Origin of the sequence: Actinoplanes sp. CA-030573 (assembly GCF_050951115.1) — a bacterium.
GTDB lineage: Bacteria > Actinomycetota > Actinomycetes > Mycobacteriales > Micromonosporaceae > Actinoplanes.
The window spans coordinates 1,843,415-1,899,167 of the sequence record NZ_CP192038.1 but is presented as its reverse complement, the minus strand read 5'-3'; the positions used below and the strand labels follow the sequence as shown (position 1 = coordinate 1,899,167).

Sequence of the window (55,753 nt, the reverse complement as noted above, 5' to 3'; positions counted from 1 at the left end):
CGGCACGGAGAGCTCACCCTCGGCCTCGAGGTGGCCCTCGGCGTTGGGCGGCAGCCCCGACTTGCTGGTGGCCAGCACCCGCCAGTCGTCGGGGTTGGCCACCAAGTGGTCGCCGAGCGCCGAGGACGCCCCGAGCACCGCGACCAGTCGCCGGCGCAGCCCGTGGTCGCGGAACAACGCTTCGAACAGCGCGTCGGTCGCCTCGTTCGGGTTGATCTCGCCGCCCGGCCCGGCGACGCCCCGCCCGTTGCTGCGGTCGGCGGCCCGCCCGGCCGCCTCGACCAGGCGGTGCAGCTGGCGCAGGGCGAGCGTCGGGTCGGCGGCCCGGGACAGCGAGTGGATCAGCTCGGCGGCGTCGGTCCCGGTCGGGCCCTGCGCCTCGGCGTCCCACAGCCGCAGCCCGGTCGGCCCGAGCAGGTCGGCGGCCTTGACGCCGTCGTCGGCGAAGCCGTACCGGGCGAGGCGGCTGGGCCTGGTCATCTACTGGCCCAGCAGCGGCAGGGTCCGGGCGTTCCCGGGGTTCGGGATGTCGGCGCCGGGCAGCGTGCCGAGCGCCAGCGACGCGAACCGGGCCGCGAACGGCTGCCACACCTCCTCGACGTCGGGCAGCACCTCGGCGATCGCGTAGGCCACCGCCTCGGCGTCGTAGCCGAGCTCGTCGAGGGTGGCCCGGTCGTCGGCGGCCCACTGCTCGATCATCTCCAGGTCGCACTCGATGTGGAACTGGACGGCCCAGGCCCGGTCGCCGAGCCGGAACGCCTGGTGCGGGTAGCGGCTGGAGGCGGCGAGCAGCACGGCCGTCAGCGGCAGCTCGGTGATCTCGTCGCGGTGCCACTGGATCACGTCGGGCAGCAGCGGCACCCACTTGAACAGCGGGTCGGTGTCGGCGGCGTCGCGCTTGCCGACCAGGCCGGGACCGATCTCCGGGCCGGCGGTGCTGCGCTCGACCAGGCCGCCGTGGGCCTGGGCGAGCAGCTGAGCGCCGAGGCAGATGGCCAGCGTGGGCACCCGGTTGCGGACGGCCTTGCGCAGCAGCCCCTCGAGCTGGGGGAACCAGGGCGCCCCGGGCGTGCCGTCGGCCGCCGCGTACGCGCTCTGGTCGCCGCCGAGCACGATCAGCCCCAGGTAGTCGTCGAGCGTCTCGGGCAGCGGGTCGCCGGCGTGCGGCCGGAGCACGGTCAGCTCCAGGCCGGCCTCGGTCAGCCACGCGCCCAGCCGGCGCAGGTCGTCGGTCGGATCGTTCTCGATCACCAGTGCGGTTCCCACGCTCCGAACCTAATCCGTGCCGGGTTCCTAATCACCGACAGGAGGTTGTCGCCACCACCCGGGAAGGTGGTCACAGCCAACGACAAAAGGAGTTTGTGAGATGCCCGCGATCAACGGAATCGGCTGGTTCGAGATCGGCACCGACAACCCGGCCGAGGCCGAGCGCTTCTACGGCGACGTCTTCGGCTGGACGTTCGGCAACGACGAGGGGGCGGCGACCGGCGCCGACGGGTCGCCCTATCGCTCGATCACCCCGCCCGGCGAGGGCCGCCCGGCCGGCGGCCTCTTCCCGACCGGCGGCAAGGTGCCGAACTACGCCGTCTTCTACGTGCTGGTGGCCGACGTCGACGAGACGGCGGCGGCGGCCGAGGCGGCGGGCGGCCGGGTGCTGGTGCCCGCGCAGCGCACGCCGGACGGGCTGACCTTCGCCCACATGCTCGACCCGTCGGGCAACCAGTTCGGCATCTTCGCCCCGCCCGCCGGCGGCGAATGAGCCCGGCCGGCGTCGATCGAGGGCCGCCTCGCGGGCGTCGGTGCCGCTCAGCCCAGCGTCAGGGCATGCACGATCTTGTCGGGGATGTCGATGTCGTAGGGCTCGAGCTCGCGCGGCGGCGGCTCCTCGGCGGTGACGGTCACCGAGCTGATCCGGTCGGTGCGGAACACGCGCACCGATCGGCGCAGCCGGCAGAACGCCACCAGGTACCAGTGGAGGGGCGTGCCGACGAAGGCCATCGGCTCGATGTCGCGCCGGGAGGTGCCGCCGCCGCGGTCCTCGTAGTGGATGCGCAGCACCCGCCGCAGCGACAGCGCGTCGCCGACGACGCGGGGCACGGCGGTCGGCGGCACGTTGCCGACGAAGTGGACGCGGCCGGCCAGCGCGCGGGCCGCGGCGGCGTCGGCCGGCGACATCGCGTTGACCAGCTTGTGCAGCGCGGTCGAGGCCGGCCCGTGGAACGGGGTGCCGTCGAGCCGGTGCAGGGCGAGCGCCATGGCCACCGCCTCGGCCGCGGTGAAGTTGACCGGGGGCAGCGTGTGCACCTTGTCGAGGCAGTAACCGCCGGTGCGGCCGGGCTCGGCATAGACCGGGGTGCCGGACTGCTGCAGGGCCGAGATGTCGCGCTCGACCGTGCGCACGCTCACCTCGAAACGGTCGGCCAGCCACCGGGCGCTGCGCGGGCGCGGCGACACCGCGCGCAGCTCCTCGATGAGGGCGTAGAGGCGGTCGGTCCGGTTCACGGAAACAGGCTAGGCCGGGGGTACGACATTCTTTTAGGCTGCGCGGATGGCCGAGCCCACGCCCGCGGTCCGGGTGTCGACGCTGGAACTGTTCTTCGACCTGGTCTTCGTCTTCACCATCACCCAGCTGGCCACCACCCTGGCCGAGCATCTCGACCTCGCCACCTTCGGGAACGTGCTGCTGATCCTGGCCGTGGTCTGGTGGATGTACTCGGGCTACGCCTGGCTGACCAACGCGGTGGCGCCGAACTCGACGACCCGGCGCACGCTGCTGCTGACCGGCATGGCCGGCTTCCTGGTGATGGCGCTGGCGATCCCGGAGGCGTTCGGCGAGTACGGCTGGCTGTTCGGCGTCAGCTACCTGGTCGTCAACGTGGTGCACACGCTGCTGTTCCGCACCGCCGGTCCGGGCGCCCGGACCGCGCTGCGGCTGCTCGGCCCGCTGAACATCCTGGCCGCGCTGCTGGTGCTGACCGGCGGCCTGGTGCCCGAGCCGTGGCGGCACCTGCTCTGGATCGCGGCGCCGCTGGTGCAGATCTCCAGCAGCTACCTGCACCGGATCGACATGCACACGATCGCGGCCGGCCACTTCGCCGAGCGCCACGGCCTGGTCGTGATCATCGCGATCGGTGAGTCGATCATCGCGATCGGCGCCGGGTTCGCGGGCGTGCACCTGGGCCCGAACGAGATCCTGGTCGCGGTGCTGGGCCTGTGCGTCGCGTACTACCTGTGGTGGTTCTACTTCGCCGGCGACGACTCCCGCGCCGAGCGCGTGCTGGCCGGCGCCGAGGATCCGCGCCGGCGGGCGCGCCTGGCCCTGCAGGCGTGGGGGTACGCCCACTACCCGATCCTGCTCGGCATCGTGGTCGCCTCGGTCGGGATCAAGAAGACCGTCGGCCACACCACCGAGCCCCTGCACTGGCCGCAGGCGCTGGCGCTGAGCGGCGGGGTGGCGCTCTACCTGCTCGGCCACGCGGCGTTCCTGGCCAAGCTGCGGCTGCGCGGCGCCTACCACCGCATCCTCTGCGCGCTGGCCGTGCTGGCGGTGATTCCGCTCGGCCATCTCATGGCCATCTATCAGCTGGTGGCGGTCGTGGTCATCATGGTCGCGGCCGCGATCATCGAGGACATTCCCGAGGTACGGCGTTCCGGCAGCTCCGCGATCAGCGACTTCGGCCGGACGGCGCCGCACGAGTGACGGTCAGCGCCGGCAGCGGAACCGCACCCGGGTGACGCCGTCGCGGTGCTCGACGGCGAGCCACTCGCTGAGCTGGTTGGCCACCCACAGGCCGACGCCGGAGCTGCGCGGGTTGACCGGCGGGCGGTAGCCGGCGAGCGGGTCGACCGGGCCGGCGCCTTCATCGATCACCTCGCAGGTGATCGCCGCCTGCTCGACCCAGACCTGGATGCGCCGGTCGCCGCCGCCGTGACGCAGGCTGTTGACCGCGACCTCGGTGACCACCAGCAGCAGGCCGGCGATCGCCGTCTGGTCCCAGCCCAGGTTGCGGGCGATCGCCTCGAGCGTCCGGCGCGCGTGCCGCAGCCGCTCCGGCCCGGTCAGCGCCAGCACGACCAGCGGCTCCGGGCCGACCGGTGGCAGCGGCTCGGCCAGGGCCCGCAGCAGGTCGTCCGGCGGTTCGTAGAGCGCATTCGGCCCGCCCCGCTCGCCGACCAGGACGGGGTGGGTGCGCCGGGCGCCGGCGATCACCCGGTCCGGCAGCCGGCGGGTGTCGTACGGGCAGATGACCCAGACCGGCACGGCGGCGAACACGTCGTTGGCCGCCGACTCGTACCGGATCCAGCTGTCGTGCCGCGGGCCGGGGCCGAACGTCACCTCGCCGACGGCACGCACCGCCGGGCGGCCGCTGCCCAGGGCCCGGTCGACCAGGCCCTTCCACCCGGCGATGGTGGCGGCCGGGCGCTCGTACCAGGTGTCGCTGTCGATGAAGGTGACCTCACCGGCGTCGGGGCCGAGGGCGTCGCGCAGCAGCCCCATGTTGCGCCGGGACACGACCGCGACCGCGGCCTCCCGCCGGCGGACCGCGCCGGCCAGGAACGGCGCCAGCGTCGAGGCGAACGTCGCGTCGTCGTCGTAGACCAGAGCCTCGTGCCGGAAAGCTGTGGCGCTACCCGAGCCTGGACTATCAGTCGGCGGAGTCGTCTCCATGATCAGTCCTCGATGCACACGCTCGGGAAGCAGGCCGACCAGGTCGCCGACTCCCAGATCCGGCGCAGCAGCGGCGGGAGCGCCCGCAGCCGGGTCGGGCCGTGCCGGCTGGAGATCACCTCGCAGGCGGCGCCGATGCTGCGGGCGCCGCTGACGTCGACGAAGCTCACCCCGCGCACGTCGAGGACCGGGGTCGGGCGGCTCGGCGCGGTCACGATCAGCATGCGGTAGACCTGGTCGGCGGTCAGGGAGTCGATCTCGCCGGAGAGCCGCAGGGCGCCGTCGCGGCCGGCGTTCATCCCGAACGCGCCATGGTCACGGGACCGGCGGGTGTGCACCGTCTCGGCCCGGAACAGGTCCTCGGGCGTCCAGTGCCGGGCGTCGTACGCGCAGACCGCGGTGATCGGCAGCTGCTTGGCCAGCAGGTCGGCGCGCAGCTCGTACCCCGGCCATGCGGCCAGCGCGCCGGGGTGATCGAGCACGAAGCGGGTGTCCACGTACGCCCGCAGGCCGGTGAGGCCGTCGTCGACGGCGGCCCGGGCGTCGGCGGCAAGAGCGGCCAGCCGCCGGTCGGCGTCGAACGTGTCGCCGGCGAAGAAGGCGGCCTCGGCCGGGGCGATCGCCAGCAGACCGCGCTCGACCAGCTCGCACACCGGCAGCCCGGCCGCCCGGAGGTCGTCCCCGATCGCGGCACCGGCCGCCCCGGCCGTCACGTGGACCTGCACGCGCTCGCGCCGGGCGAGGCCGGCCACCACGTATTCGAGCAGGTCCCGGCTTACCTCGGCCTCGCGGTCGTAGACATGGCAGAGGTGGTCGTGGACGGTCAGGTCGGCAACGGCGCGGACGGCCGGCACGACGATCACTTCCTCGCTCGTAGCGCTTTGAGCCCGGACAGCCGGATCGCGGCTCCCGCGAGACTATTAGCGCGCTTCGGCGGGTCGCCACCGGTGGGGACGGGAAACGCCCGATCGGGTGTCCCGACCGGGCGCGCCCTGAGCGTACGTGCTAGAAGGTGTGCTCCGCGGCGGGGAACTCGCCGCCTCGCACCTCCGCGGCGAACTGCTGGGTCGCGGCCGACAGGATCCCGGACAGATCCGCGTACTGCTTGACGAAGCGCGGCATGTGACCCGTGCGCAGGCCGGCCATGTCCTGCCAGACCAGCACCTGCGCGTCGGTGTCGGGGCCGGCGCCGATGCCCACGGTCGGGATCGGCAGCTCCTTGGTGATCGTCTTGGCGACCTCGCCCGGCACCATCTCGAGCACGACCGCGAACGCGCCCGCGTCGGCCACCGCCCGGGCGTCGGCCAGCACATGGGCGCCGTCCGCCTCGCGGCCCTGCACCCGGTAGCCGCCGATGGTGTGCTCGCTCTGCGGCGTGAAGCCGACGTGGCCCATCACCGGGATGCCGGCGCCGGTCAGGGCCTCGATCTGGGCCGCGACCCGGCGGCCGCCCTCGAGCTTGACCGCGTGCGCGCCGCCCTCCTTCATGAAGCGGACCGCCGTGCGCAGGGCCTGCGCCGGGCCCTCCTCGTAGCTGCCGAAGGGAAGGTCGGCGACGATGAGCGCGGTCTTGGTGGCCCGCACGACCGCGCGGACCAGCGGCAGCAGCTCGTCGACCGTCACCGGCAGCGTCGTCTCGTAGCCGAAGACGTTGTTCGCCGCCGAATCGCCGACCAGCAGCACCGGTACGCCGTTCCGGTCGAAGATCGACGCGGTGTACTGGTCGTAGGAGGTGAGCATCGGCCAGCGGTCGCCGCGGGACTTGGCGGCGATCAGGTCGCGGGTGCGTACCCGCCGGGTGGGCGGTCCGCCATACAAGGTGGGAATGTCCGACATGTCGCACTCTCCTTCCCTCGAGGCCGCGCTGGTGCGGTCCCCGGGTCCGGCCATGGTCGCACCCGGAGACGGCGCCCGGTCAGGGGTCAGTGGAGGTTCTCACACACCTTCCCGAAACCTGTTCGTAATGGGCAGGCGCCGATCGCGGCCGAACGCCTTGCCCGAGATCTTGGTGCCGGGCGCGGACTGGCGGCGCTTGTACTCGGCCAGGTCGACCATCCGCAGCACCCGGTCGACCAGAGCCGGGTCGTTCCCGGCCGCGATCAGCTCGTCGCGGCCCATGTCGTCGTCGACATACCCCTTGATGATCGGATCAAGCACGGCGTAGTCGGGCAGCGAGTCCGAGTCCTTCTGATCGGGCCGCAGCTCGGCGCTCGGCGGCTTGGTGATCGAGTTCTCCGGGATCGGCGGCTCGCCCTGCGTGTTGCGCCAGCGGGCCAGCCGGTAGACCGTCGTCTTCGGCACGTCCTTGAGCGGGTTGAAGCCCCCCACCGAGTCGCCGTAGAGGGTCGAGTAGCCGACCGCGAGCTCGCTCTTGTTGCCGGTGGTGAGCACGAGGTGCCCCTCCTGGTTCGACAGCGCCATGAGGATGACGCCGCGCACCCGGGCCTGCAGGTTCTCGACCGTGACGCCGGAGAGCGACATGTTGGCCAGGAACGCGTCGACCATGGGCTGGATGGCCTCCACCCGGTAGTCGATGCCCGTCCGCTTGGCCAGTTCGGCGGCGTCGTCCCGCGAGTGCTGGGACGAGTAACCGCTCGGCATGGAGACGGCGAAGACACGATCGGCGCCGAGGGCATCCACCGCGATCGCCGCCACGACGGCCGAGTCGATGCCACCGCTCAGCCCGAAAATCACCGATCTGAAGCCATTTTTATTGACATAGTCCCGCAGTCCCACGACCAGCGCTGACCAGATCTCCGCCTCGTCGACGATCCGCTCCGCGATGCCGCCGTCCCGTTTGTCCCGCTGAGCCGGGCGCGGCGCGGTCTCGAGCACGACCCTCGACACCGTCATCTCGTCGTCGATCCACTGCTCGACGATCGGCAGCGGCTCGGCGTCGGTCTTCTCGGCCCGGTTCGGCGTGGCGTCGGCGGCCGGCAGCGACAGGTCGTGGATCAGCAGCTCCTCGGTGAACTGCCCGGCCCGGGTGAGCAGCTCGCCCCCGGCGGTCACGATCATCGAGTCACCGTCGAAGACCAGCTCGTCCTGGCCGCCGACCGCGTTGACGTAGGCCACCGTGGCGCCCGCCTCGGCCGCCCGGCGCATCACGAGCGGCAGCCGCACATCGTCCTTGTTCAACTCGTACGGGGAAGCGTTGATGTTGAGGACCAGCCCCGCACCCGCCCGCCGCGCCGCCGTGAACGGCCCACCCGCCTGCCAGATGTCCTCGCAGACGGTGAGCGCGACGTCGACCCCGCCGAAGCGGACGACGGTCAGCGCCTCCCCCGGCTCGAAGTAGCGGTCCTCGTCGAAGACCCCGTAGTTCGGCAGGTGGTGCTTGTAGTACCTGGCGGCGACCCGCCCGCCGAGCAGCAGAGCCGATGCGTCCCGCCGCCCCCGGCCCGGCTCGTGCGAGGCGCTCGTGGCCGGCGGTCCGTCCGCGTCGACATATCCCACCACGACCGCCAGATCGCCCAGGCCGTCGGCGGCGAGATCGCGAGCGAGCGCCTCCAGGGCCGACACCGAGGACGAGACGAACGAGTTCCGGAAGACCAGGTCCTCGATCGGGTAGCCGGTCAGCATCATCTCCGGGAAGGCGACCAGCTGCGCACCCGCGTCGGCCGCCGACCGCGACCACCGGCGGACCGCCGCCGCGTTGCCGGCGATGTCGCCGACCGTCGAGTTCACCTGAGCCAGGGCGATCCGCAGCGTGGGCATGCCCTTATTCTTCCCCAAGCGCCGACCACCCAGGACGGCGCGCCCGGGCCAGGTCAGCGTAATCTCGGCGTAACGCAGCCGAGCCAGACTGGCTCGTCAGGGCAGCCACCACCAGGAGTGACCGTGGACCGACAGCAGGAGTTCGTGCTTCGCACTCTCGAGGAGCGCGACATCCGTTTTGTCCGGCTCTGGTTCACCGACGTGCTGGGCACGCTCAAGAGCGTCTCCGTCGCCCCGGCCGAGCTCGAGTCCGCCTTCGAGGAGGGCATGGGCATCGACGGCTCGGCGATCGAGGGCTTCGCCCGGGTCTACGAGTCCGACATGGTGGCCATGCCCGACCCCACCACGTTCCAGGTCTTCCCGTTCGAGGGCGGCGCCAGCGGCGAGAGCGCCCGCATGTTCTGCGACATCCTGCTCCCCGACGGCAGCGCGGCCTGGGCCGACCCGCGCCACGTGCTGCGCCGGGCGCTGGCCAAGGCGGCGGAGAAGGGCTTCACCTTCTACACCCACCCCGAGGTCGAGTTCTTCCTGGTGCAGGACGGCCCGCTGGACGGCTCGGTGCCGGTCCCGGTCGACACCGGCGGCTACTTCGACCACACCACCCACTCGGTCGCCCGCGACTTCCGCCGCCAGGCCGTGCTCGCGCTCGAGCGGATCGGCATCTCGGTCGAGTTCAGCCACCACGAGGTCGCCCCCGGCCAGCAGGAGATCGACCTGCGCTACGCCGACGCGCTGACCACGGCCGACAACATCATGACCTTCCGGCACGTGGTCAAGGAGGTGGCGCTGTCGCAGAGCGTGCGCGCGACCTTCATGCCCAAGCCCTACACCGACCAGCCCGGCAGCGGCATGCACACCCACCTGTCGCTGTTCGAGGGCGAGCGCAACGCGTTCTACGACGGCGACGACCCGATGAAGCTGTCCAAGACGGCTCGCGCCTTCATCGCCGGCCTGCTGGTGCACGCCCGGGAGTACACGGCGGTCACCAACCAGTGGGTCAACTCGTACAAGCGCCTGTTCCCGCTCCAGCTGCCCAACGCGATCACCGAGTCGCCGGCCTTCGTCAGCTGGGGGCACCTCAACCGCAGCGCCCTGGTCCGGGTCCCCGCGTTCGGCAAGCCCAACTCGGCCCGGGTCGAGGTCCGCTCGATCGACTCGGCGACCAACCCGTACCTGGCCTTCGCGGTCATGCTCGGCGCCGGCCTCAAGGGCATCGAGGAGGGGTACGAGCTGCCGCCGGGCGCCGAGGACGACGTCTGGTCGCTGTCGCCGGCCGAGCGCAAGGCGATGGGCTACGACGCCCTGCCCGAGAACCTCTCCGAGGCGATCGACGTGATGAGCAAGTCCGAGCTGGTGGCCGAGGTGCTCGGCGAGCACGTCTTCGACTTCTTCCTGCGCAACAAGCGAGCCGAGTGGGAACAATATCGCCGCGAGGTCACGCCGTATGAGCGCCAGCGCTACCTGGGGGCGCTGTAGTCTCTCCTGACCTTGGAAGGGAGAGATCGTGCTGCAAGATTTGCTCGAAGGCGCCGGCCGCAGCATTGTTTTCGGACTTGTCGGGATCGGCCTGATGGCCCTGGGATACGTTCTGATCGACATCCTGACGCCCGGAAAGCTGCGCGACCTGATCTGGGCCGAGCGCAACTGGAACGCCTCGATCCTGCTCGCGGCCAACCAGCTGGGCATCGCCCTGATCGTCTTCACCGCGATCTTCACGAGCTACGACTCGTTCGGCCAGGGCCTGGCGTCCACGGTCATCTTCGGCGTCATCGGCATCGCCATCATGGGCCTGGCCTTCCTGGTGCTCGACTGGATGACCCCCGGCAAGCTCGGCGACGTCATCTGCACTCCCGAACGCCACGGCGGCGCGATCGTCTCGGCCGCAACCCACTTCGGCGCCGCGCTCATCATCTGCGCCTGCATTTCTTAGCTTCGCCGCAGATTCGGAATTTCCGCCCGGTCCGTGGAGTAACGGGCCGGGCGCCCGCTCAGGCGCCGTGCCGGAACTCGACCTTGCGGGTCGCGGGGTCGGCCACCGTGAGCGTCGCCCGGATGCGCTCCCCCAGCGGCAGGTCACCCACGCAGCGCGCCCGCACCGCGGGATCGTCGATCGCCACCGTGCCGCCGGCCGGGCGGTTGCCACGCGGCTCGTCGCGGTCGACGACGCCCGCCTCGAACTGCTCGCCCACCCGGCCCTCCAGCAGCACGGCCTCGGCCAGGTCGACCGCACCACGGGAGGCGGCGCCGGCCAGGCGGTCGGTGTCGCCCATCGTCTTCGGGAGCCTCGGCAACGCCTCGCGGGCCCAGGCGGGCACCTCCGCACCGGCGGTCAGCGCCAGGCAAACCTCGGTGGCGTAGCGGTCGGCCAGGCGCCGCAGCGGGGCCGTCACGTGGGCGTACGGCGCGCCCACGCCGCCGTGGCCGGTCTCGGCCGGCGGGTCGCCGTCGAACGGGGTGTAGGCGGCGCCGCGCAGCAGCTCGGCGGCCTGGTCGAGGAAGGCGGCGCCACGCGGGGTGGCGGGGTCGACGCCGGCGACGACCGCGCCGACCGAGGCGCCGGCGGGCCACGGCACCCCGAGCGAGACGGCGGCGGCCCGGAGCTTTTCGACGGCCTCCGGGCGGGCGGCGGGCATGGTACGCAACAGGCCGATCCGCCCCTCGAGCATCAGCGACGCCGCGGCCATGCCGGTGAGCAGCGAGATGTGGGCGTTGTGCTCCTCGACCGGCAGCGGCGCGCGCAGCACCAGGCGCCAGCCGTCGCCGTCGCGCTCGACCTCCTGCTCGGGCAGCGGCAGGTTGACCGCGCCCCGGGCGGCGGCCCGCGCGGCCAGCAGTCGGCCGATCTCGGGCAGCAGGGCGACCGGCTCCGGCACCGTGCCCGCGTCGGCCTGACCCTGCACGGTCGGATAGTCGAGCTTGGCCCGGCTGCGGACCATCGCCCGCTCCACGGTGACGCCGACGGTCGCGCCGTCGGCGTCGAGGTCGATCGTCCACACCACGGCCGGGCGGTCGCCGTCGGGCAGCAGGCTCGCCGCGCCCTCGCCGAGCACCTCCGGGTGCAGCGGGATCCGCCCGTCGGGCAGGTAGATCGTCTGACCGCGTCGCCAGGCCTCGGCCTCGAGCGCCCCGCCGGGCCGCACGAACGACGCCACGTCGGCGATCGCGTAGCTCACCCGGTAGCCGCCGCCGGCCCGGCGGGCCAGGTGCATGGCCTGGTCGAGGTCGCGCGACGTGGCCGGGTCGATCGTCACGAACGCGATGTCGGTGCGGTCGGCGGCGGCCCGCGGCGGATCGGCGGCCGCCCGCCTCGCCTCGGCCAGCGCGTCCTCGGGAAACTCCGCCGGCAGTCCCAGCTCCCGCCGCAGGACCGAGAAGTCGATCTGCGGCGCCCACACCCTTTTGATCGGCACGGATCATTCCTACCAGCCCGCGCCCCCACGCAAACGCCGGTGGCCACGCCCGAAAGCGTGGCCACCGGCGGGAAACCCCACTATCGGGCGCGCTTGGCGGCCACCTTGCGTCCAGCGGCCGTACGGGCGGAAGCCCCCGCCGCCGCGTTCCCGGCGGCCGCCTTCCGGGCCGCCGCGGCCGTGGGCGCCTTCGCGACCTTGGCCGCGTTGGTGGCCGACGTCTTGGTGGTCGTAGCCGCCCGGCCCGCGTTGGTCGCCTTCGCCACGTTCGTGGTCTTGGCCGGCCGGCTGCCCGTGGTCGCCTTGTTGGCCGCCTTGGCGCTGGTCGCCGTGGCCCGGCCCGCCGCGGCGCGGGTGGCCGGCATCCCCGTGGTCGCCGTCGAGGCCGGCGCCTTCTTGGCCGGGCTCGCCGTGGCCGCCGTCTTCTTCGCCGCCGTAGCCTTGGCCCCCGCCGACTTGGCCGCAGTCGCCTTAGCCGCAGTTGCCTTAGCCGCAGTTGCCTTAGCCGCAGTCGCCTTCGCCCCGGTCGCCTTCGCCGCAGTGGCCTTCGCCCCGGTGGCCTTCGCCGCCGTGGCCTTGGCCCCGGTCGCCCTGCTTGCGGTCGCCTTGGCCGCGGTCGCCTTCGTGCCAGTCGCCTTGGTGCCCGCCGTCCTGGTGCCGGCCGCCCCGGTGCCGGTGGCCGTCGCCGCGGTCGCCTTGGCCGCGGTCGCCCTCGTGCCAGTCGCCTTTGTGCCAGTCGCCTTCGCCGCGGTCGCCTTGGTGCCAGTCGCCTTGGCGCCAGTGGCCTTGGCGCCGGTGGCCTTCGCCGCGGTCGCCTTGGTGCCGGTCGCCGTCCGCGTGGGCGGGGTGATCTTCGCGGCCCGGCTTGCCGCGTCCCGTCCGGAGGCCGCCTTGGCCGCCCGCACGTTCGCCATCGCCGTCGACGACTTGCCCGCCGCCGCGCGTGCCGCGTCCCGGTTGGCGGTGGCCGTCGCCGTCGACTTCCCGGAAGCGGCCCGTGCCGCATCCCGGTTGGCCCTGGCGGTGGCCGACTTCCCGGAAGCCGCCCGCGCCGCGGTCTTGTTCGCCGCCGCCGTCTTGGCCGCCGCCCGCGCCATGGCCGCCGTCGTGGCCGCCGCCGTGCTGGCCGCCGCCGCCCGGCTGGCCGAGGCCGTCTTCGCCGCGCTCTTGCTCGCCGTCGCCTTAGGCATGGCCGCCTTGCCCGCCGCGGCCTTCTTCGTAGCCGGCGCCTTCTTGGCCGCGGCCTTCGAGACCGGACGCGCGGTACCCGCCACCTTCTTGGCCGGAGCCTTAGTCGCCGGAGCCTTCTTCGCCGTCGCCTTAACGCCCGTCGCCTTGGCTTCCGTCGCCTTGGTGCCCATCGCCTTGCTGCCCGTCGCCTTGGTCGCCGTCGCCTTGGTGCCCGTCGCCTTGGTGCCCGTCGCCTTCGTCGCCGTCGCCTTGGTGCCCGTCGCCCTCGTCGCCGTCGCCTTGGTCGCCGTGGCTACCGATCGAGCCGCCGCCGCCGTCTTGGCAACCGCCTTCTTGGTCGCCGTCGTCGCCTTGGCCGCCACCTTCTTGGCCCCCGTCGCCTTTGCCGCGGCTGTCGTCTTCGCCGCCGTGGATTTGGTCGCCGCCGTGGACTTCGCCGCCGTGGACTTCGCCGCCGTGGACTTCGCCGCCGTGGACTTCGCCGCCGTGGACTTCGCTGCCGTGGACTTGGCGGCCGTGGACTTCGCCGCGGCGGGCCTGGCCGTTCCGGTGGCCCGGGCCGTCGCTGCCTTCGCCCGGGACGCCGGCCCCGTTGCCGCCTTCGTCGTCCGGGCCGCCGACTTCTTGGCTCCCGGCTCCGGCGTGACGACCGGCATCCCGGTGATCGAACCGATCACCGACGGCATGTCGGCGGCCCGGCCCCGCCGCCCGGCCGGCCGGTTCGCCGACCCGGCGGCGGTCTGGGCCGTCGCCGGCGACGTCATCGGCATCGAGTCGTCCATGTCGGCGGCCGGGGTCGGCTCCGGCGGAATCGTCGCTGTCGTCATTCCCGGGATCGGGCTCACGGCCGCCGCCGTTCGACGGGGCGTGACCGGCCGCTTGGTGGCGCCGACCCGGCCCGCGGCCCGGTTGGCCGTCGTCTTGGTGGTCGCGGTCTGCAGGCCGCGCGCCGGCGTCACAACGCCCTTCGCTGCCTTGCCCGCGGCCGGCTTGGCCACCCGCCCGGCGGCCGGCTTGGCCACCCGCACCGCGGCCGATCGACCCACGGAGGTTCCGATCGAGCGGCCGGTGCCCGCGACCTTGGCTGTGCCGGCGGAGGCCGCCGGCATACGGACGACCGGCGCCGCCGTCCGAGACGTGCCGGACTTCCCGGCGGCACCGGCCTTGCCGGCGGCGGCCTTCCCGGCGGCACCGGCCTTCCCGGCGGCACCGGCCTTGCCGGCGGCGGCCTTCCCGGCGGCGCCGGTGGTGGCGATGGTGGTGGTGCGGTTCGGGGTGCTGGGCTTGGGCACCGCGGGCCGGGTCGTGGTCGTCGTCCGGGCGGTCGCGATCGTGGTCGCGGGCTTGCGCGGGGCGGACGCGGCCGCCACCTTCTTCGCGGCCGGCGCCTTGGCGGCGGTCGCGCGCCCGGCTTTTCCGGCGCCCGTGGTAGCTCTGGTCGGAGCCTTTTTGGCAGCGGCCATCAGGGTGTTCCTCCTTGCGAATGACTGCGGGCTCGTCTCCGCCTGGAGACTGCGAATTCCGGCTTGGACACAGGGGGTCGCGGAGCCGGTGCTAGCTGACCTCCCCGGTCCAGCGGGCATCCTCGGCGTCCCACTCCGCATTGCGCTTCTCGACGGTCTCGAGTGCCCGCGTCGCTTCGTCGGCCGTGGCGTAGGGACCGAGCCGGTACTGGGCGGGACACAAGTCGTCGCCGGTCTCGACACGGCTGTCGCGAAGGCACCAGAAGTAGCCGCCTCCGCCGGGCCCACTGTCGTTCATGCAATCACTGTGCACCTCAAACCGACCATCCGCCACCGATTCGGGCAAAAAGTCCCAGATTTCCACTGTGGAAATGCGGGGATATCCACAAAAAACCGCCCCGACCGAAACCCGGCCGGGGCGGTGTGAAGCGGAACGGATCAGCCGAGCTCGGCCGCGACCAGCTCGGCGACCTGCACGGCGTTCAGCGCGGCACCCTTGCGCAGGTTGTCGTTGGAGACGAAGAGCGCGAGCCCGTTCTCCACCGTCTCGTCGGCGCGGATGCGGCCCACGTACGACGGGTCGCGGCCGGCCGCCTCGAGCGGGGTCGGCACGTCGGAGAGCTCCACGCCCGGCGCCACCGCCAGCAGCTCGCGAGCGCGCGCCGGCGACAGCGGCCGGGCGAAGCGAGCGTTGATCTGCAGCGAGTGGCCGGTGAAGACCGGCACGCGTACGCAGGTGCCGGAGACCAGCAGCGACGGGATGTCGAGGATCTTCCGGCTCTCGTTGCGGAGCTTCTGCTCCTCGTCGGTCTCGTCGCGGCCGTCGTCGACGATCGAGCCGGCCAGCGGCAGCACGTTGAAGGCGATGTTCTTGCTGAACGAGCGGGGCGCCGGGAACTCCACGGCACTGCCGTCGTGGGTCAGCTCGGTCGCGCGGTCGGCGACCTTCTTCACCTGCTCGTCGAGCTCGCTCACGCCGGCCAGCCCGGCGCCGGAGACGGCCTGGTAGGTGGTGGCGACCAGGGCCACGAGACCGGCCTCGTCGTGCAACGGCCGGAGCACCGGCATGGCGGCCATCGTCGTGCAGTTCGGGTTGGCGATGATGCCCTTCGGCCGCACCCGGGCCGCGAGCGGGTTGACCTCGCTCACGACCAGCGGCACGTCGGGGTCCATCCGCCAGGCCGACGAGTTGTCGATCACGACCGCTCCGGTCGAGGCGACGCGCGGCGCCAGTTCCTTGGAACTGCCCTTGCCCGCCGAGAACAGCACGATGTCGAGGCCGCCGAAGTCCGCCGTGGCGGCGTCCTCCACGGTGACCTCGCCGTCCTTCCACGGAAGGGTGCGACCCGCGCTGCGGGCGGAAGCGAACAGCCGAAGCTCACTGACAGGGAACTCGCGCTCGGCCAGGATGCGCCGCATGACGCCGCCCACCTGTCCCGTCGCGCCGACGATGCCGATCCTCATGCCGACAAAAGTACGGCCTCACCTGCCCGCGAAGAAATCGCTTAACTCACCGCGTACCAAATAGTAAGATTTTGCTCTCAAATATAGAGACAGCGGGGCTAGCTTCGAAGGCATGGCGACCTACACGCACGGGCATCACGAGTCGGTCTTGCGCTCACACCGCTGGCGCACCGCAGAGAATTCGGCGGCATACCTCCTGCCCCGGCTGACTTCCGGAGTCTCGGTCCTCGACGTCGGCTGCGGCCCCGGCACCATCACCGCCGACCTGGCGACCCTCGTCACACCGGCCCGCGTCACCGCGCTCGAGGTCACCGCCGAGGCGCTCGACCTGGCCCGGGCCGAGATCGCGCGGCGGGGTCTGGCCAACGTCGACTTCGCGGTCGGCGACGTGCACGCGCTCGACTTCCCCGACGACACCTTCGACGTGGTGCACGCGCATCAGGTGCTGCAGCACGTGACCGATCCGGTGGCGGCGCTGCGCGAGATGCGCCGGGTGACGAAGCCGGGCGGCCTGGTGGCGGTACGCGACAGCGACTACGCGGCGTTCACCTGGTTCCCGGCGGTGCCCGAGCTGAGCGAGTGGCTGCAGTTGTACGAGCGGGTGGCCCGTGGCAACGGCGGCGAGCCCGACGCCGGCCGCCGGCTGCTGGCCTGGGGTCGCGAGGCCGGGTTCAGCGAGCTCACCGCCACCTCGAGCACGTGGTGCTTCGCGACGCCCGAGGACCGCGCGTGGTGGGGCGGCATGTGGGCCGACCGGGTGCTGAAGTCCGAGTTCGCGGCGACCGCGGTGCGCACCGGCGCCGCGACCGAGCAGGATCTCCGGCGCATCGCGGACGGGTGGCGCCGCTGGGCCGCCGACGAGAACGGCTGGTTGTCATTGCTCCACGGAGAGTTGGTGGCAACCGCCTAACCGACGGTGGTCGAGACGCCCATCGCCTTGGCCCCCTCGGAGTTGGGCTTGTAACCCCAGTGCCAGCTCTCCCGGGACGCGGTGTTGAAGAAGCCGTACTTGTCGGCGTTCTGCCGCACCCACGCCAGCGCGTTGGCGTTCAGGTCGAGGTCGGCGGCGATGCCCCAGCCGTGCTCGCTGGTGCCGGGCTTGGCCGCCAGCCCGCCCTGCGAGTAGAGGCCCTTGCGGCGGGCGAGGTCGACCTGCTCGGCGTACGGGCGGTAGGAGTCGGTGATGCCGATGTGCACCCCGTCCTTCTCGGCGTCCGCCACCATCTTGGTCAGCGCCTCGGCGGCCGGCGCCCAGAGCTTGTGCCGGGTGCTGCCGACCTGCTCGAGCGCGCCGGCCGGGATCTTCCCGTTGCCGTACGCGGCGAGGTCGGCCGGAATGCCCTTGCTGTTCAGCGCGTACGTCCGGCCCGATGACGGGGTCTGCGCGACGGCGTCGGAGAGGTAGCTGGCGAAGTCCTCGCCCGAGGCGCCACCGGTGCCGGTCGTGGTCGTCTGGCTCTGGGTGCGCCCGGCCTGCTGGGTCTGCAGCGCGATGATCCGGCTCTGGATGTCCGCGATCCGCGAGTTCACTCCCTCGATTCCCACACCGTTCCGTTCGGCGCGGCCGGCGAAATCTGAGTGTCAGCCCGCGATCGGCAGCGACAGGGTGTGCCCGGTCTGGGCGGCCTTGGCCGCCAGATACCGGACATTCGCCGCCGACGCGTAGACCCCGGTCGGAACCACGTCACGAACCTCGATCCCGTGCGAGCGCAGTTGCCGGGATTTGTCCGGATTGTTGGTCAACAGATCGAGCGACGTGACGCCGAGCACCCGCAGCATCTGGGCGGCGGCGGCATAGTCCCGTTCGTCGTCGCCACGCCCCAATGCCCGATTAGCCGCGTACGTGTCGAGGCCGGCCTCCTGCAGCGCGTAGGCGTCCAGCTTGGCGTACAGGCCGATGCCTCGCCCCTCCTGGCGCAGGTAGAGCAGGTAGCCCCCGGCCACCGAGATGCGCTCGACCGCCTCGCGCAACTGCGGGCCGCAGTCGCACCGCTCGGACCCGAAGACGTCGCCGGTCAGGCACTCCGAGTGCATCCGCACGAGCGGTGTCGTGGTCTCCGGGCCGAACGCCAGCGCCAGGTGCTCCCGGCCGTCGACCAGGCCGGAGAACGTGGTCACCCGGGCGGTGGCGGCAAAGCCGTCGGGAAAGCGCATCGGGACGGTGACGGTCGTACGCACGGACATGGCCCCTGAGATCGGAAGCCGGCCGGCCGAGTTGAGGGATCAGATGCTGACCGGCTCGCGCCGCTCCGCCCCCTCGAGGCGCTCGACCAGGTCGAGCTCGACCTCGGAGGTGGTGTTCTTCGCGTGCGGCAGCATGTTGGTGATCAGGACGATCAGCACCCCGATGCCGGCGTAGAGGCCGAGCACGGTCAGGTGCCCGGAGATGTGCGCGGCCGGGAAGTACAGGTCGTCGCGGACCGCCTGCACCCCGGCGCCGGTCGGCAGGTACTCACCCACCCGCCGGCCGAACGCGGGCAGGAACTCGGGCAGGATGCTGGCGCCGGAGATGACCGTGCCGAGCGTGAAGTAGACGGCGCCGACCAGCGCGCCGGCCGGGCCGAGCAGTGCCACCGCGCCCGCCGTCGAGGCCGTGATGGCCAGCGAGATCAGCGAGAAGATGCCGAGCATCTCGCCCCGGTCCGCGGTCTCGCCGACGCCGAACCAGGTCATCGACCACAGGATCACGGCGGCGGAGCCGATCGCGTACACGATCAGGATGGTGACGTGGGCCAGGCCGCGCCGCCACGACCGCCGGGCACGCGGGATCAGCCGGCCGAGCCCCATCGAGGCGATCGTGCCGCCGAGCGCCAGCGCCTGGGTCAGGAAGCCGAGCGACACCCCGTTGACGTCGTCGCTGGGCAGCGGCACGACATCGGTGACCGCGGGCGGCGTGTTGAGGTCCTGGGCGGCGCTGACCGTCATGGTCATGCCCTGGGAAGCCAGCTGGTCGAGGGTCTGAGCGGTCTGCTGCTGGACGACGCCGGTGTAGGTGGCGCGCAGCAGGCTCGCGGCGGCCGGCCCGGCGGCGCTCGCCACGTACAGGTGCGGCTTGCTCGCCGTGATGTCCACGCCGCCGTAGACGTCCCGGCGCTTGATCGCGATGACCAGGTCGTCCGCGGTCGCGTAGTCGGTGACCTTGAAGTTGTCGTTCCGGGACAGCAGGTTCATCACCGCGTCGCGCTTGCTCGCGGGCGTGACCAGGCCGACCGGCAGGTGGTGCGGCTGGGCCTTGTGGCCCATGCTCAGGTAGTAGGCGGTCAGGCCGAGCTGGACGAGCACGCCGATCACGCAGACCGCGAGCGCGAAGCGCCGGAACTGCATGACCGACTCGGCCGGCGAGTTCTCCTGGGCTACCACACCTGGAAGCATTACGGACGAAAGCCCATCATGAGGCGGATTCGCCGATAAGGGCACGGCCCAGCTCGTCGACCGCGCCGCGGCCACCCGGGCGAGCGCCGGGCGGGGCCCCTATAGCACTCCGGGCCGTTGCCCTTTCGAACAGACATCCAGCTCAGTGATTGTCACCACGCGGCCGCCCGGATCCGGAATACCGATCCGTCGTGTCCGCGCTGAAATTCTCGCCGAAGAATGGCACGCCTGGCCGGAAAGCGCGCAGGTAGTCCGGATGACGCGGGCCGTCGGCAGGTTACTCATTCACCTTTCCGAGCGATGTCGCATCAAGCGCCAGCAATGCCCGAAAGTCACCGTTCACGAACGTGTGACGCCGCCGACCTGGTCTAATGTGGATCTAGGTAGGCTCGCGGAGCGCCCCGCGTTGACGTGCAAGTTGCACGACTCTTAGTGTCGGAGGCGTGACACCGCGTGGGCGTCCGGGTTACCGGAGCCGTCGCGGGCACGCGACAAAGCACGGATCACAAGCGGTCTAGGAGCGCCTCGATGACTGTCACGATCGGCATCAACGGGTTAGGACGGATCGGCCGCAGTATCACGCGGATAGTGGCCGCCTCCGGAGATTCCGGAATATCCATTGGAGCCGTGAACGACCTTGCGTCGACCGAGAAAATGGCCTATGGACTGCGTCGCGACAGCATTCGAGGCTCGTTTCCCGGCACCGTCACGGCACGCGCCGACCACCTCGTCGTGAATGACCATGCGATCCGCGTATTCCATCATGCGCAGCCCGAGCGCATCCCCTGGGCCGATGCCGGTGTCGACGTGGTCATCGAGGCCACCGGCCGTTTCCGGGCCGGCACCACGGCCCGCACGCACATCACCCACGGCGGCGCCCGCAAGGTCGTGATCAGCGCCTCGGCCGACGACCCGGACGCGTTCCTGGTCTACGGCGCCAACCATCACACCTATGACCCGGACATTCACGACGTGGTCTCCCCCGGCTCGTGCGGCGTCAACGCGCTGACCGTGATGGCCAAGGTGCTGCTGGATCGATTCGGCCTGCGGTCGGTCAACACCTCGGTGGTGCTGGCCGTCCAGGGCTGGCAGAAGGCGCAGGACTCGGTGGTGGGCACCTCGCGCGAGGATCCGCGTCTCGGCCGGGCCACCGGGGAGAGCATCATCCCGCACAACTACGTGGTCGGCGATCTCGTACGGGTGGCGCTGCCCGAGATCGGCGAGATGCGCTACAGCTACTACTGCGTGCCCACCCCGATCGGGTCGCTGGCCGAGCTCTCCGGCCTGACCGATCGGGCGGTCAGCGTCGAGGACGTCAACCGGGCCATGGCCGAGGCGGCGGCCGGACCACTGCGCGGCATTCTGGCGTACGACCCGGATCCCACCGTGTCGATCGACGTGAAGAACAACCCGGCGTCCTGCCTGTTCGATCCCTCGGGCACGCAGACCACCGCCGACGGGGGCGTGAAGGTGCGCGGCTGGTTCGACAACGAGTGGGGCTTCTCCAACCGGCTGCTCGACCTCGCGCGGCTGGTAGGTGATAGCTCACCCGTCCCGTCCCGGCGGATGACCTGGAGCATCGCCTAGAGTCGGCCTTGATGACTGACATCGGCGACGTACGGGCGGCGGAGAAGCGGATCAGCGACCGGATCCGGCGGACGCCGGTCATGCGGGCCGATCGCCACGTCTGGTTCAAGCTCGAACTGACGCAGCACGCGGGCAGCTTCAAGACCCGCGGCATGTTCAACCAGATCATCGCGGCCGCCACCCGGGGTGTCCTGCCGTCGGCCGGTATCGTGGCCGCCTCCGGTGGTAACGCGGGGCTGGCCGCCGCCTACGCGGCCCGGGAGCTCGGCGTGCCGGCCGAGGTCTACGTGCCGTCGACGGCGCCCGCGATCAAGGTGGAGAAGCTGCGCAAGCTCGGCGCGTCGGTCGTGCAGACCGGCAACGAGTACGCCGAGGCGTACCTGGCGGCGGTGGAGTGGGCGCAGGCGTCCGGCGCCTACTTCTGCCACGCCTACGACGATCCCGACATGGTCGCCGGGAACGGCACGCTTGGCTTGGAGCTGCTGTCCCAGCTGCCGGACGGGTTCGACACCGTGCTGGTCGCGGTGGGCGGCGGCGGCCTGATCGCCGGCCTGATCGCCGCCCTGCGCGACTCGGCCGACGTCGTCGCGGTCGAACCGGCGACCTCGGCCGCGCTGCACGCGGCGCTGCGCACGGGGGCGCCGGTCGACGTGCCGGTCTCGGGGGTGGCGGCCGACTCGCTCGGGGCGCGGCGGGCCGGGGAGATCGCCTTTGACCTGGCCCGGGACGCCGGGATCAGCGCGCTGCTGGTCGACGACAAGGCGATCGTCGACGCCCGGCGGCGGCTGTGGGACGACTACCGGCTGGTGGTCGAGCACGGGACGGCGGCGGCGTACGCGGCCCTGACGTCCGGCGCGTACGTCCCGGCGCCGTCCGAGCGCGTGGTGGTGCTGCTGTGCGGAGCCAACACCGACCCGTCGGATCTGGTGTGATCAGCCGTTTATCGCCCGGAAGAGCAGCACCAGGCCGATCACGGTGCCGAAGGTGACGATGAGGATCCTCAGCACGCGCGCCGGAAGCCGGCGCGCGAGCTTCGCCCCGGCGTACCCCCCGATGATTGTCGCCGGCGCCAGGACGAGCACCGCGTCCCAGTGGACGTGCGCGAAGATCGCGAAGACCACCAGCGTGACCAGGCCGACCGCCGCCGACAGCACGTTTTTGAGGGCGTTGATCCGCTTCAGCGGCTCGTCGAGGATCAGGGCGAGCGCCGCCACGTACATGACGCCCAGCGCCGCCCCGAAGTAACCGCCGTAGACGGCACCCACGAAGACCACGGCCTGCAGGGTGAGCGCGGCCCGCCTCGGCGACATCTGCCGCGGATGCCCGACCAGCCCGCGCAGCCGCTCCTGGAAGGCCAGCGTGGCCGCCGCCCCCAGCACCAGGAACGGCACGATCACCTCGAACGCGCGGGCCGGCGTGAGCAGCAGCAGCGCGCAGCCGCCGACCGACCCGACCAGGCTGGTGGGCAGGATCACCCGCACCCGGCGCCCCTGGCCCGCGAGGTCGGCCCGGCTGCCGACGACGCTCGACACGTACCCCGGGAAGACCGACACCGAGTTGGTCACGTTGGCGTCGACGGTCGGCAGCCCCGTGGCGATCAGGCTCGGGAAGGTGATGAGCGACCCGCCGCCGGCGATCGCGTTGACCCCGCCGGCGGCGACCCCGGCGACGAGCAGCAGAAGTACATGCGAGAGATCCATGGCAAGGCCGAATCTACGTGGTCGCTAGAATCCTCCCGACGGACGAGTCGGCCGGGCGGTCGCGTCGGCGCCCCGCGGGGCGTCGCCGAGGAACGTCCGGACTCCGCAGAGCAGGGTGGTTGTTAACGGCAACCCGGGGTGACCCGCGGGACAGTGCCACAGAGAACAGACCGCCGGCCGCGAGGCCGGTAAGGGTGAAACGGTGAGGTAAGAGCTCACCAGCACCCCGGGCGACCGGGGTGGCTAGGTAAACCCCACCCGGAGCAAGGCCAAGAAAGGCCGGGACCGCGAGGCCCCGGCCGGCGCAGGCGTTCGAGGGCTGCTCGCCCGAGCCTGCGGGTAGGCCGCAAGAGCCGGCCGGCAACGGCCGGCCGAGATGGATGACCGCCCCCGGCGAAAGCCGGGACAGAATCCGGCGTACAGGCCGACTCGTCCGTCCTCCCGCCTGATCAGTGTTGGCGTTGCCGGAGCGCGCGCTCGGATCGAGCGCGCTCGACGGCGGCCCACGTGCGCTCGGCCGTCTCCACGGCGAGCGAGATCTCGCGTTCGGTCCATTGATGCGGGGCCGCGCGGTGCACGGTCAGGACGGCGACGAGCGTTCCGTCCTTGACCAGCGGCACCGCGATGCCGGCGTGGATCGAGAGCGCCGCGTGCGCGTCGCGTTGCGCGCTGTCGAATCGTTCGTCCGAGCTCAAGTCGTCGAAGACGTGCAGCTCGCCGGCCCGGTGGCGGTCAATGATCCACTGACCGAACTGCGCGATGTCGTACCGGCCGGGTGGGAGTGGGGGCACGTCCCGCCCGAAGGCATCTTCGATCAGCCATTCGTCGCCGTCGACCTCGGCGTAGAGACAGCGGTTCGCGCCGAGTTGCTCTCCGAGCAGGCGGGCAGCAGTCGTCCGGACCGCCGCCGGGTCGCCGAGCGGCCGGAGCGCGTCACTCAGTTTCAGCAGGAACGCCTGCCGCTCCTCGCTCTCGCGCAGCGCCGCTTCGGCCTTCCGCCGCTCCAGGTAATCGGCTGCCTGTCGAACGACCAGATCCATCATCCGCAATTCGCGCTCGGCCGGCTTGCGCGGCGCCGCGAAATGCGTCGAAATCATCCCGAATACGCGGCCGTCCGGGGAGATGAGCGGCGCGGATTGAACCGCGCGCACGCCCGCAGCCAGCAAGACGTCGAGCGAAGGCTGTCCGGCGAACAGCTTGCTCTGCCGCACGTCTTCGACGACGACCCGGCTGCGCGTGGCGAACGCCTGGGCGCATACCGCGGAGTCCTTGGCTTCCACCGCGGCGAAGAACTCGAGAAACGGCGCCTCGAAGCCGTGCTGAACCGCGATCTTCAAGGTGCCGGACACCGGGTCCACCACCTGGATATTGCCTTTGTCGGCGCCGACCATCGCCACGGCGGTGTCGAGGACGGCCTGCAAGCCGGTGGAAAAATCGAGGGCCGGATCGGCGCATTGCTTGCCGAGCTCGTAAAGCGTGGTGATCGCTTTCAGGTCCGCAGCCGTCTGCCGGTCGCGTTCGCGCAGGGCCACCTCGGCGCGGGTGCGTTCCGCCTCTGCCCACGCACGACCCGCCAGCGCTTCGACGAGCGCGAGCTCGTCGGACGTCCAGAGCCGTGGCTGCGGGTCGCTCACGGAGAGAACCGCGTGGAACTCGCCCTCGAGGTAGATCGGGACCGCGATGCCCGATCGAAGCCCATGCTTCGCCATCTCGCCCACGGCCCGAGGGGAGATCCGCGGGTCATTCGTGCTGTCGGTATAGACGACAGATCGCCCGGCGACATGTTCGGAGACGAACCGGTCGTCCGGGTCGAGTGGCCATCGCGAAGGCTCGGCGCGTGTGCCGTCGGCGAGAACGATACAGTCGGCGACGTACTCCTGTGTCTCGTGGTCGATCTCCGCCCAGGCGGCGCGGCGCGCCTGGAGTCGTTCGATCATCATCCGGCATGCGGTCTCCGCGACAGCTCCCGGTTCGGACAGGCCGCGGGCGGTGTCCGAGAACCTGACGAGGAACTCGTTCAGCTCGAACGCGCCTCTACGCGCACGCGCCAACTCGAGCTGACCGGCGACACGTGCCACGAGCTCGCGGGCCGAGAACGGCTTGACGATGTAGTCGTCCGCGCCGGCCAGCAGGCCCTCGATCGCCGACTCCTCACCGGCCCGTGCCGTGACCAGCACGACCGGGATCCCGCTCAGGTCCGCGTCGTTGCGCAGCTCGCGCAGCAGCGCGAAGCCGTCCAGGCCCGGCATCATCACGTCGGCGAGGACGAGCTCCGGCGGGTCGCGGCGCGCGAGCGCAAGGGCCTGTGCGCCGTCGGCCGCAGTCGCCAGCTCCCAGTGCGGCGCCAGCAGACGCGCCAGATAGTCGCGCATGTCCTGGTTGTCGTCGACGACCAGGATGCGCGCCGCCGGGGCGTACCCGCTGAGCTCGTGCCGGGCCGTCCAGTCGTCGGCGAACAACTCCGCCGCGGGTGCATCACCCCAGCTCGAGGCTTCCTCGGCCATCGCGGCCGCGACCTGCAACGGCGGGTCCGTCGGCGGCGCCGTGTCCAGCGCCACGGGCCGCCGCCTGGAGGGGATCCAGACCGTGAACGTCGTCCCCTCTCCCACGGTGCTGGCGACCCGGACTCGCCCGTGATGGCGGCGCACGAGCTCATCGACGAGAGCGAGCCCGATCCCCGCCCCCTCGTGCGTGCGCGCACGTGTGCCCCGCACCCGGTGGAAGCGCTTGAAGACGTGTGGCAGCTCCTCCTGGGGAATGCCCACCCCGGTGTCATGGACGACGAGCTCGGCGTGCTGGGGCAACGCGCGCAACGTGACCCGGACCTTGCCCTCGAACGTGAACTTCAACGCGTTCGAGACCAGGTTGGAAACGATCTTCTCCCACATCTCGACGTCCACCCAGACGGGCTCGGGCAGCCGCGCGAGGTCGACCTCGAGTCTCACTCCGGCGCGGCGGGCGGCACTCTCGAACTGGGCGACGATCTCGCGGGTGCGCTCGGCGAGATCGACCGGCGCGAACGTCGCCCGGAGCCGCCCCGCCTCGATCTGCGAGAAGTCGAGCATGGTCCCGACGAGCCGCTGCAGGCGACGCGCGTTGCGGCGGACCAGCTCGACGTCGGCCCGCTGCTGCGGCGAGAGCCCGTCGCCGTCCCGGCCGAGCTCCTCCAACGGACCGAGCATCAGCGTCAACGGCGTCCGGAACTCGTGGCTCACGTTGGAGAAGAAGTCGGTCTTGGCCCTATCCAGCTCCGCGAGGCGACGCAGGCGATCGCGTTCGCGCTGCCGCGCGTGCGCCTCGTGCACCTTGGCACCCACGGTCTCGCCGACCAGGGTGAGGAAGCCGCGGTAGCCGTCGTCCAGCCGCACGGTCGGCAGGACGCCCAGGATGACGATGCCGACGACGCCGCCGTCGGCCCCCTGATCGCGCAGCGGGTGCAGGACGGCCTGCTCCAGCGACAACCGCTCCTCCGTCACGCGCTGCCCCCGGAACCGCTCGGCGACGTCGTCGAGGAGGACCTCCGACATCTCCTTCACGACACGGTCCAGCGGCCACGCCGCCCCGGGCGCGAGCCGCAGCCGGTGCGGCGCCATCGCGCTTCCCGCCTCGGCGCCGCTCACCGCCACGAGCGACGCCCCCGAGCGCGCCGGATCCAGCAGGTAGGCCGCCACGAACGGCACGTCCTCCGCGCTCGACAGGACGCCGACCGCCGCCTCGAGAGCCGCGTGACGGGTGGGTGCGGTGGGCAACACGGCGAGCCGGTTGAGCGTCTGCAGCCGGCGCCGGCCGAGCACCTCGTCCGTCCGGTTCAAATACGTCTGCTGCACGCCGAGGACCGTGCCGTCGGCCGCACAGACGGCGGTGTACAACCCATCGAACCAGGCGTCGAGCATGCGCCCGCCCTGGACGTACGGCACCTTCACCGTCTCGTGCCGAACCGGGTTGCCGGCACGGGCCTGCGCGAGCACAGGGAGGAGGTAGTCGGCCACCTCCGGATAGGACTCGATGCTGGACACCGCGAACACGCGCTTGTACTCGCCGGCCATCGAAGGGAGGGCCGCCTCGTTGAAGAGCAGGATGTGCTCCGCGCCGAGGTGCAACGACACGGGGTACTGAGCCGCCATCGCCAACTGGGTGACCGCTCGCTGCGCCTCCGGCCATGTGCTGACGGCGCCAAGTGGGGTTGCCGCCCAGTCGATCTCGCGTGCGAGCCGGGCGATCTCGCCGTGCTCGCCGAAGGTGCGCCGGACCGCCTCCGCCTCGTAGCCGGGCACCGGCAGACGCCGGCCGGCCACGACATCGACCAGCGTCGCGCCGATCTCGTGCAACGGCAGCACCAGGTCGACCGCGCCCGCGGCCACCGCGGCGGCGGGCATCGACGGCTGCTCGGCCGTGTCCTCGCTCTGCGCGATCACCCGCCCGCCCGCGGCGCGCACGGCGCTAGCCCCCGCGGCACCGTCGCCTCCCATCCCGGTCAGCACCACCGCGAGCGACGCAGGGCCGAAGCTGTCACCGACCGACGTCAGCAGCGCGTCGAGTGGCCGCTCCGCGAGAACCTTCTCCGCCGGCCGCACCGCATACGTGCGGTCGGGCAATACCTCGAGCACCGACCGCGGCGGGCACACCGTCACCGTCCCCGGCTCGACCCGGCCGCCCTCGCGCGCCCACCTGACCGGAAGCGCGATCCGTCGATCGAGGATCTCGGCCAGCGCGCTCCCCTGTCCCCCGAGATGCTGCGTGAGGACGACCGCCGCAGGGAAGTCACGCGGCAGCACGCGAAGAACGGCTGACAGCGCCTCCAGGCCGCCCGCCGATGTCACCAATGCCACGACGTCGACGCCGCGCCCTTCCCCGTCCCGCGCGGCGCTCCCCGAGCCCGTCGGCGTCTGCGCCATAATTTCTCACGCTACCGCGACCCGTGGTCGATGACACCGCCTCGATTCGCGCCTGGGTTCGCGCGTAGCGTGTTCGCCAGCGGCGTCGCGGGTGGAACGGGCGCCGGGAGTGCCGGGCTGTCGCCGCAGGCAGGCTGCCCGACGGGGTGGAGGCGACCGTGGCCACGCGATGGGGAGCGACCAACTTCTCAGGCGCGCCGCGCACCACGACGATCGAACTCACCGATGCCGAAGCCATCGCGGCCTTCCTCAGTGGCACTTACGACAGTGCGGCCATGCGCGTCCGCAGCAAGCCGAAGCACCCGCTGCTGCGCTTCAGCGTCGCCGACGCCACCACCTTCACCATTCACACCATGCGGCAGTCCGCCGTCCTGGACTTGCAGATCGAGCCGTTGAACATGGTGACCGTCTGCCGGCTCGTCAGTGCCCACCTGCATCACAGCCGGGGCGGTAGCGACCAACGCTACGGGCCCGGCGACCTCTGCCTCGGTGTGTATCAGGACCGGCAGTACACCGCCCGCATGCAGCCCGGCGAGTACACCAGCTGCCTGCTCGACCTGACCGAACTGGCCAAGGTCGCGGCCACCGCACCCAACCGGCGGCCCCAGTCGATCCGATTCACCAGCCTCAACCCGGTCTCGGCGGCCGCGGCCGAGCAATGGTGGAACGCCCGGACGTACGCCGCCGACCTCCTGGACAGCCCCGCAGCCTCTACGCCACTGGTCCTCGCGACCGTGACGCAGCTGCTCGCCGCGGCAACCCTCACGGCGTTCCCGAACACCGCACTGACCGACCCCACCATCGAGGACCGCCACGATGCCCACCCAGCAAGCCTGCGCCGGGCCATCAGCTTCGTCGACGACAACGCCCACCGCACCATCAGCCCCGCCGACATCGCCGCCGCCGCGCACGTCAGCATCCGCGCCCTGCAACTGGCCTTCCGCCGCCACCTAGACACCACCCCCGCCGGCTACCTCCGCCGCGTCCGGCTCGAGCACGCCCACCGCGACCTGCGCACCGCCGACCCGAGCACCGGCGCCACGGTCGGCGCCATCGCCGCCCGATGGGGCTTCGTCGACCAGAGCCGATTCAGCGCCGACTACCGCGCTGCCTACGGCATCCCGCCCTCCATGACTCTGCGTAGTAGATGATCAAAGCCGTCGCCTGCCCGGCACCTGCGACCGCGACTGCGGACAGGAGGCGACCGGTCGATCGTTGAGATCACGTGCGGCTCGGATCACGTTTGGCAGCAAGAATCGGGCGTACCGGCCAACCTCCTCGCGCGGTTTCCGCTGTGGCACCCTGTGGCGATGTCCGGCCCCGGTGAGTGCGCGCCCGCCTTTCCCACCCTCGTGATCATCCGGGGGAACTCGGGCTCCGGGAAGAGCACCGCGGCGCGGGAGGTGCGCCGCCGGTACGGGCGGGGCTGCGCCCTGGTCGAGCAGGACCAGCTGCGCCGGGTCGTCCTGCGCGAACACGACATCGCCGCCGCCGAGCCGGTCGCGCCGGGGTTCATCGCCGCGGTCGCCCGGGCCGCGCTCGACAGCGGCTACCACGTGGTGCTGGAGGGCATCCTGCACGCCGCACGCTACGGGACCGTGCTGCGCCGGCTGGCCGCCGATCACCGCGGCACGGTCGCCGTGTACTACCTCGACGTGCCGTTCGCCGAGACCGTGCGCCGCCATCGGGAGCGGCCGGAGGCGGGGTTCACCGCCGACGACATGCGCGGCTGGTACACCGAACACGACGTGCTGGGCATCCCCGGCGAGCACATCATCGGCGAGGAGAGCAGCCTCGACCGTACGGTCACCACGATTTTGCACAGCAGCGGGCTCGCGTACGCGTCAGCGCTCACCCCCTGCCCGACCCGCTGCCCGGCCTGCTCGCGCCGGGGAGGTGAGATGACTACTCGGTGAAGCCCAGCTTGCGCAGCAGGTCGAGCACCAGATGGTTCCGCGGGTCGACGATCCCGAGCGGCGTCTTGTTCTCGTTGTTCTGCGCGTTGGGATTCGCCCCGGCGTCGACGAGGATGCGGATGCATTCGGGGCCCTCGTCCAACGCCAGCGCCTGGTCGACGGAGCGCACCAGGTGGAACATGGCGGTCTCGCCGTTGATGTCGGTGGCGCCGACGTCGGCGCCGTTCCGCACCAGCGCGGTGATGACCGGCGGCCGGACGTCGAACGGCAAGCCGATGGTGATCACGGCCCACATGAGCGCCGTGCGGTCCGTGTCGTCGCGGTCGTCGATGCGCGCACCGCTCCGGACCAGGAGCTCGACGCTCGCCGAGGTGTCCAGCCCGCGGTGGAACTGGGTGTCGACCATCCACATCAGCGGCCGCTTGCCGGCGCGGTCGCCGAGGTTGGGATCGGCGCCGAAGTCGAGCAGCAGCCGGATCGGCTCTCCGCCCCGGCGCATCGCGGCGAGGACCAGGGCGGTCTCCCCGATCTGGCTCTTCAGGTCGACGGAGGCGCCCGCGTTCAGGAGCACTTCCATGATCTCGACGGAGTAGCGAATCGACGCCGTCATCAGGGCGGTCCGGCCGTCGAGGGCGCGGGCGTCGACGTCCGCGCCGGCCTCCAGCGCGGCGGTGACGGCCTTGACGTCGAGGGCCTCCGCGGCGGCCAGCAGTTCATCGTCGTGGACGGAGTGGACGGACATGGGCGCCTCCTTCGCCGAGTCACTGCGACCAGCGTGGCAGGTTCGCGAGGCAAGGCCGACCGGCCGACCGGGCAGGAGTGGGCGCCGCACGGACGGCGAGGGCGCCGCCTCCCCCACGGGGAAGCGGCGCCCTCCGACCCGGGAGCGGGTCCGGTCCTACGTCGATGAGACGGTCTCGACGGTCGTCTTCTCGCGGTCCACACGCGGGTCGCCTTCGTCGGCGAAATAGTCGTCCGGCGTCGTACCGTCCACGCCCTCGTTCGTCTTCAGGGCGCGGAGCAGGAACGTCACCAGAACGGCGACCACGAGGTTGACCGCCACGGCCACGAATCCCACGTAAATCGTCTTCGGCGAGTCGAAGCCCCAGAACTTCTCGAGCGGGAACGCGGACCCGCCGAAATGGGCCTTCTTGGTGGCGGCGTTCGGAATCTGCCAGAGCATCCACAGGGCCAGCGCCATTCCGGCCGCCCAGCCCGCGATCAGCGCGCCCCGGTGCAGCCAGCGGGTGTAAAGGCCCAGCGCGACCGCGGGCGCGGTCTGCAGGATGATGATGCCGCCGATCAGTTGCAGATCGATGGAGAACTGCGGGTCGAGGAAGACGATGAAGGCGACCGCGCCGATCTTCACGACCAGCGAGGCGATCTTCGAGACCTTCGCCTCCTCGGCCGGCGTGGCGTCGCGCTTCAGGTATTCCTTGTAGATGTTGCGGGTGAAGAGATTGGCGGCGGCGATCGACATGATGGCGGCCGGAACGAGCGCGCCGATGCCGATGGCGGCGAAGGCCACGCCGGCGAACCACGACGGGAACTTCTGGTCGAACAGCAACGGCACCACCGTGTTGCTGTCCACCGTGCCCGCTTTCGCGCCGGGCAGCGGCTTCACGCCCGCCGAAATGGCCATGTAGCCGAGCAGGGCGATCAGACCCAGCAGGAAGCTGTACGCCGGGAGCGCCGACATGTTGCGCTTGATGACATTCCGGTTCTTGCTCGCCAGCACGCCGGTGATGCTGTGCGGGTAGAGGAACAATGCCAGGGCCGAACCGAGCGCCAGGGTCACGTACTGGATCTGGTTGTTGGCATTGAGCAGAATGCCGTCGCCCGGGTTCGGCGAGGCCTGGAACTTCTTGTCGGCCGCGTCGAAGATGCCGCCCCAGCCGCCCAGTTTGTAGGGCAGATAGATGACCGCCACCAGGATCACGATGTAGATCAGCGTGTCCTTGACGAAGGCGATCAGCGCGGGGGCGCGCAAACCCGATTGATAGGTGTACGCGGCGAGGATCGCGAACGCGATGATGATCGGTGCATGCCGGGCCAGCAAACTGTCGCCGGTCACGCCCATCGTCTTGAGAACCGCCTCGATGCCGACCAGCTGGAGCGCGATGTACGGCATGGTCGCGACGATTCCGGTGATCGCGACGAGAAGCGCGAGCGTCGGCGAGTCGAACCGGGTGCGGACGAAGTCGGCCGGCGTCACGAAGCCGTGCCGGTGCGACACCGACCAGAGCCGGATCAGGATCAGGAAGAACAGCGGATAGATGATGACGGTGTAGGGCACGGCGAAGAAGCCCGCGGCGCCGGCGCCGAAGATCAGGGCGGGAACGGCGACGAAGGTGTACGCGGTGTAGAGGTCCCCACCGACGAGGAACCAGGTGATCCAGCCGCCGAAACTGCGGCCGCCCAGTCCCCACTCGTCCAGATGGGCCATGTCGTTCGGCGCCCGCCACCGGGCCGCCACGAAGCCCATGCCGCTGACCAGCAGAAACAGCACCGTGAAGATGATGATTTCGGTGATGTGGTCGCTCATCGGGTCACCGCCTCGTCATCCGGTAGACCAGGCTGGTGGTCGCCACGCCGAGGAGAATGAACAGGAACTGCAACCAGTAGAACATCGGGAAGCCCCACAACCGCGGGGAGTCGTGGTTGTAGAGGAACGTCAGCAAGGGCACCACAATGGGGATGATCAGCAGCCAGTTCCACGGGCTGTGATCGGACTTTCGCTGCACGGCGGCGCTTTCCTGCACGACCGCCGGCTCAGGAGATTCAGGCTCGGCCATCCAGCCGCACCTCCTCGCTCTTTGTCGGGCCGGGGATGAGGGCCCACCAAGGACGCTAACGATGCGGGACGGAATCAGTCGATCACTGTGCGCCGAACGGGCGAGGCGGTGCGCTCAACGGCACCACCTCGCCCGCGCGGAAGGGTCTAGCGGTGGGACAGGCCGAAGCTCACGGCCTTGGTCAGCGACGCGTTCTCGTCATCGCCGTCCAGGGACCACATCATCGCCCCGCCCAGGCCCTTGGCCCGGATGTAGAACGTCTTCTGCAAAAGCTGGGCGGGATCGTCGTACGTCCAATAGGTCGTCCCGTCGAAAAGCCACGAGTTGCCGGCCTTCCAGTCGCGGTAGACCTTGAAGCCCGGGAGGTTCTTGACCGTCTTGTAGTCCTCGGTGCCGCCCCCGAAAACGCTCGGCGCCGGACCGGTCGCGGTCGCGAACCGCCCGTCGCCGCCGGAGGTGATCCCGGTCCAGCCCTGGCTGTAGTAGGGCATGCCGAGCACGAGCTCGCGCTTCGGCGCACCCGCCTGCACCCAGGCGTTGATCGCGTTGTCGGCCGAGAAGTCCGGGTTGTCCGGCGCGCCCTTGGGCACGAAGATCGACGACTGCTGGTTGGTCCGCGTCTCCCACGTGCCGTGGTAGTCGTAGCCCTGCACGGTCCCGAAGTCGAGGTACTTGAAGATCTTGTCGCCCTCGAACCCGGCCGCGATCTTCGCGGGCGAGGCCGGCAGGAACGCCGTCAGATCGTAGTGCTTGCGGGTGGTACGCCCGAGCTTGTCGAGCTGCTTGCGGAACTCCGCGGCCAGCAGCGTGAAGTTCTGCTTGTCCTCGGGCCGGATCACGTTCCCGGCGTTGCCGTCCGAGCCCGGCCACTCCCAGTCGAGGTCGACGCCGTCGAAGATGCCGGCCGCGACGCCGGGCGCGTGCTCCGGCAGGTTCCCCTTGATCCACAGATCGACGCAGGAGCTGACGAGCTTCTTACGCGAGGCGTCGGTCAGAGCGGCGTCCGAGAAGTACGCGGACCCGCTCCACCCGCCCAGCGAGATCAGCACCCGGAGCCTGGGGTTCTTGGCCTTGAGCTCCGCGAGCTGGTTGAGGTTGCCGGCCAGCGGCTGCCCCGCGACGTCCCCGACGCCGTCGACGCTGAGCTCGTCCGGGAACGACGTGCCCCAGTCGGCCCAGGGGTCGGCCGAGATGCAGGTGCCGTCCTTGGTGACCGGCCCGAACGCATAGTTGACGTGGGTCAGCCGGGCGGCCGCCCCCGAGTTCTGCACCTTGCTGAGCTGGAAGTTGCGGCCGTAGATACCCCACTGCGTGAAGTACCCGACCTTGACGTACGACTTGCCCTTGCCACCACCACCATGCGCCTGTGCCGCGACAGGCGAGACCGCCACGATCGAGGTGGCCACAGCAGCCACCGCGACGAGGCGGCGGGTCAGACCGCGCATGAGCCCTCCAGGGCCGAAACGTTGAAGAAAGTTTCCTAATCGAGGAAGCTAAACGTCCACAGCCGCCGAAGCAATCGTCCGATCCTCCGGGCCTGCGCCGGGGCATGGCTATCCGGCTTCGCGGGGATGCCCGCTGCCGGCGCGACTTCGCTAGGGTGCGCTACGCCGAGTTCCGGTCCGATCCGGCCGAGGCGCCCGGCCTGCCGTGGGAGCTGCTGCGCGAGCCGGGCAGCGGACGGGCCCTGATGCTGGCCGCCCGGCAGTTCGTGCGCACCCACCGGGAGACCGCCGGGTCGGTGCGGCCGGCCACGTTCGCCCGGCTCGGTGAGGTGCTGCGGGCCGCCGCCGGCGCGGAGCGGCCGTACCACGTCGTCCACTTCGACGGGCACGGGACGTACCCGGACATCAGCGGCGTGGACCTTAGGGACAGTGGAGCGCGACCGGATGTCAGGCGGGCTCCGCCGCCGCGGCCGGCTCCTCCGCCACCACGGCCGTACCGCCCTGCGGCGACCGGCCGCCGGGGTGCGCGAGCGACACCAGGAAGGAGAGGCCCAGGGCGATCGCCATGCCGCCCAGGACCCAGCCGGTGGCCACGGCGAAGTCGTGCCGGACGGCGTCGGCCACCGCGGCCGGGATGGCGCCGCCGCTTCCGCCGCCCTGCGCGCCGGCCGAGTCGGCGAGGCTCTGCGCCTGCGACCGCGGCATGCCGAGCCCGACCAGCGACGACACCAGGCGGTGGGCGAAGACGGTGGACAGCACCGTGCCGAGCACCGCGACGCCGAACGCCGAGGCGTAGTTGCGCACGGTCTGAGTGATGCCGGTGACCTCGCCGTACGAGGCGCCGATCGCCCGGTTGACCGCGTCGGTGCTGGCCGGCCCGAGCAGCAGGCCGATACCGGCCCCCGCGATGACGATGTACGGCCACTGCGCGCCCAGGCTGAGATCGGTGATCTTCCAGGCCCACAGTGCGAAGCCGATCGCCGCCACCGCCGACCCGGCGATCACCGGCAGCCGGGCACCGCGCTTGTCCAGCAGCCGGCCGCCGACCTGGGCCGCCGGGGCGAAGCCGGCGAAGAAGACGAGCAGGTAGAGGCCGGCCTCGTTGGCGTCGAAACCGAGCGAGAACTGGGCGTACACGCTGGCGAAGAAGAACACCGGCACGAACGCGATCATCGCGAGGAACAGCACCGCGTTGTCGACGACGAAGGCACGGTCGCGGAAGATCCGGACCTTGATCAGCGGGCTGCTGGTACGCGCCTCGACGACCACGAAGATCACGATGACGGCCAGGCCGCCGACGATGCACAGCCAGGTGCCGGGGTTGTCCCAGCCCCATACCGGCGCCTGCTCGAAGCCGAGCACGGACAAGCCCATGCCGGCCGCGGCGAGCAGGGCGCCGATGTAGTCGATCCGCTCCCGGCGGCGGGTCGGCGCGATGTGTGCGACGGCCAGCAGGATCAGCGCCAGCACGGCGATCGGCACGTTGATCCAGAAGATCGCCCGCCAGGTCCACTGGGTGAGGAAACCGCCCGCGATCGGGCCGATCGCGGTGAGGCCACCGCTGACCCCGAAGAAGATCGCCATGGCCCGGCCGCGCTCGCGGACCGGGAACGCCGAGATGACCACCGCGAGCGCCGCCGGGATCATGATGGCGCCGGAGACACCTTGCAGCGCCCGGAAGATGATGATCCACGCCTCGGCCGCGCCGTTCTTCGGAGTGAGCCCGCACAGCAGCGAGGACGCGGCGAACCCGATGATGCCGATCGTCGCCATCCGGCGATGGCCCAGCACGTCGGCGAGCCGCCCACCGAAGGCGAAGGTGGCCGCCAGGGCCAGGAGGTAGGCGTTGATCACCCAGCGCGAGCCCTCCGCGCTCAGCGACAGCTCGGACTGGATGTTCGGCGAGGCGATCGCCACGATGGTCTGGTCGATGAAGGTCATCGCCACCGCGAGCAGCATCGCGATGAGGGCGATGTTCTTCGAGCGGGCGGCAGGCGCGTCAGGCTGAGACATGCGTCGATCGTTTCATCGCCCGCGGACCGCGGATATCCGTCGAGGGCTGGAACCGCTTGTCCATCGGTCGACGGACAGGCGGGCAGTCAGGACGGGTCGCCGGGGGCGTCGCGGGTGATGGTGTACCCCAGCGCGAGGATGGTGCGCACCGTGGTGAGCACCAGTGCCCGGTCGTATTCGCGCTCTCGTTCCGGCAGGTCGGAATAGGGCACCAAGCATGGGTGCTCGCGCTTTTCGTCGTCGCGGGACGGGCCGTATCGCCAGCCGTCGGTCATGCGCTCCACGGCCCAGACCTCGTGCGCGTTCTCGGCCAGGCGCTCGACCAGGGCGAGAATGTCGCCGGGCAGGGGAACGTGGTCGGTGGGCAGCGGGCTCGGCCGGTAATCAGTCGCCATAATAATGAGTCCGCACCTTGGCCACCCAGTTCTGGAAAACCGAGTCCAGGTCGTCGCGGGATTGTTTGGGCATCGTCTCGGTCGGCATGGGGTGGATGAAGACCTCGGTGCTGCCGACGTCGAAGACGCCGCCGCGGACGTCGGGCTCCCGGAAGATCATCAGGGGCAGGCCGGCGCTGTAGAGGATGCCGGCCTCGAGGTGGTTCCACGGGGTGGGGAAGGACATGTCGGCGGTCCCGGCGCGGGGACTGCCGGGCCGGACCTGGCCGCCGGTCATGCGGAACTGCTCGAAGCCGAGGATGATGCCGCCCGAGCAGTGCCGGATCATCCGGAGCACCTCCTTGAGCGGGAGGTCGTTCGGATAGTCGCTGCGCCCGAGCGCGCGCCATTCGAGCTTGTAGCGGCGGACCAGCGTGTGAATCATTTCGGCGCTCGCGGTCTGGACCGGGTTCAGGTTTTCCGGGCTGGGCGCGGAGACGAAGACCGGAATTCGCATGCGGCGGATCTGCATGTGCGGGGAAACCTCCTCGGCCGGGTCTGGCCCATGGTAGGGCCACTGTGGAACCGGCCGAGTCCGTCGAATGGGTGCCTAGCCCGGATTTGCGGCCCACCACTCGCGATCGAGAATTGCCATCCGGAGCTGGTCGTGCCAGCGGCCGCCACGATAGACGGCCTCGCGGTCGCGCCCCTCTTCCACGAAACCGGCTTTCGCGTACGTGTGAATCGCTCGCTCGTTGGAGCCGAGAACCTGAAGCTGAATGCGATGCAGGCCGAGCTCGCGGAAGCCGTAGGCGAGGATCAGCCGGGCCGCCTCGCCGCCGTAGCCCTGGCCCTGGAACGGCGGGCCGATGATGATCGCGAAGGTAGCGGTGCGGTTGTGCGCCTCGGCGCCGAAGAGGGCCACGTGCCCGATGATCGTGTCCTGGTCGCGGGTGGTCACCGTGAAGCCGGCGTCGATGCCCTGGTTGCGGCCCCACGAGCGGAACTGCTCGGTGAGCGCGTCGCCCGGGCGGGGCAGCAGCGGGCCGCTCGTCTGCAAAGTCAGCACCGCCGGGTCCTGCCACCAGGTCACCAGATCGCCCAGATCTTCGTCGCGCATCTCCCGCAGCCGGATCCGGGCGCCGATCAACGGGTTGTCGGAAAGCTCCATGGCCGGAACGGTATCTAGCCTTCGGTGATCGTGATGCCCCCGGCGCCGGCGCTCGCCTGCACGTCGACCCCGGCCACGCCGTCCCGCCAGCCGCCGGCGGTGAAGACCTGGCCGCCGCCGACGCCCTGGTGGGTCCGGCCGTCGATGGTGACCTGGCCGGCGCCGGACGCGGCCGCGACCCGGACCGGGGTGCCCGCCGCCAGCCGGACCCCGAACTGGTCGACACCGCCGGTCATGGTCACGGCGGTGGGCCGCGCGGGACGGGCCAGCACCAGGTCGATCCGGCTCGCGCCGCCGGCCAGCTGGATCGCGTCGGTGGTGCCGCCGGCCATGTCGATCCGCATGTCCTGGGCGCCACCGGTCATCCGCAACGTCCAGCCCACGTCGGCGTTCAGCACCACGTCCACCACACCCGAATTTCCGGACAATCCCAGCCGTACGTCTGAATTGTCGCGATCAATCCGACCGATGAGCCCGCCCGACGTCGTGACCCGATAAAGATTGTCCCCCAGCGAACCGGCGCGCACGTGCACCGACGTGGCACCGCCCACCACCTCGAAGGTGGCGTTCCGAACGCCGTCCCGGGCGCCGGACATTTCGGATTTGTCTGGATTGTCGCGACCGAGCCCGACCAGGATCGCCACCAACCCGACGACAAAGACGATAAGCAGAGCGAGGCCGAGAAGGACCGCGGGCCAGCGAAGGGAGAGGTTCACGCCGATGAATGTTCCCGCCGGCCGGAAAAGCTACACCGTCCGCCCTCGGCTGCGCATGTGCTCGGCCAGCGCCGCGTTGAAGCGCTCGAGCGCCTCGGCCAGCTCCCGCTTCTCGGCGTCGGAGTACTTCTGGAGCACGGTGCCGTAGAGGACCCGCCGCGCCCGCCGTACCGCCTCGACCTGCTCGAGCCCGAGCGGGGTGGCGGCCACCACCGTGCCGCGACCGTCCCTGGGGTCGGCGCGGCGCTCGATCAGCGCGTCCTTCTGCAGGGCCGTGACCTGGCGCGTCACCGTCGAGCCGTCGAGATTCAGCGCGGCCGCGAGCACCGAGACGTTGAGCGGGCCGTCCTGCTGGAGCTGGCGGAGGATGACGTACGCCGCCCGGTCGAGCGCGCGGTGCGGCTGGACACCCGTGGAACGGCGCGTCGCCTCGCCGAGCCGCATCAGCATCGCCACCTGCGTCTCGATCGTGCCCAGGACCGCGTCATCACTCATAGTTGTATGTTACAGCGACCTCGCAAGCGGCCTCACGCGCGGGCGAAGGACGGTCGCGCACAGGCCCATCACCGCCATCAGCCCCACGATCAGCGTAAACGACACGGTCAGGCTCGACACATGGGCGATGCCACCGATGATGCCGGGGGCGATCAAACCGCTCCCGTACGCGATGCCCGCCACCCCGGCGATGTTGCGCCCCGGATGCCCGTCGAGCTTGCCGGCGGCCGCGAACACCAGCGGCACGACGACCGCGATCCCGATGCCGAGCAGCCCGAACCCGGCGATCACCAGGGCTACCGGCGTGGCCAGCACCACGGTCAGCGCGCCGATCGTGGCCAGCGCCCCGGAGAGCCGCACGGCCGTGACCGGCCCGAGCCGGCGCACCACCCAGTCGCCGCCGAAGCGGGCGGCCGCCATGCAGATCGAGAAGATCGCCACGGTCGCGGCCGCCGTCGACGCCGGGTGGTGGAGCAGGTCGCGGACGTAGACGGCGGACCAGTCGAGGCTCGCCCCCTCGGCGAAGACCGCGCACAGGCCGATGAGCCCGATCGGCAGCACCTCGCGGGACGGCAGTGCGAACGCCGGCGGCTCGTCCACGGTCGGCTCGGGACGGTGCGAGATCAGCCAGGTCGAGGCGAGCAGCGCGATCACGATCAGCCCGGCGGCGGTCAGCGCGAAGTGCCACGGCGCGCCGAGACCGGCCCGGGCGGCCAGCGCCGCAACCGCGGAGCCGGCCAGCCCGCCGACGCTCCACCAGCCGTGGAAGCCGGACATCACCGATCGCTCGTAGCGCTCCTCGACCAGGACGGCGTGCGCGTTCATGGCCACGTCGGCGAGCCCGGCGGTGGCGCCGTAGATCGCCAGCACCGCGCAGAGCAGGGGGAGGTTCGCCGGCAGGGCCGGGAGGAGCAGGGCGAGACACCACAGGACGATCAGCACGCGTACGAGCGGACGCAGATCGAAGCGATGCGCGAGCCGGCCGGAGATCGGCATCGCCAGGACCGCGCCGACGCCGGGCATGAGCAACGCGAGCCCGAGACCGCCCGCACTCACCCCGACGTGGTCGGCCACCCAGGGGACACGGGCCGCGAAGGTGCCCGTCACCGACCCGTGCACGGCGAAGATCACGGAGGTGGCGACGCGCGCCCGGCGCAGGGCCGGGGCCGGGTGAAGGTGGGTGACGGCCATGCGACCGACGCTAGACGAATCCCGACCGCTTGGTAAGTATTTACCCGTGGGGTACGCGAAGGGCCGCGCCAAGCGGCGGGACATCCTCGACCAGGCCACCGCCCTGTTCGGCGAGGCCGGCTACCGCGGCACGTCCCTGCGCGAGATCGCGGCCCGCTGCGGCATCTCGCATCCCGGGCTGCTGCACCACTTCCCGACCAAGGAGTCGCTGCTGCTGGCGGTGCTGGCGCATCGCGACGAGGTCGACCAGGAGCGGGTCGCGGCGGGCTCGCCGGCCGGGGCCGCGGCGCTGCGCCGGCTGGTCGACCTGGTGGCGCTGAACCAGACCCGGCGGGGCATCGTCGAGCTGTTCACGGTGCTGTCGGCCGAGGCCACCGCGGCCGATCACCCCGCACACGACTACTTCGTCGAACGCTACCGGCGCATCACGGACGAGATCGAGGGCGCGTACGCCGCGGCGCAGTCGGCCGGCGACCTGGTGCCCGGCGTCGACCCCGCGGGGGCGGCGCGCGAGCTCATCGCCCTGATGGACGGCCTGCAGATCCAGTGGCTGCTCGGCGACCCGTCGCTGGACATGGCCGCCGCCGTCGCGGCCCACCTCGGCACGCAGCTCATCTAGGGTCTGTCCACGGGACAGACCCCTGGTGTCAGGCGATGACGGCGACGATCGTGGTGCCCGGGCGGAATCGGCCTTCGTCGATCAGGGCGAGGAGGCCGTACATCATCTTCGCCTCGTAGACCCGGTCGAGGAGGACGCCGTACCGGCCCCGAAATTTCGCGATAAAGGCGTCTAAAGTGACCGTCGTCTTGGCGAAGCCGCCGAAGTGGAAGTCCTTCTCGACGTGCCAGTTCGTGGTCGGCCGGCCGAACTCTTCCTGAAGGCGGCGCACGTCGCCGGCGAGGAACCCGCCCTTGAGCGCGGCGAAGCCGATCGCGCGCTGCCCCGCGGCCAGGGCGGTGGCCGCGCCGGCCAGGGTGGCCCCGGTCCCGGCCGAGCAGCAGAGCACGTCGAACGGCACGTCGATCTCGCCGACCAGCTCGGCACAGCCACGCAGCGCAAACCCGTTGGCGCCACCCTCGGGGATGACGAAGCAGTCGCCGTCCCCGTCGGCACCGCCCGCGCCGCACCCGCCCGCGCCGCACCCGCCCGCGCCGCGCCCGCCCTTGCCCGACTTTTCGCGATATGTCGTGCGATCGACGTAAGAAAGTGTCATGCCGAAGCCGGCCGCGCGGCGCAGAACCGGATTCAGCGGCAAATGCTCTTCGCCGCGGATGATGCCGATTGTCCGGAAGCCGAAATAATGTCCGGCCGCCGCCGTCGCCAGGATGTGGTTGGAATACGCCCCGCCGAAGGTCAGCAGCGTCTCGTGCCCGGCCGCCGCCTCGAGGTTGTACTTCAGCTTCCGCCACTTGTTGCCCGGGAAGTCGGGATGGATCAGATCGTCGCGCTTGAGCAGCACCCGCACGCCACCCGGAACGCCGTCGAGCACCTCGAGGGGCGAGGGCAGGCGCAGCTCGATCGGCACCCGACCACCCTAGGGCCATGCGACGTACGCTCGTGACCGTGGACGCCCTGAAGCGGGTCGACCTCGGCGAGGTGCCCTACGCGCAAGCGACCGAGGAGATGGCCGGCTGGGTCGAGGAGCGCCGGGCCGGGCTCGCCCCCGACCGGTTGTTCCTGCTCACCCACCCGGCGGTGATCACGTACGGCAAGCAGACGCCGGCGGCCGACCTACCCGCTGCGGATGACCCGATCCCGACCGTGGCCGTGGACCGGGGCGGTCACGCGACCTACCACGGTCCCGGCCAGCTGATCGGCTACCTCGTCGTGGATCTGCACGAGCGCGGCCCCGGCGACGTCGTCCGCTGGGTCGAGAACTCGCTGATCACGGCCCTGGGCGGGCTCGGCTTCGCGACGATCCGCCGGGACACGCCCAAGGGCGGCGCGAGCCTGGTCGGCGTCTGGACCCCGCGGCACGCCAAGCTGGTGTCGATCGGGATGCGCATCCGGGGCGGGGTCACCAGCCATGGATTCGCGCTCAACATCGACCGGATCTGAGCGTCTACCAGCGGTTCGTCGCGTGCAGCCTGGACGGCGTCCCGATGACCTCGCTCCGCGAGATGGCGGCGGAGCAGGGCATCCCGCTGCCGTCGGAGGCGGCGATCCGGGACGCGATCGCCGCCGCGTTCACCGGCGGCGCGTATCGGTGAGCAGAGCGACGATCGCTCTGCTCATCGAGGGACGCTAGGCCGCGTGGGCGGTCTGGCCGAGCGCACCGGCCTTGAGGCGCTCGAACTCGGCCGAAGTGATCGCGCCGGAGTCGAGCAGCGACTTGGCCGAGGCGATCTCGTCGGTCGCGCTGCGCTTGCCGTCCGAGGCGGCCACCGAGCGGATGTAGGCGTCCTGCTGCTTCTGCGACTCGGCCGCCGCCGCCATGGCCCGCTCCTGCATGCCGCCACCGCGGGCGATCAGGTAAACCAGCATGCCCAGCAGCGGCAGGATGATCAGGAACAAGGTCCAGAGCGTCTTGCCCCAGCCGCCGAGGTCCTTGCTCCGGAACAGATCTCCGAAGATCCAGAACAGGCACATGAACCAGGCGAAGAAGATGAAGAACTCGAGCGTTGCGAGCAGGAACGACCCGTTGTTGTCGAACACGACGCCCTCCCGGAGCCGCGGAATGTTGTGTCCAGTTCACCGCGGACGGAAGATCCCGGCCTCATCCCCAGGGGGCGACTCCTAGCGCAGGTGCGCGGTCTCGTTCACCGAGCGGACCGCGATGTTGCCGTCCGGCCACGCGTCCATCGTCGACACCCCGGCCGCGTCCAGATAGAGCCGGTGCAGGAACGCGTCGGAGGCCGCGAGCGCGTCCCGCAGGATCAGCTTGATCGGCGAGACGTGCGAGACAACCACGACCACCCCGCCCGCGTACGCCTTGAGCACCGTCGCCATCGCACCCCGGATCCGCTTGGCGACCGCCTGGAACGACTCGCCACCGGGCGGCGCCACCGACGTCGATCCCAGCCACGCGTTGAGCTCGTACGGCCAGCGCTCCTGCACCTCGGCGAAGGTCAGCCCCTCCCACTCGCCGAAGTCGCACTCGATCAGGTCGTCGACCACCGTCACCGGCACGCCGCCGACCTCGGCCGCGATCAGCTCGGCGGTCCGCACGCACCGGCGCAGCGGCGAGCTCAGCACCGCCGTCACGTCCCGGGAGATGCCGGCGACCCGGCCCCCGGCCGCCATCGCCTGCGCCTCGCCCTCGTCGGAGAGTGGCACGTCACCGCGCCCGGAGTAGCGGCCCTGCTTGGTCAGCGCCGTCTCGCCGTGCCGGACCAGGACGATCCGGGTCGCGTTCTCCATCGACGGTGGCGCCCAGGACGGGGCCGGCGCGGACTCGTCGGGCAGCTCCGTGGACGGCGTCTTGCCCTGCGCCTCGTCCATCGCCCGGTTCGCCAGCGCGTCGGCCGCCTTGTTCCGCTCCCGCGGTATCCATTCGAACGAGACCCGGTCCAGGCGGCTGACCAGCTCGGCCGCCGACGCCGCGAGCGGGCGCAGCCCCGGGTTCTTGATCTGCCAGCGGCCGGACATCTGCTCGATCACGAGCTTCGAGTCCATCCGGACGTCGACCTCGGTCGCGTTCAGCTCGAGCGCCGCCTTGAGGCCCTCGATCAGGCCCGTGTACTCGGCCACGTTGTTCGTGGTGGTGCCCAGCGAGCCGTACCGCTCGAGCAGGATCTCCCCGGTCGGGTGGGTGCGCACCACCGCGCCGTAACCGGCCGGCCCCGGGTTGCCCCGGGACCCGCCGTCGGCCTCGACCAGAACTCTCACAGTCCGGACTCCGCGGTCCGCACCATGATGCGCCGGCACTCCTCGCACCGGACGACGTCGTCGGCGGCGGCCGCCTTCACCCGGGCGAGGTCCGCGCCGTACAGCTCGATCCGGCAGCCGCCGCACCGCCCGGAGCGGAAGAGCGCCGCGCCGAGCCCGGACTCCAGCCGGATCTTGTCGTAGAGACCGACCAGGTCGGCCGGCAGATCGGCGGCGAGCGGGGCCCGGCTGGACGACTTGAACTCCTGCTCCTTGGCGATGTCGGCGAGCGCCTCGTCGCGCCGGCGCTCGGCCGCCTCGCGACGCTCGACCGCCGCCGCCAGCCGGCCACTCACCTCGGCCAGCGCCGCGTCCGCGGTCTCCTTCTGCTCCATCAGCTCGAGCTCGGCGTCTTCCAGCTCGGACTGCCGGCGGTTGAGCGTGGCCAGCTCGTGCTGGAGGCCCTCGATCTCGCGGAGCGCGCCGCCCGCGTCCAGCCGGGCCTGGTCCTTGGCCTTGCGGGCGCGTACCTGCTCGATGTCCTTCTCGAACCGGCTGATGTCGCGCTCGAGATCGTCGACGGCGACCTGGGCGCGCACCCGCTCGTCCTCGAGCGCCGAGATCTCCCGGGACGCCGCGTCGATCTCGGCGAGCTCGGGCAGCGACTTGCGCTTGTGCGCGAGCTGGGCGAGGGCGGTGTCGACCGCCTGCAGGTCGAGCAGGCGGCGCTGGGCATCCGGGGAGGCCTTCACGGCTGGGTCTCCTTCTGAAGGGAACTGAAAGCATGGACCGTCCAGGGGTCGGTGTCCACGTCGGACACCGTCACCTCGACGCCGAACTCTTCGCGCAGCCAGGCGCCCACCTCGTCGAGCCAGGGCCGCTCGGTCGCCCAATGGGCGACATCGAGCAGGGCGGGGCCTCCCTCGGCGAGATGCTCACTGGCGGGGTGGTGGCGAAGATCGGAGCAGAGGTACGCGTCGACGCGCGCCCGGGTCGCGTCGGCGAGGAACGGGTCACCGGCGCCACCGCAGACCGCGACCGTGCGGATCGTCCGCTCCGGATCGCCGGCCGCGCGGATGCCCGCCGCCGTCTGCGGCAGGCGCACCGCCGCGAACCCGGTGAGCTCGGCCAGCGTCATCGGCTCGGGCAGCTCGCCGATCCGGCCCAGGCCGCGCCCCTCCCCCTCGGCCGCGCCGGTCGCGGGCACCAGCGGGCGCAGGCCGGTCAGCTCGAGCCGGCGGGCGAGCGCGTCGGAGACGCCCGGGTTGGCCACGTCGGCGTTGGTGTGCGCGGCGTAGAGGGCCACGTCGCCGCGGATCAGCCGGTGGATGATCCGGCCCTTGTACGTGTCGGGGGCGATCGTCGACACCGGCTTGAGCAGCAGCGGGTGGTGGGCGACGATCAGGTCGGCGCCGGCCTCGAGCGCCTGGTCGACGGTCTCGGGGACGCAGTCGACGACGGCCAGCACCCGCGACACCGGGTGCGTGAGATCGCCGAGCACCAGGCCGACCCGGTCCCAGGACTCCGCCCAGTCCCGGGGATAGCGCCGGTCGAGGGCGTTCACCACGTCCAGGACGGTCGGTGCGGCGGCAGTGTCGGTCACGGCCGACAACTCTATCGGGCTACGCGACCGTTCCCGGCTCGACTCGGCTGCTCATCGTCACCGGATTGCTGACCGCCTGCAGCGCGCGCCGCCACGGGAACTGCCCGCGGAAGCGGTCGGTCTGCCCGGGGCCACCGAGCCGGCACACGTCGTCGCCGTACAGGACGTGCACACCCCAGTCCCGGAGCTTCGCCAGGCTCTCGTGCAGGGCGGGGTGCAAAGCCATGACCTTGTTCGTGTACGGGACGACGGCCGTCGGAACGCCGTACCCGTAGCCCTCGACCAGCAGGCCGAGGACCAGGGTGTCGGTGATCCCGGCGGCCCACTTGTTGACCGTGTTGACCGTCGCCGGCGCGACGATCATGGCGTCCGCCTCGGGCAGCACGTCCGGGTCGCCGGGACACTTGTAGTAGGTACGTACCGGATGTCCGGTCTGCGCCTGGAGCGCCGCGACGTCGACGAACTTGCGCCCGTCCGGCGTGGTGATCACGCAGACCTCCCAGCCTTCCTGCTGGGCCAGGGTGACCAGGATCCCGACGTCCCGGGCCATGGGCGAACCACAGACCAGGATGTACAGCACGCCGGGTGAGGGGTTCGTCACCACAGGCAAACCCACCTCATACGCCGACTCCCATCTGCTCAGCCAGCTCCGCGATCGGAGCCGGTGGCGTGCCTCGCGTGCGGCGCAGCACGTCGGAAAGAACCTCGTGGGCGAGCGGGCGGCAGCGGATCTCGGACGGGGCGAGCCGGTCGCCCTCGAGGAGCATCTCGCTCGCCTTCTCGATGTTGCCGATCTGGGTGTAGCCGCGGGCGATGTCCAGGTAGTGGTGCGCCCGCCGCTCCGGCAGCAGGGCGTGGAACCCGACCTGGTCGATCCGCTCGTGCGTCTCCACCGCGGTGCGGCCGTCGCCCAGCTCGACCGCCGTGGCGCAGCGGTGCAGCTGCACGTTGGTCGGCCCGAAGCTGGTCCAGTAGTGGTTGTAGTCGCCGCCGAGCTCGAACGACGCCTGTTCGGCGCCGCACAGCAGGTCGCGCACGGTCGCGCTGTCGCCGATCCGTGCCGCCGCCATCGCGCCGTTGAGCAGCAGCATCCCGTACACCGAGAGGCGGTCGCCCTGCGCGGGCTCGCGGCTGGGCGCGAGCCGGTTCGCGATGTTGACGTTGACCTCGAGCGCCGGGCGCACCCGGCCGAGGGCGAGCAGCGCGCTGCCGACGCGGTAGCTGGCCAGGCCGGCCAGCAGCTGGTCGCCGGCCCGCTGGGAGACGGCGATCGACCGGTCGGCGGCGAGCCAGGACAGCTCGTGCTCGCCGACCTTGCGCAGCGCCGACGACGCGATCTGGTACACCTGCCCGAGCAGGTGCGCCGCGTCCCGGGCCTCGTCGGAGCTGGCGTGCGCGCTGTCCGCCGCCTGCGCGTCGCGCAGGAGCTTGGGCAGGGCCCGCGCCAGCACGCCGTACTTGGCGTGCTGATAGGTCAGCCACGCGTGGCTGACCGCTTTGCGCATCTCCGACAGAGGTGGTGAGTTGGGCACAGCCTGGAAGAACGCGCTCATCTGGTCATAGCGCTCCAGAGCCGCCCGGATCTCCTCGACCTCCACCTGGTCGATGCAGTTCTGTGTCTCCGGCCGGCGTTCCACGTCCTTGCCCAGCAGCAACTGGACGTCGACCTGAAGTACGTCAGCGATCTCGTAGACGACGGAGAACTTGTCGAGCCGGCGGACCCCCCGCTCCACCTTGTCGACCCAGCTCTTGGACTTTCCCAGCCGGTCGGCAAAGACCTGCTGGGACATCTTGCGTCGGCCGCGCCAGTAGGCGACGCGGCGGCCGATCGGCAGCTCGTCCACGATGCCTCCCCCGACTCGCCAGGCGACCCCCGCCGGCGAGCCCTTGTGTCGTTTGCAGTTTGGATCGTCCACGCGCATCCGCGTCGCACAGCATGTGTGATCGCTTGCTCACCGATGCTCGTAGTTTCTGTTGCAACTTGCAAAGGGTGGATCTGCCGAACCCAACGACGCGTGTCGCGCTTGGATACGCCCTCCGCGCCTGATATGGACGCGGACCACCCAAAGATCGGGGGTTATGCGAGCCATGGAGTGGACCGTCAACCGGCCGTTCGTGCCACTGCCGCTTGCCGGGCGGCTGGACCGGGTGCGCCTGCGCCGGCATGCGCTGCGGTACGCCGGGCACGGCTGGGCCGTGACGCCCGGCGCCCAGCTCACCGGGCACCGGTTCGTGTGCGGCCGGGCCGGCTGCCCGATCATGGCCTGCCACCCGGCGCTGGAGTCCTGGGAGGACTCGGCGACCACCGACCCCGGCCAGGTCGCCGAGTGGTGGCGGCGCCGGCCGTACAGCGTGCTGCTGGCGACCGGCTGGACGTTCGACGCGCTGGAGGTGCCCGCCTCGCTCGGCCTGCGCGTCCTCGGCGCCGCCCGGCTGCGCAGCGCGGTGCCCGGCTCCGACGCCCGGGGCCCGGTCGCGGTGACCGCGGCCGGCCGCTGGATGTTCCTGGTCAAGCCGGGCGAGCCGCTGCGCTCCGAGCTGGATCACCGGCTCGACGTGGTGCGCCACGGCCGCGGCTCGTGGATCCCGGCCGCGCCCAGCCGGATGCTCGAGGGCCCGGTGCGCTGGGCCGTCCCGCCCGAGCAGACCCGGTGGCGGCTGCCCGACCCGGACCTCGTGCAGGGCCTGCTCGTCGACGCGCTCGGCCACGCGCCGGCGGCCCGCCCGGCCGTGCCGCGGCAGCTCTCCACCGCCCGGCGGGCCGCCTGAGGAGGCGCCGGGCAGAGGCGACGACGTCCGACCGACCGCCGGATCGTTGAGGCAGGTACCGGACGGTGAACGGGCATGGGCGGGGACACGCATGTCGACAGACAAGGTAGTTGCATTCTTCGTGACGGTCGAGTCACTCAATGGAATGAACGTGCGTGAGCGCGGCGCCGGCACCCGCCCGCGGGGGTCGCGGCCGGTCGCCTCCCGCCCGCCGGGGACGCCGCGGCGCTTACGGCTCTACTGAGGGGCCCCGGGCGGGGCCTTCCTGGGCCGGGCCCGCACGTGGATGCGGGCGCCCTGCCGGTCGAAGATCGTCAGGAACTCGACCGGGCCGCCGCCCGAGCTGCCGAACCAGTGCGGCACCCGGGTGTCGAACTCGGCCGCCTCGCCCGCCGGCAGCACCAGGTCGTGCTCGCCGAGCACCAGGCGCAGCTTGCCGCTGAGCACGTAGAGCCACTCGTAGCCCTCGTGCGTCTTGGGCTCCGGCTCCTGCCGGTCGCCGGCCGCGATGATGTGCTTGAACGCCTGGGGGCCGCCCGGGTTGCGGCTCAGCGGCAGGATCAGCTGGTTGTTCCGGCTGATCGGCCGCGCGTACACCCGCGGGTCACCGGTCGGCGGGGCGCCGACCAGCTCGTCCAGCGGCACCCGGTGCGCCCGCGCGAGCGGGAGGAGCAGCTCGAGGGTCGCCCGCCGCTGTCCCGACTCCAGCCGGGAGAGGGTGCTGACCGAGATGCCGGTGGTCTCGGCCAGCGCCGCCAGCGTGATGCCGGACCGGCGGCGCAGCGCCCGCAACCGGGGGCCGACCTCGCGCAGCACCTCGTCGGTCGCCGTCGTGTCCGCTGCCGTCGTGTCCGCTGCCGTCATGGCAGCAATGATTCCCGGTCGCTGAGCTCGCGGTAGGCGTCGAGCACGGCGGCGGTGCGGTCGGCCAGCTCGGGGGCGGTCTCGGCCGGGTGCGGACCCGAGCTGAGGCGGGCCAGCACCAACTCGGCCTGGCGGGCGGTGGCGCCGATCCGGCGCTCGGTCAGGAACGTCTCGCCGGCCAGGGCGGCCTCGTCGATCGCGCGCAGGATCCGGTTGGCCTGCTCCCCCGTGATCCGCCACAGCTCGTCGGCCCGGTCCGCCTGCTCGGCCAGCGCCAGCGCCGCGCGGCTGCCGGCGGGGACGTCCTGGTGGCGTACGGTCTCGAGCCCGGCCCGCAGCCGGCGCAGCTCCTGGCGCCGGACCAGCAACGTGGCCAGGTCGTCGAGGGCGTGGGTGAGCGAGCGGTCGGCCGACTCCGGGTCGATCATGCCGGGGAGCTCGGGCCAGGTGCGGCGGACCCGGTGCGCCATGGCGAGCGCCCGCGCGTAGGCGGCGCGCTCCTCACGCGTACGCAGGACGCGGGTTTGATCGGTCCTGGGAAGCGCGAAGATCGCCGGCTGGGATCGGCGGAGATCGTGCCGGCCGACCGCGATCAGGGTGGCCAGGATGACGCCGCCGAGCAGCCCCGCGGGAAGGCCGGCCACCAGGAGCAGGGCGCCGGCGAAGAGCAGCGGCAGGCTGAGGCGGGCGAGGAAGGTCACGCGGACCTCGCGGCCGCGGCCGCTCGGCAGGACCGGGCGCGACTCGACCAGGCTTCCGGTGCGGCGGCGGCGGGCGCGGCCGGTGCGGGTCCGCAGGGGGTACGCGGAGACCAGTGTCTTCTCGGCATCGGCGCCTACGTGCAGGTCCGCCATGGTCACTCCCCCGTTTCGCCCGGGCGGGCCCGATCGCCGAGGGGAATCCGACCGGGGCCCGCCCACCGAGCGGGACCTCCCGCCGGCACCCTGTTGATTCGGTCGCCGCGACGGCCGGCTTGACGGTTGACCCGGGTGCGGACCGGTTGCCTCTGCTTCGGCCGGTCGTCTCTGCTCCGGCCGGTTGCCTCTGTTCCGGCGGGTGCCTCTGCTCCGGCCGGTGCCCGGTGGGGCAGTCCGGCGCGGATGATCGCGGTAGCCTCGCGTGGTGACCGCGGTCGATATCGTCCTGTGCAAGTACGGCGGACGGCCGCATCGGCAGGTGACCGGGCGGCTGCTCGGCGAGGACGCGTACGGCACCTGGGTCGCCACCCCGCGCGGCAGCGTGGTCAGCTACCACTACGGCACCCGGCCGACCGGGCTCACCCGGGCCGACGCCGTACGCCTCATCCCGGTCGAGGGCTGGTGGATGGCGATGTTCCTGGCCGAGCCGGCCGTGCGCGACCTGTACTGCGACGTGACCACTCCGGCCGAGTGGACCGGCCCCGCCGAGATCACCGTGATCGACCTCGACATCGACCTGGTCCGCTACCGCGCCGACGGCCGCGTCGAGGTGGAGGACGAGGACGAGTTCGCCGAGCACCGCGTCACCCTCGGCTACCCCGCCGACATCGTCGAGGGCGCCCTGCGCGGCGCCGAGTCGCTGCGGTCCGCCCTGGCCCAGCGCGAGGAGCCGTTCGCCGAGCACTACCGCAAGTGGCTGGCCCTGGTCTGACCGGCCGTCCGGCGCCCGTCCCGCACCCCGGTGTGCCAACCCTGGCGGCCCGCCCCCGCCGCCCCCGAAAACTGTCATAGGCCACCCCTAAGGTCCCCCGCATGAACGACACCCCACTCCAGCAGTCCCCCATCACCCTCGACCGCCGCCTCCTGCTGGGCGAGACCGACTACCAGGTCACCGCCTTCCCCACCGAAGACCACCGCATAGACCTGTGCATAGTCAGCACCGACGGCGACGGCCAGGTGATAAGCGAGATCAGCGGCGGCCTCGCACCCCACGACCTGGCCCCGTTGACCGACGTCCTGACTTCCACCCTGGCCGGCCTGATAGCCATGACCCAGCCCCCACCGTCCACCCGCCCGGCCCCGCCCCCCGACCGCCGAGGCCGCCACCCCAACCAGGGCGCCCGCTGGACCCCCGAGGACGACGCCGCCCTGACCACCCTCTTCCGTTCCCACCCCCACCCCCGCCTGCGCGACCTGGCCACCCGCTTCGGCCGCAGCCCCACCGCCATCCGAGCCCGCCTGGACCGCCTGGCCGAGCTCCCCGCAACGGCCCCCTGGCCGGCCCCCGTGACCCCCACCGCCCCCGCTGCCTCCGCTCCCGGTTCGCCGCCCAGCGGAGGCGCATCCCCCAGCGGTTCCACCGCCTACACCAACCCCACGTCCACAGCCCAGGCCGCCTAGCCATCCACCAACACACCCCGCCCCACCCCCGTGGGGCGGGGCCACCCCCAGCTCCGCCACCCCCACCAGGAGGCCTTCCCGCACCAACCTCACAGCCGACCAAGGCCCCGAGACCGCCCCGCCCCTCCAAACGAAGCTCAGGTGGGGGTTGCGGGTGGTCGGCCCCAAGCCGGCCGCTCCGAGCCGAAGTCGCGCCTCGACCCGGACTCACCCTTGGATCCGAGCCCCTGCTTGCAGCCGAACGCAGGCGTCGCACCAGGAGCTCGGGCGTCGCGCCCGCGGCTTGGGCGTCGCCGGCGCGGGCGTCGCACCCGGGGCTCGGGCGTCGCGGGCTCCGGGCGTCGCACCCGGGGCTCGGGCGTCGCACGCGGACTCGGGCGTCGCGGACTCGGGCGTCGCAGCAGGGGCTCGGGCGTCGCACCCGGGCTTGTGCGTCGCGCGCTCGGGCGAAGGAGCAGGGCTCGGGCGAAGGAGCAAGGCCTCGGGCGCAGGAGCAGGCGCTCGGGCTTGGAGTGCGGCTCACGCTTCGAGCTGCGCTGACGCCCCTGCGAAGGTCACGCAGAGCGGGAGTCGCGCTGGGCTGCAGTTGAACGCTGACCTCGCAGCCCGCAGGCGAGCCGTCGAAGCGCAGCCACCGCAACGCCGGGCTGCGAGCGCACCGCCCACGACCCGCAAGCGCACGCTCTCAGCGCAACCACCGCAACGTGGGGTCCGGGGTCCCCGCCAACGGCCGCAGGCAAGCGCCCCCAGCGCAACCATCGCAACGTAGGGGTCCGGGGTCCCCGCCAACGGCCGCAGGCAAGCGCCCCCAGCGCAACCATCGCAACGTGGGGGTCCGGGGGCTCGGCCCCCGGAGCAGACATGACACGGCGCCCAGGTCCGCGCTTTCCGCGGACAGGAATCGCCGCACCGTGTGGGCGCGGCAGGTTTCGAACCTGCGACCCCTCGCTTGTAAGGTCTGCGAGCCGATGTCCGTCGCCACCCGGGATCGTCCCCGACGTGCGCGTCGGCCTCACGCCAGGACGCCGCCGAACCCTGGTGAATCGGGCCGAACGAGACCGCAACTGAGACCAAGTCCCGACTCACGAGCGCGGACCCACCCAGGCGCTCAAGCTCCGTCATGCCACATCGGGCCAGCGTTATGCGATCCTTCTCGGATGCAGCCGGTACAAGTCGACTTTTGGACGACGAGTGCACAAACTATGCCGGTGCTCGCGCTGGCTATCGTAGTTGAGGCTCGTGCCATCATAAATAAGTGGGAGCCCGGAAGACATAGGTTAGTTAAGGCGTGGCAGGGAATCATATGGAGCGTTCCGCTTGCAATCTACGCCTTAGCCTTGCCCCAATGCTTCCTCGCATTAGCGGGCAACTCTGTTAGTTCAATGTGGGTTACCCTTATTCAGATCGGCATGTCAAGTGGAGCCAGCGCCCTCATCCTTAACCCTGCGATTGAAATATTCGTCAAGTCAAATACACGCGGATTCGCACACCTGGTTCCTTTCCTGTCATATCCCAGCGGAATGGCTCGGATTCTCATCCTGCGATGGAGCATACGGCGCCTACGTCGGGGGTTCGCTAGGCGTTTAGACACCCTCGCGTGGCAGGAAATCGAACTCCGATCGCTCAGACAGGAAGCCAATTCGTCGTCTCATCTCTCGAATGAGAAACGGCAGGAAATGCTGGAAGGGATCGAGCGGGCCCTCGTGGGATTGAGTGAGATCCGGGTCGAGGCTCGCGAGGATTTGGAGCAAATCGCAAAGGCATCCCGCCAGGCACGAACAGCGAACAAAGAATTGATAGACAAGATTGAGAAGGACTTGAGTACTCTAGACTTCACCTTTGTAAATCGGGTTGAAGACGCGCCGCGTTCGGCTACGGAATCAAAGGTCCCCGAACCAGCCGTAGAGCAAAGATCGTCCCGGTCAAGCTCTCCTGCGGAGGACACCGGAAGTCATCCAATGGACGAGTAGGGAGGCCAGCGGCACGATAGCTCTAGCCTCGTCATCGTCTTGACGACGAGATTTGGGGGCACCGCCGTGACGGGACACTTGAGCCTGCCACAGAATTTCCATCATGCCGACTAGGTTTCCCACTTCCCTCGGATGGCCGGTCGCATCCGGCAGGGCAAGCTCCCACTTATGCGAAGAGTTGTGACGCAGCTCGCCAATCACGGTTCCTAGCGTGGCGCTACCCGCGTTGGCCTTCCTATTCTCAACCATAGGGCAAGCCACCTCCTCAACGGCTCTGATCGCCTCATTGAACGCTTTATCCGCGTCCGGGTGCCGTCCATAGGCAGCATCCCAGGCCGACCGCAGATGCTCCGCAGCCTGCTGCGGAGCGGTACGAATCGACTCCTCCACGACTGCAGCCACAGTCTGACCGACTCGGCGCTCAAGACCGCGCCGGCCATCGCTTCGCGTTGCAACTCGCCAAACAGAGTTCGCAGCAGTCAGCTTGGAGTCAAGGCTGCGCACGTACGGACCCGGATCAGCCCATTGCATTTCATAAAGCGTCTCGTGCACTGCATCAAGAATCGTTTGCGGCGGAAATTCCCACGGCAGGGTTTCGGTTTCGAGCCGGAGCATTATGTTACCTACGTTGGAACCGTAGTGCGTGCTCGGCCGCACCGTGTTTCCAGGAGGCGTGCCTGTCAGCGCCTCCTGGACCCAGCCACCTAGGGCGCGGTGAAGTTGGGGCGAGACGGTCTCGTTCGGCTCAGGCGATGCGAACTGCCGCTGACCTGGCGAAGGCCAGTCTACGTTCGTCATTGATGTCTAATCCTCACTGCGACGCTGAAACAGTAACGACTGTCAGCACGGGAATGCGTGGTTGAAGTTGTGATCGCTGGGTCAACGCGCGCCTAGGGCAATGTCGCGTACGCCACCGTTGCGTCATCGCTTCGCTTCGACCGCCGCCATCGTTCGGCTTCGGGGTCCGACGATTCAATTTTTCGCACCTGACTTATGAGTTCAGCCGGGCCATCTGTATCGAGAATTCGCAGGACATCGCCCCACGTGATAAGCGCAAACGGCGTTACGCATCTTGCAGCCCCGTCGGTCAAGACGGCTATCGCTGTTGTGTCCTGCATGGCAAGTGAACCCACGATAGCGTGCTTCGCAGCTTCAGGGTCGGCTGCGGCCACCCAGAAGCCTCCTGGCCGATTACGGGCATCCTGCTCTCGGCGCTTCATCTCCCCTAGCGCTGCCTTGCGCTCGTTCGAATCCAATGGCAATGCTGTCGCGGCAGCTCTTTCGTTGCGAGCAACATTGCTAACGCGATCGTCTGTAAATACTCTGATGCCGCGCTCTGTTTGAATGACTATCACCGTGTCTGCGAGGACGAGATACTCAAGGAAATCTCCCTGGAGTCGAACGATCGCGACACCGGCCGACGGGGTCCCCGGATGTCTCAGGTCGCATTCCGGGTGCATTCCGGCGACCTGCCGGATGCTATCCGCTAGCGCCTCCTGCAGGCTCAGCTCCGGCCTCTCGGCTACGGCTGACATCAGCGCGACGCCCAGCTTGGCTACGTACCATGCGACACCGTGGCGGCAACCAGTATCAATGCGTGCTGTCGCTCCGTCCAGTACAACGATGGTGTCCCGGCTCGCTGCCGCCCAATCCTCGTTCGGGACCGCCGGATCGCCTGGCTCGCTCACGACTACCGGATTCACTGCGCGGCACCCTCGTGGCGGTAGATCTGCGATACGCGGGCGCTGGAAATCACTTGGCGGCTCTCCGGATCGAACCTACACGAAACTATGGTGGAGAAACGACGAGTCTTAGTCTCTCGGTAAAGCTCGGCAAGGTTGTTTTCGATAAAGTGGGCTGCCCCGGATGTTCCGATGGCATGAATCCCGGCGATATAGAGGAATGTGCCCTTACCGTCCGGCCGAGGCAACCTGCCGATGTACGCCAAATCGCCATTCTCTCCCGCATCACACGGTGACCGGTGGACAGTACCGGCAATATGATCAACGAGGTGCCAGCCATCATTGTCCTTCGCGAACCCGACGTTGTTGTCGGACTCTAGTACCTGTTGAACTAAAGGTGACAGGCGTGGCCCGCAGGCAACGATCAGGTTCGGTCGGTTAAGGACGACGAACCCAGGCGGCGGGACTACCTCGTATTCCGCCTTCAGGCCGTGCGATCGCGCCAGCTCGGCCAGTCGCTCGAATGCGGCAAGCGCCTCTGCTGAGACGACCGCTCCGGGCTTTTCCTTGCCCGCCTCATGCTTCCCGCCGAGAGCGACCGTGATCGCGCCTGTTCCGAGGAACGCCCTTTCGGGACGGACTCCAGCCGAAAGAAGCTGCGAGACGCGGGATCGCGACATGTTGAGCATCTCGGCGATCTGCGTTTGCGTCATGCCGTCGGCAAGAAGCTCCTCTAGAGCCTCACGACGGAGCCTCGACAACTCTCCGACAGCCGACTGGTAATCGTCGATCAAGTTGTGAGCCGCAGTTGCCCGCGCACGCGGATCAACGATCGCTGCCAGCTCGCCGGGGTCTTCCATCGCCGGGCAACTCCGTCCTCGTCAAGGGGGGCGAACTCAGTCTAGCCGTGTCCACCGGGCAGGACTCTGCAGGTCATGTTGACCCGGATGAACAAGTTTGTTGAGTGGGCTTGACAGCGAACCGGCAAAGATGGTGTTGTCGATGTACACCCCCCTTAACACGGTGGGTAGAGGGCCATAAACTCTCGTCCCTGGCTGCCGGATGGCTTCCGGCACGACGGAGGTGGCTTCGGCTACGCCGCTCGTGACCGGCCCGCCGCGCACTTGATCTTTGAGAACTGCATACGTGACTGCG

At 70.8% G+C, this 55,753-nt stretch carries 54 protein-coding genes and 1 other RNA gene (1 of these 55 only partly in view); 16 read left to right on the top strand and 39 right to left on the bottom strand.

The genetic code is table 11. The features are described 5' to 3' along the window. Both ACQP2F_RS08910 and ACQP2F_RS08905 read right to left on the bottom strand, forming a co-directional pair. A protein-coding gene (locus tag ACQP2F_RS08910) for a bifunctional [glutamine synthetase] adenylyltransferase/[glutamine synthetase]-adenylyl-L-tyrosine phosphorylase (protein WP_433302386.1) crosses the window boundary here: on the bottom strand, nt 1-480 show its 5' end (the start). Its footprint begins 2,532 nt before the window's first position; only the first 480 of its 3,012 coding nucleotides appear in the window; it begins with the start codon at nt 478-480; the stop codon falls past the left edge of the window. After that, nucleotides 481-1,266: a type 1 glutamine amidotransferase gene (locus ACQP2F_RS08905; RefSeq protein WP_433302384.1), complete on the bottom strand. Its 786-nt coding sequence runs from the start codon at nt 1,264-1,266 to the stop codon at nt 481-483. It lies immediately after the preceding gene. 100 nt (nt 1,267-1,366) lie between these two features. Between ACQP2F_RS08905 and ACQP2F_RS08900 the strand changes: the two genes are divergently transcribed. Beyond that, the gene (locus ACQP2F_RS08900; protein WP_433302383.1) at nt 1,367-1,759 is read left to right on the top strand and encodes a VOC family protein; all 393 of its coding nucleotides are present in this window, start codon (nt 1,367-1,369) and stop codon (nt 1,757-1,759) included. 47 nt (nt 1,760-1,806) lie between these two features. Here ACQP2F_RS08900 and ACQP2F_RS08895 read toward each other — a convergent pair whose 3' ends face one another. Continuing rightward, nucleotides 1,807-2,502, bottom strand: coding sequence for a helix-turn-helix transcriptional regulator (locus tag ACQP2F_RS08895; RefSeq protein WP_433302381.1), 696 nt, complete (start codon nt 2,500-2,502; stop codon nt 1,807-1,809). A 46-nt stretch (nt 2,503-2,548) separates the two neighbouring features. Between ACQP2F_RS08895 and ACQP2F_RS08890 the strand changes: the two genes are divergently transcribed. After that, a complete protein-coding gene (locus ACQP2F_RS08890; RefSeq protein ID WP_433302379.1) occupies nt 2,549-3,700 on the top strand; it encodes a low temperature requirement protein A in 1,152 nt (383 codons plus the stop codon). A gap of 3 nt (nt 3,701-3,703) precedes the next feature. Here ACQP2F_RS08890 and ACQP2F_RS08885 read toward each other — a convergent pair whose 3' ends face one another. The 4 genes from ACQP2F_RS08885 to ACQP2F_RS08870 form a co-directional block, all read right to left on the bottom strand. Next, nucleotides 3,704-4,669: an anti-sigma factor RsbA family regulatory protein gene (locus ACQP2F_RS08885; RefSeq protein ID WP_433302377.1), complete on the bottom strand. Its 966-nt coding sequence runs from the start codon at nt 4,667-4,669 to the stop codon at nt 3,704-3,706. Between the two features lie 2 nt (nt 4,670-4,671). Beyond that, nucleotides 4,672-5,532 carry an MEDS domain-containing protein gene (locus ACQP2F_RS08880; RefSeq protein ID WP_433302376.1) on the bottom strand — a complete coding sequence of 287 codons (861 nt, stop codon included), beginning with the start codon at nt 5,530-5,532 and terminating at the stop codon, nt 4,672-4,674. Nucleotides 5,533-5,674: 142 nt separating this feature from the next. Continuing rightward, nucleotides 5,675-6,505, bottom strand: coding sequence for a 3-methyl-2-oxobutanoate hydroxymethyltransferase (gene panB / locus ACQP2F_RS08875; protein WP_433302374.1), 831 nt, complete (start codon nt 6,503-6,505; stop codon nt 5,675-5,677). Nucleotides 6,506-6,604: 99 nt separating this feature from the next. Next, complete coding sequence (locus ACQP2F_RS08870; RefSeq protein WP_433302372.1) at nt 6,605-8,386, bottom strand: NAD+ synthase; 1,782 nt, start codon at nt 8,384-8,386, stop codon at nt 6,605-6,607. Between the two features lie 123 nt (nt 8,387-8,509). Here ACQP2F_RS08870 and ACQP2F_RS08865 point away from each other — a divergent pair, with 123 nt between their 5' ends. Both ACQP2F_RS08865 and ACQP2F_RS08860 read left to right on the top strand, forming a co-directional pair. Beyond that, complete coding sequence (locus tag ACQP2F_RS08865; RefSeq protein WP_433302371.1) at nt 8,510-9,862, top strand: glutamine synthetase family protein; 1,353 nt, start codon at nt 8,510-8,512, stop codon at nt 9,860-9,862. A 28-nt stretch (nt 9,863-9,890) separates the two neighbouring features. Next, complete coding sequence (locus ACQP2F_RS08860) at nt 9,891-10,316, top strand: DUF350 domain-containing protein (RefSeq protein ID WP_433302369.1); 426 nt, start codon at nt 9,891-9,893, stop codon at nt 10,314-10,316. A gap of 58 nt (nt 10,317-10,374) precedes the next feature. Here the strand turns inward: ACQP2F_RS08860 and ACQP2F_RS08855 are convergent, their stop codons facing one another. Continuing rightward, entirely contained in the window at nt 10,375-11,796 is a 1,422-nt protein-coding gene (locus tag ACQP2F_RS08855; RefSeq protein ID WP_433302367.1) for an RNB domain-containing ribonuclease, read from the bottom strand. A gap of 80 nt (nt 11,797-11,876) precedes the next feature. Next, a complete protein-coding gene (locus tag ACQP2F_RS08850; protein WP_433302365.1) occupies nt 11,877-12,161 on the bottom strand; it encodes a hypothetical protein in 285 nt (94 codons plus the stop codon). Between the two features lie 4 nt (nt 12,162-12,165). Here ACQP2F_RS08850 and ACQP2F_RS08845 point away from each other — a divergent pair, with 4 nt between their 5' ends. Further along, on the top strand, nt 12,166-14,877 hold the full coding sequence (locus ACQP2F_RS08845; RefSeq protein ID WP_433302363.1) for a hypothetical protein: 2,712 nt from the start codon (nt 12,166-12,168) through the stop codon (nt 14,875-14,877). An 11-nt stretch (nt 14,878-14,888) separates the two neighbouring features. On the opposite strand, the gene ACQP2F_RS08840 is transcribed toward ACQP2F_RS08845, so the two are convergent. Then, nucleotides 14,889-15,914 carry an aspartate-semialdehyde dehydrogenase gene (locus tag ACQP2F_RS08840; protein WP_433302361.1) on the bottom strand — a complete coding sequence of 342 codons (1,026 nt, stop codon included), beginning with the start codon at nt 15,912-15,914 and terminating at the stop codon, nt 14,889-14,891. A gap of 112 nt (nt 15,915-16,026) precedes the next feature. Here ACQP2F_RS08840 and ACQP2F_RS08835 point away from each other — a divergent pair, with 112 nt between their 5' ends. Continuing rightward, on the top strand, nt 16,027-16,824 hold the full coding sequence (locus ACQP2F_RS08835) for a class I SAM-dependent methyltransferase (RefSeq protein ID WP_433302359.1): 798 nt from the start codon (nt 16,027-16,029) through the stop codon (nt 16,822-16,824). Here the strand turns inward: ACQP2F_RS08835 and ACQP2F_RS08830 are convergent. From ACQP2F_RS08830 to ACQP2F_RS08820, 3 genes are read right to left on the bottom strand one after another with little or no spacing between them, the layout of a single operon-like run. Then, complete coding sequence (locus ACQP2F_RS08830) at nt 16,821-17,444, bottom strand: M15 family metallopeptidase (RefSeq protein ID WP_433302357.1); 624 nt, start codon at nt 17,442-17,444, stop codon at nt 16,821-16,823. The genes ACQP2F_RS08835 and ACQP2F_RS08830 overlap by 4 nt on opposite strands. A 51-nt stretch (nt 17,445-17,495) precedes the next feature. Continuing rightward, on the bottom strand, nt 17,496-18,098 hold the full coding sequence (locus ACQP2F_RS08825) for a GTP cyclohydrolase II (RefSeq protein ID WP_433302356.1): 603 nt from the start codon (nt 18,096-18,098) through the stop codon (nt 17,496-17,498). Nucleotides 18,099-18,137: 39 nt separating this feature from the next. After that, entirely contained in the window at nt 18,138-19,274 is a 1,137-nt protein-coding gene (locus tag ACQP2F_RS08820) for a hypothetical protein (protein ID WP_433302354.1), read from the bottom strand. Nucleotides 19,275-19,814: 540 nt separating this feature from the next. Here ACQP2F_RS08820 and ACQP2F_RS08815 point away from each other — a divergent pair. Beyond that, the gene (locus tag ACQP2F_RS08815) at nt 19,815-20,873 is read left to right on the top strand and encodes a type I glyceraldehyde-3-phosphate dehydrogenase (RefSeq protein WP_433302352.1); all 1,059 of its coding nucleotides are present in this window, start codon (nt 19,815-19,817) and stop codon (nt 20,871-20,873) included. A gap of 11 nt (nt 20,874-20,884) precedes the next feature. After that, nucleotides 20,885-21,805, top strand: a complete 921-nt coding sequence (locus tag ACQP2F_RS08810) for a threonine/serine dehydratase (protein WP_433302351.1) — start codon at nt 20,885-20,887, stop codon at nt 21,803-21,805. Here ACQP2F_RS08810 and ACQP2F_RS08805 read toward each other — a convergent pair whose 3' ends face one another. Beyond that, nucleotides 21,806-22,573 (bottom strand): sulfite exporter TauE/SafE family protein, encoded by a 768-nt coding sequence (locus tag ACQP2F_RS08805; protein ID WP_433302349.1) that lies wholly within the window; start codon nt 22,571-22,573, stop codon nt 21,806-21,808. A 43-nt stretch (nt 22,574-22,616) separates the two neighbouring features. Here ACQP2F_RS08805 and rnpB point away from each other — a divergent pair. Further along, nucleotides 22,617-23,009, top strand: an RNA gene (gene rnpB, locus ACQP2F_RS08800) — RNase P RNA component class A. A gap of 13 nt (nt 23,010-23,022) precedes the next feature. Here rnpB and ACQP2F_RS08795 read toward each other — a convergent pair. Then, complete coding sequence (locus ACQP2F_RS08795) at nt 23,023-27,468, bottom strand: chemotaxis protein CheB (RefSeq protein WP_433302348.1); 4,446 nt, start codon at nt 27,466-27,468, stop codon at nt 23,023-23,025. Between the two features lie 275 nt (nt 27,469-27,743). Between ACQP2F_RS08795 and ACQP2F_RS08790 the strand changes: the two genes are divergently transcribed. Both ACQP2F_RS08790 and ACQP2F_RS08785 read left to right on the top strand, forming a co-directional pair. Beyond that, complete coding sequence (locus tag ACQP2F_RS08790; protein ID WP_433302346.1) at nt 27,744-28,619, top strand: helix-turn-helix transcriptional regulator; 876 nt, start codon at nt 27,744-27,746, stop codon at nt 28,617-28,619. 159 nt (nt 28,620-28,778) lie between these two features. Then, nucleotides 28,779-29,384, top strand: coding sequence for a kinase (locus ACQP2F_RS08785; RefSeq protein ID WP_433302344.1), 606 nt, complete (start codon nt 28,779-28,781; stop codon nt 29,382-29,384). On the opposite strand, the gene ACQP2F_RS08780 is transcribed toward ACQP2F_RS08785, so the two are convergent. The 12 genes from ACQP2F_RS08780 to ACQP2F_RS08725 all read right to left on the bottom strand — a co-directional run bounded on the left by ACQP2F_RS08780 (nt 29,374) and on the right by ACQP2F_RS08725 (nt 39,584). Next, nucleotides 29,374-30,126 (bottom strand): ankyrin repeat domain-containing protein, encoded by a 753-nt coding sequence (locus ACQP2F_RS08780; RefSeq protein ID WP_433302342.1) that lies wholly within the window; start codon nt 30,124-30,126, stop codon nt 29,374-29,376. The genes ACQP2F_RS08785 and ACQP2F_RS08780 overlap by 11 nt on opposite strands. A 156-nt stretch (nt 30,127-30,282) precedes the next feature. Continuing rightward, nucleotides 30,283-31,929 carry a monocarboxylate uptake permease MctP gene (gene mctP, locus ACQP2F_RS08775; RefSeq protein ID WP_433302340.1) on the bottom strand — a complete coding sequence of 549 codons (1,647 nt, stop codon included), beginning with the start codon at nt 31,927-31,929 and terminating at the stop codon, nt 30,283-30,285. Between the two features lie 4 nt (nt 31,930-31,933). Next, nucleotides 31,934-32,179 carry a DUF3311 domain-containing protein gene (locus tag ACQP2F_RS08770; RefSeq protein ID WP_433302339.1) on the bottom strand — a complete coding sequence of 82 codons (246 nt, stop codon included), beginning with the start codon at nt 32,177-32,179 and terminating at the stop codon, nt 31,934-31,936. 146 nt (nt 32,180-32,325) lie between these two features. Then, on the bottom strand, nt 32,326-33,624 hold the full coding sequence (locus tag ACQP2F_RS08765) for a glycoside hydrolase family 18 protein (protein ID WP_433302337.1): 1,299 nt from the start codon (nt 33,622-33,624) through the stop codon (nt 32,326-32,328). Between the two features lie 160 nt (nt 33,625-33,784). After that, complete coding sequence (locus ACQP2F_RS08760) at nt 33,785-34,030, bottom strand: hypothetical protein (RefSeq protein WP_433302336.1); 246 nt, start codon at nt 34,028-34,030, stop codon at nt 33,785-33,787. 41 nt (nt 34,031-34,071) lie between these two features. Then, a complete protein-coding gene (locus tag ACQP2F_RS08755; RefSeq protein WP_433302335.1) occupies nt 34,072-35,637 on the bottom strand; it encodes an MFS transporter in 1,566 nt (521 codons plus the stop codon). Between the two features lie 86 nt (nt 35,638-35,723). Next, nucleotides 35,724-36,032 (bottom strand): RyR domain-containing protein, encoded by a 309-nt coding sequence (locus tag ACQP2F_RS08750; RefSeq protein ID WP_433302333.1) that lies wholly within the window; start codon nt 36,030-36,032, stop codon nt 35,724-35,726. Then, nucleotides 36,022-36,543, bottom strand: a complete 522-nt coding sequence (locus tag ACQP2F_RS08745; protein ID WP_433302332.1) for a hypothetical protein — start codon at nt 36,541-36,543, stop codon at nt 36,022-36,024. The genes ACQP2F_RS08750 and ACQP2F_RS08745 overlap by 11 nt, the downstream gene beginning before the upstream one ends. A gap of 78 nt (nt 36,544-36,621) precedes the next feature. After that, the gene (locus tag ACQP2F_RS08740; RefSeq protein WP_433302330.1) at nt 36,622-37,182 is read right to left on the bottom strand and encodes a GNAT family N-acetyltransferase; all 561 of its coding nucleotides are present in this window, start codon (nt 37,180-37,182) and stop codon (nt 36,622-36,624) included. 14 nt (nt 37,183-37,196) lie between these two features. Next, a complete protein-coding gene (locus ACQP2F_RS08735; RefSeq protein ID WP_433302328.1) occupies nt 37,197-37,898 on the bottom strand; it encodes a hypothetical protein in 702 nt (233 codons plus the stop codon). Nucleotides 37,899-37,928: 30 nt separating this feature from the next. Further along, a complete protein-coding gene (locus ACQP2F_RS08730) occupies nt 37,929-38,393 on the bottom strand; it encodes a MarR family winged helix-turn-helix transcriptional regulator (protein WP_433302326.1) in 465 nt (154 codons plus the stop codon). A 9-nt stretch (nt 38,394-38,402) separates the two neighbouring features. Continuing rightward, nucleotides 38,403-39,584: an MFS transporter gene (locus ACQP2F_RS08725; RefSeq protein WP_433302324.1), complete on the bottom strand. Its 1,182-nt coding sequence runs from the start codon at nt 39,582-39,584 to the stop codon at nt 38,403-38,405. A gap of 46 nt (nt 39,585-39,630) precedes the next feature. Here ACQP2F_RS08725 and ACQP2F_RS08720 point away from each other — a divergent pair, with 46 nt between their 5' ends. Then, a complete protein-coding gene (locus tag ACQP2F_RS08720; protein WP_433302323.1) occupies nt 39,631-40,203 on the top strand; it encodes a TetR/AcrR family transcriptional regulator in 573 nt (190 codons plus the stop codon). 28 nt (nt 40,204-40,231) lie between these two features. Here ACQP2F_RS08720 and ACQP2F_RS08715 read toward each other — a convergent pair whose 3' ends face one another. Continuing rightward, nucleotides 40,232-41,050, bottom strand: coding sequence for a 1-aminocyclopropane-1-carboxylate deaminase/D-cysteine desulfhydrase (locus ACQP2F_RS08715; RefSeq protein ID WP_433302322.1), 819 nt, complete (start codon nt 41,048-41,050; stop codon nt 40,232-40,234). Between the two features lie 77 nt (nt 41,051-41,127). On the opposite strand from ACQP2F_RS08715, the gene lipB reads away from it, so the two are divergent. Next, nucleotides 41,128-41,643, top strand: coding sequence for a lipoyl(octanoyl) transferase LipB (lipB, locus tag ACQP2F_RS08710; protein ID WP_433302320.1), 516 nt, complete (start codon nt 41,128-41,130; stop codon nt 41,641-41,643). 186 nt (nt 41,644-41,829) lie between these two features. On the opposite strand, the gene ACQP2F_RS08705 is transcribed toward lipB, so the two are convergent. The 6 genes from ACQP2F_RS08705 to ACQP2F_RS08680 form a co-directional block, all read right to left on the bottom strand. Beyond that, nucleotides 41,830-42,240, bottom strand: a complete 411-nt coding sequence (locus tag ACQP2F_RS08705) for an SHOCT domain-containing protein (protein WP_433302318.1) — start codon at nt 42,238-42,240, stop codon at nt 41,830-41,832. An 81-nt stretch (nt 42,241-42,321) separates the two neighbouring features. Further along, entirely contained in the window at nt 42,322-43,413 is a 1,092-nt protein-coding gene (locus tag ACQP2F_RS08700) for a bifunctional RNase H/acid phosphatase (RefSeq protein ID WP_433302317.1), read from the bottom strand. Further along, nucleotides 43,410-44,144: a zinc ribbon domain-containing protein gene (locus ACQP2F_RS08695; RefSeq protein WP_433302314.1), complete on the bottom strand. Its 735-nt coding sequence runs from the start codon at nt 44,142-44,144 to the stop codon at nt 43,410-43,412. The genes ACQP2F_RS08700 and ACQP2F_RS08695 overlap by 4 nt, the downstream gene beginning before the upstream one ends. Further along, nucleotides 44,141-44,995, bottom strand: a complete 855-nt coding sequence (locus ACQP2F_RS08690) for a Nif3-like dinuclear metal center hexameric protein (RefSeq protein WP_433302312.1) — start codon at nt 44,993-44,995, stop codon at nt 44,141-44,143. Before ACQP2F_RS08690 ends, ACQP2F_RS08695 begins: the two co-directional genes overlap by 4 nt. A 19-nt stretch (nt 44,996-45,014) precedes the next feature. Beyond that, nucleotides 45,015-45,545, bottom strand: a complete 531-nt coding sequence (locus tag ACQP2F_RS08685) for a flavoprotein (protein WP_433302310.1) — start codon at nt 45,543-45,545, stop codon at nt 45,015-45,017. Between the two features lie 67 nt (nt 45,546-45,612). Continuing rightward, nucleotides 45,613-46,839, bottom strand: coding sequence for a helix-turn-helix domain-containing protein (locus tag ACQP2F_RS08680; protein WP_433302308.1), 1,227 nt, complete (start codon nt 46,837-46,839; stop codon nt 45,613-45,615). A 244-nt stretch (nt 46,840-47,083) separates the two neighbouring features. Between ACQP2F_RS08680 and ACQP2F_RS08675 the strand changes: the two genes are divergently transcribed. Then, complete coding sequence (locus ACQP2F_RS08675; protein ID WP_433307396.1) at nt 47,084-47,764, top strand: bifunctional DNA primase/polymerase; 681 nt, start codon at nt 47,084-47,086, stop codon at nt 47,762-47,764. A gap of 237 nt (nt 47,765-48,001) precedes the next feature. Here ACQP2F_RS08675 and ACQP2F_RS08670 read toward each other — a convergent pair whose 3' ends face one another. Both ACQP2F_RS08670 and ACQP2F_RS08665 read right to left on the bottom strand, forming a co-directional pair. Beyond that, a complete protein-coding gene (locus ACQP2F_RS08670) occupies nt 48,002-48,628 on the bottom strand; it encodes a helix-turn-helix domain-containing protein (protein WP_433302306.1) in 627 nt (208 codons plus the stop codon). Next, a complete protein-coding gene (locus ACQP2F_RS08665) occupies nt 48,625-49,482 on the bottom strand; it encodes a hypothetical protein (protein WP_433302304.1) in 858 nt (285 codons plus the stop codon). The genes ACQP2F_RS08670 and ACQP2F_RS08665 overlap by 4 nt, the downstream gene beginning before the upstream one ends. 268 nt (nt 49,483-49,750) lie before the next feature. Here ACQP2F_RS08665 and ACQP2F_RS08660 point away from each other — a divergent pair, with 268 nt between their 5' ends. Both ACQP2F_RS08660 and ACQP2F_RS08655 read left to right on the top strand, forming a co-directional pair. Beyond that, nucleotides 49,751-50,257, top strand: coding sequence for a DUF402 domain-containing protein (locus ACQP2F_RS08660; protein WP_433302302.1), 507 nt, complete (start codon nt 49,751-49,753; stop codon nt 50,255-50,257). A 101-nt stretch (nt 50,258-50,358) separates the two neighbouring features. Further along, nucleotides 50,359-50,946: an SANT/Myb-like DNA-binding domain-containing protein gene (locus tag ACQP2F_RS08655; protein ID WP_433302300.1), complete on the top strand. Its 588-nt coding sequence runs from the start codon at nt 50,359-50,361 to the stop codon at nt 50,944-50,946. A gap of 1,922 nt (nt 50,947-52,868) precedes the next feature. Here the strand turns inward: ACQP2F_RS08655 and ACQP2F_RS08650 are convergent. From ACQP2F_RS08650 to ACQP2F_RS08640, 3 genes are all read right to left on the bottom strand, one after another. After that, nucleotides 52,869-53,531, bottom strand: coding sequence for a hypothetical protein (locus ACQP2F_RS08650; RefSeq protein ID WP_433302298.1), 663 nt, complete (start codon nt 53,529-53,531; stop codon nt 52,869-52,871). A gap of 275 nt (nt 53,532-53,806) precedes the next feature. After that, nucleotides 53,807-54,619: a protein phosphatase 2C domain-containing protein gene (locus ACQP2F_RS08645; RefSeq protein ID WP_433302296.1), complete on the bottom strand. Its 813-nt coding sequence runs from the start codon at nt 54,617-54,619 to the stop codon at nt 53,807-53,809. Continuing rightward, complete coding sequence (locus ACQP2F_RS08640; RefSeq protein WP_433302294.1) at nt 54,616-55,458, bottom strand: sigma factor-like helix-turn-helix DNA-binding protein; 843 nt, start codon at nt 55,456-55,458, stop codon at nt 54,616-54,618. Before ACQP2F_RS08640 ends, ACQP2F_RS08645 begins: the two co-directional genes overlap by 4 nt. Nucleotides 55,459-55,753 lie beyond the last annotated feature (295 nt).

What these genes read in the sequence shown, in the direction of transcription:
- ACQP2F_RS08900 (WP_433302383.1), top strand. Translation starts at nt 1,367, where the DNA reads ATGCCCGCGATCAACGGAATCGGCTGGTTCGAGATCGGCACCGACAAC.
- ACQP2F_RS08890 (WP_433302379.1), top strand. Translation starts at nt 2,549, where the DNA reads ATGGCCGAGCCCACGCCCGCGGTCCGGGTGTCGACGCTGGAACTGTTC.
- ACQP2F_RS08885 (WP_433302377.1), bottom strand. Translation starts at nt 4,669, where the DNA reads ATGGAGACGACTCCGCCGACTGATAGTCCAGGCTCGGGTAGCGCCACA.
- panB (WP_433302374.1), bottom strand. Translation starts at nt 6,505, where the DNA reads ATGTCGGACATTCCCACCTTGTATGGCGGACCGCCCACCCGGCGGGTA.
- ACQP2F_RS08870 (WP_433302372.1), bottom strand. Translation starts at nt 8,386, where the DNA reads ATGCCCACGCTGCGGATCGCCCTGGCTCAGGTGAACTCGACGGTCGGC.
- ACQP2F_RS08850 (WP_433302365.1), bottom strand. Translation starts at nt 12,161, where the DNA reads ATGCCGGCCACCCGCGCCGCGGCGGGCCGGGCCACGGCGACCAGCGCC.
- ACQP2F_RS08840 (WP_433302361.1), bottom strand. Translation starts at nt 15,914, where the DNA reads ATGAGGATCGGCATCGTCGGCGCGACGGGACAGGTGGGCGGCGTCATG.
- ACQP2F_RS08835 (WP_433302359.1), top strand. Translation starts at nt 16,027, where the DNA reads ATGGCGACCTACACGCACGGGCATCACGAGTCGGTCTTGCGCTCACAC.
- ACQP2F_RS08825 (WP_433302356.1), bottom strand. Translation starts at nt 18,098, where the DNA reads ATGTCCGTGCGTACGACCGTCACCGTCCCGATGCGCTTTCCCGACGGC.
- ACQP2F_RS08815 (WP_433302352.1), top strand. Translation starts at nt 19,815, where the DNA reads ATGACTGTCACGATCGGCATCAACGGGTTAGGACGGATCGGCCGCAGT.
- ACQP2F_RS08810 (WP_433302351.1), top strand. Translation starts at nt 20,885, where the DNA reads ATGACTGACATCGGCGACGTACGGGCGGCGGAGAAGCGGATCAGCGAC.
- ACQP2F_RS08805 (WP_433302349.1), bottom strand. Translation starts at nt 22,573, where the DNA reads ATGGATCTCTCGCATGTACTTCTGCTGCTCGTCGCCGGGGTCGCCGCC.
- ACQP2F_RS08795 (WP_433302348.1), bottom strand. Translation starts at nt 27,468, where the DNA reads ATGGCGCAGACGCCGACGGGCTCGGGGAGCGCCGCGCGGGACGGGGAA.
- ACQP2F_RS08790 (WP_433302346.1), top strand. Translation starts at nt 27,744, where the DNA reads ATGCGCGTCCGCAGCAAGCCGAAGCACCCGCTGCTGCGCTTCAGCGTC.
- ACQP2F_RS08785 (WP_433302344.1), top strand. Translation starts at nt 28,779, where the DNA reads ATGTCCGGCCCCGGTGAGTGCGCGCCCGCCTTTCCCACCCTCGTGATC.
- ACQP2F_RS08780 (WP_433302342.1), bottom strand. Translation starts at nt 30,126, where the DNA reads ATGTCCGTCCACTCCGTCCACGACGATGAACTGCTGGCCGCCGCGGAG.
- mctP (WP_433302340.1), bottom strand. Translation starts at nt 31,929, where the DNA reads ATGAGCGACCACATCACCGAAATCATCATCTTCACGGTGCTGTTTCTG.
- ACQP2F_RS08770 (WP_433302339.1), bottom strand. Translation starts at nt 32,179, where the DNA reads ATGGCCGAGCCTGAATCTCCTGAGCCGGCGGTCGTGCAGGAAAGCGCC.
- ACQP2F_RS08765 (WP_433302337.1), bottom strand. Translation starts at nt 33,624, where the DNA reads ATGCGCGGTCTGACCCGCCGCCTCGTCGCGGTGGCTGCTGTGGCCACC.
- ACQP2F_RS08760 (WP_433302336.1), bottom strand. Translation starts at nt 34,030, where the DNA reads ATGTCCGGGTACGTCCCGTGCCCGTCGAAGTGGACGACGTGGTACGGC.
- ACQP2F_RS08755 (WP_433302335.1), bottom strand. Translation starts at nt 35,637, where the DNA reads ATGTCTCAGCCTGACGCGCCTGCCGCCCGCTCGAAGAACATCGCCCTC.
- ACQP2F_RS08750 (WP_433302333.1), bottom strand. Translation starts at nt 36,032, where the DNA reads ATGGCGACTGATTACCGGCCGAGCCCGCTGCCCACCGACCACGTTCCC.
- ACQP2F_RS08745 (WP_433302332.1), bottom strand. Translation starts at nt 36,543, where the DNA reads ATGCAGATCCGCCGCATGCGAATTCCGGTCTTCGTCTCCGCGCCCAGC.
- ACQP2F_RS08740 (WP_433302330.1), bottom strand. Translation starts at nt 37,182, where the DNA reads ATGGAGCTTTCCGACAACCCGTTGATCGGCGCCCGGATCCGGCTGCGG.
- ACQP2F_RS08730 (WP_433302326.1), bottom strand. Translation starts at nt 38,393, where the DNA reads ATGAGTGATGACGCGGTCCTGGGCACGATCGAGACGCAGGTGGCGATG.
- ACQP2F_RS08725 (WP_433302324.1), bottom strand. Translation starts at nt 39,584, where the DNA reads ATGGCCGTCACCCACCTTCACCCGGCCCCGGCCCTGCGCCGGGCGCGC.
- lipB (WP_433302320.1), top strand. Translation starts at nt 41,128, where the DNA reads ATGCGACGTACGCTCGTGACCGTGGACGCCCTGAAGCGGGTCGACCTC.
- ACQP2F_RS08685 (WP_433302310.1), bottom strand. Translation starts at nt 45,545, where the DNA reads ATGGCCCGGGACGTCGGGATCCTGGTCACCCTGGCCCAGCAGGAAGGC.
- ACQP2F_RS08675 (WP_433307396.1), top strand. Translation starts at nt 47,084, where the DNA reads ATGGAGTGGACCGTCAACCGGCCGTTCGTGCCACTGCCGCTTGCCGGG.
- ACQP2F_RS08670 (WP_433302306.1), bottom strand. Translation starts at nt 48,628, where the DNA reads ATGACGGCAGCGGACACGACGGCAGCGGACACGACGGCGACCGACGAG.
- ACQP2F_RS08665 (WP_433302304.1), bottom strand. Translation starts at nt 49,482, where the DNA reads ATGGCGGACCTGCACGTAGGCGCCGATGCCGAGAAGACACTGGTCTCC.
- ACQP2F_RS08655 (WP_433302300.1), top strand. Translation starts at nt 50,359, where the DNA reads ATGAACGACACCCCACTCCAGCAGTCCCCCATCACCCTCGACCGCCGC.
- ACQP2F_RS08650 (WP_433302298.1), bottom strand. Translation starts at nt 53,531, where the DNA reads ATGCTCCGGCTCGAAACCGAAACCCTGCCGTGGGAATTTCCGCCGCAA.
- ACQP2F_RS08640 (WP_433302294.1), bottom strand. Translation starts at nt 55,458, where the DNA reads ATGGAAGACCCCGGCGAGCTGGCAGCGATCGTTGATCCGCGTGCGCGG.